56 protein-coding genes and 1 riboswitch are annotated in these 55,203 nt (G+C 44.7%); of the genes, 17 read left to right on the top strand and 39 right to left on the bottom strand.

Going from position 1 to position 55,203, the window contains the following annotated elements; all coding sequences use genetic code 11:
• The first annotated feature begins 441 nt into the window (after positions 1 to 441).
• A complete protein-coding gene (locus tag ACQEXP_RS19005; protein WP_269378428.1) occupies positions 442 to 891 on the top strand; it encodes an RNA recognition motif domain-containing protein in 450 nt (149 codons plus the stop codon).
• Here ACQEXP_RS19005 and murI read toward each other — a convergent pair.
• From murI to ACQEXP_RS18990, 3 genes are read right to left on the bottom strand one after another with little or no spacing between them, the layout of a single operon-like run.
• Entirely contained in the window at positions 857 to 1,651 is a 795-nt protein-coding gene (gene murI / locus ACQEXP_RS19000; protein WP_269378427.1) for a glutamate racemase, read from the bottom strand. The two genes, ACQEXP_RS19005 and murI, sit on opposite strands and share 35 nt — an antisense overlap.
• A gap of 43 nt (positions 1,652 to 1,694) precedes the next feature.
• On the bottom strand, positions 1,695 to 2,369 hold the full coding sequence (locus tag ACQEXP_RS18995) for an ATPase (protein ID WP_269378426.1): 675 nt from the start codon (positions 2,367 to 2,369) through the stop codon (positions 1,695 to 1,697).
• A gap of 50 nt (positions 2,370 to 2,419) precedes the next feature.
• Positions 2,420 to 4,363, bottom strand: coding sequence for a TonB-dependent receptor family protein (locus ACQEXP_RS18990; protein ID WP_426971242.1), 1,944 nt, complete (start codon positions 4,361 to 4,363; stop codon positions 2,420 to 2,422).
• Positions 4,364 to 4,418: 55 nt separating this feature from the next.
• Positions 4,419 to 4,622: riboswitch (cobalamin riboswitch) on the bottom strand.
• Between the two features lie 200 nt (positions 4,623 to 4,822).
• Between ACQEXP_RS18990 and trmA the strand changes: the two genes are divergently transcribed.
• Positions 4,823 to 5,929 (top strand): tRNA (uridine(54)-C5)-methyltransferase TrmA, encoded by a 1,107-nt coding sequence (trmA, locus tag ACQEXP_RS18985; protein WP_426971241.1) that lies wholly within the window; start codon positions 4,823 to 4,825, stop codon positions 5,927 to 5,929.
• 66 nt (positions 5,930 to 5,995) lie between these two features.
• On the opposite strand, the gene ACQEXP_RS18980 is transcribed toward trmA, so the two are convergent.
• Together ACQEXP_RS18980 and fabR are read right to left on the bottom strand one after the other, a co-directional pair.
• Entirely contained in the window at positions 5,996 to 6,379 is a 384-nt protein-coding gene (locus ACQEXP_RS18980; protein WP_138971318.1) for a YijD family membrane protein, read from the bottom strand.
• Positions 6,379 to 7,020, bottom strand: coding sequence for an HTH-type transcriptional repressor FabR (fabR, locus tag ACQEXP_RS18975; RefSeq protein ID WP_138971317.1), 642 nt, complete (start codon positions 7,018 to 7,020; stop codon positions 6,379 to 6,381). The genes ACQEXP_RS18980 and fabR overlap by 1 nt, the downstream gene beginning before the upstream one ends.
• A gap of 258 nt (positions 7,021 to 7,278) precedes the next feature.
• On the opposite strand from fabR, the gene sthA reads away from it, so the two are divergent.
• Positions 7,279 to 8,709: a Si-specific NAD(P)(+) transhydrogenase gene (sthA, locus tag ACQEXP_RS18970; RefSeq protein ID WP_269378423.1), complete on the top strand. Its 1,431-nt coding sequence runs from the start codon at positions 7,279 to 7,281 to the stop codon at positions 8,707 to 8,709.
• A 44-nt stretch (positions 8,710 to 8,753) separates the two neighbouring features.
• Here the strand turns inward: sthA and fghA are convergent, their stop codons facing one another.
• The 6 genes from fghA to ACQEXP_RS18940 form a co-directional block, all read right to left on the bottom strand.
• Positions 8,754 to 9,602: an S-formylglutathione hydrolase gene (fghA, locus tag ACQEXP_RS18965; RefSeq protein ID WP_426971240.1), complete on the bottom strand. Its 849-nt coding sequence runs from the start codon at positions 9,600 to 9,602 to the stop codon at positions 8,754 to 8,756.
• 84 nt (positions 9,603 to 9,686) lie between these two features.
• Positions 9,687 to 10,835, bottom strand: a complete 1,149-nt coding sequence (locus ACQEXP_RS18960) for an S-(hydroxymethyl)glutathione dehydrogenase/class III alcohol dehydrogenase (RefSeq protein WP_269378421.1) — start codon at positions 10,833 to 10,835, stop codon at positions 9,687 to 9,689.
• A gap of 203 nt (positions 10,836 to 11,038) precedes the next feature.
• The gene (gene dinF / locus ACQEXP_RS18955) at positions 11,039 to 12,376 is read right to left on the bottom strand and encodes an MATE family efflux transporter DinF (RefSeq protein ID WP_426971239.1); all 1,338 of its coding nucleotides are present in this window, start codon (positions 12,374 to 12,376) and stop codon (positions 11,039 to 11,041) included.
• Positions 12,377 to 12,417: 41 nt separating this feature from the next.
• Positions 12,418 to 13,230 carry a class I SAM-dependent methyltransferase gene (locus tag ACQEXP_RS18950; RefSeq protein ID WP_269378419.1) on the bottom strand — a complete coding sequence of 271 codons (813 nt, stop codon included), beginning with the start codon at positions 13,228 to 13,230 and terminating at the stop codon, positions 12,418 to 12,420.
• A gap of 88 nt (positions 13,231 to 13,318) precedes the next feature.
• Positions 13,319 to 13,939: a transcriptional repressor LexA gene (gene lexA / locus ACQEXP_RS18945; RefSeq protein ID WP_426971238.1), complete on the bottom strand. Its 621-nt coding sequence runs from the start codon at positions 13,937 to 13,939 to the stop codon at positions 13,319 to 13,321.
• Between the two features lie 108 nt (positions 13,940 to 14,047).
• Positions 14,048 to 14,410 (bottom strand): diacylglycerol kinase, encoded by a 363-nt coding sequence (locus ACQEXP_RS18940; RefSeq protein WP_269378418.1) that lies wholly within the window; start codon positions 14,408 to 14,410, stop codon positions 14,048 to 14,050.
• A gap of 204 nt (positions 14,411 to 14,614) precedes the next feature.
• On the opposite strand from ACQEXP_RS18940, the gene plsB reads away from it, so the two are divergent.
• On the top strand, positions 14,615 to 17,050 hold the full coding sequence (gene plsB, locus ACQEXP_RS18935) for a glycerol-3-phosphate 1-O-acyltransferase PlsB (protein ID WP_269378417.1): 2,436 nt from the start codon (positions 14,615 to 14,617) through the stop codon (positions 17,048 to 17,050).
• 39 nt (positions 17,051 to 17,089) lie between these two features.
• Here the strand turns inward: plsB and ubiA are convergent, their stop codons facing one another.
• Complete coding sequence (ubiA, locus tag ACQEXP_RS18930) at positions 17,090 to 17,944, bottom strand: 4-hydroxybenzoate octaprenyltransferase (RefSeq protein ID WP_269378416.1); 855 nt, start codon at positions 17,942 to 17,944, stop codon at positions 17,090 to 17,092.
• Positions 17,945 to 18,484 (bottom strand): chorismate lyase, encoded by a 540-nt coding sequence (locus ACQEXP_RS18925; RefSeq protein ID WP_426971237.1) that lies wholly within the window; start codon positions 18,482 to 18,484, stop codon positions 17,945 to 17,947.
• Between the two features lie 165 nt (positions 18,485 to 18,649).
• Between ACQEXP_RS18925 and ACQEXP_RS18920 the strand changes: the two genes are divergently transcribed.
• Complete coding sequence (locus ACQEXP_RS18920; RefSeq protein ID WP_269378415.1) at positions 18,650 to 19,057, top strand: flagellar basal body-associated protein FliL; 408 nt, start codon at positions 18,650 to 18,652, stop codon at positions 19,055 to 19,057.
• A 38-nt stretch (positions 19,058 to 19,095) separates the two neighbouring features.
• Here ACQEXP_RS18920 and glpG read toward each other — a convergent pair whose 3' ends face one another.
• The 6 genes from glpG to ftsY form a co-directional block, all read right to left on the bottom strand.
• Positions 19,096 to 19,932: a rhomboid family intramembrane serine protease GlpG gene (gene glpG, locus ACQEXP_RS18915; protein WP_138971305.1), complete on the bottom strand. Its 837-nt coding sequence runs from the start codon at positions 19,930 to 19,932 to the stop codon at positions 19,096 to 19,098.
• 4 nt (positions 19,933 to 19,936) lie between these two features.
• The gene (gene glpE / locus ACQEXP_RS18910; RefSeq protein ID WP_269378413.1) at positions 19,937 to 20,263 is read right to left on the bottom strand and encodes a thiosulfate sulfurtransferase GlpE; all 327 of its coding nucleotides are present in this window, start codon (positions 20,261 to 20,263) and stop codon (positions 19,937 to 19,939) included.
• Positions 20,264 to 20,678: 415 nt separating this feature from the next.
• Complete coding sequence (gene rpoH / locus ACQEXP_RS18905) at positions 20,679 to 21,536, bottom strand: RNA polymerase sigma factor RpoH (protein WP_138971303.1); 858 nt, start codon at positions 21,534 to 21,536, stop codon at positions 20,679 to 20,681.
• A 182-nt stretch (positions 21,537 to 21,718) separates the two neighbouring features.
• Positions 21,719 to 22,687, bottom strand: coding sequence for a permease-like cell division protein FtsX (gene ftsX, locus ACQEXP_RS18900; RefSeq protein ID WP_426971236.1), 969 nt, complete (start codon positions 22,685 to 22,687; stop codon positions 21,719 to 21,721).
• Positions 22,677 to 23,351 carry a cell division ATP-binding protein FtsE gene (gene ftsE, locus ACQEXP_RS18895; RefSeq protein WP_138971301.1) on the bottom strand — a complete coding sequence of 225 codons (675 nt, stop codon included), beginning with the start codon at positions 23,349 to 23,351 and terminating at the stop codon, positions 22,677 to 22,679. Before ftsE ends, ftsX begins: the two co-directional genes overlap by 11 nt.
• A 48-nt stretch (positions 23,352 to 23,399) precedes the next feature.
• A complete protein-coding gene (ftsY, locus tag ACQEXP_RS18890; protein WP_426971235.1) occupies positions 23,400 to 24,596 on the bottom strand; it encodes a signal recognition particle-docking protein FtsY in 1,197 nt (398 codons plus the stop codon).
• 209 nt (positions 24,597 to 24,805) lie between these two features.
• Here ftsY and rsmD point away from each other — a divergent pair, with 209 nt between their 5' ends.
• A complete protein-coding gene (rsmD, locus tag ACQEXP_RS18885) occupies positions 24,806 to 25,408 on the top strand; it encodes a 16S rRNA (guanine(966)-N(2))-methyltransferase RsmD (RefSeq protein ID WP_426971244.1) in 603 nt (200 codons plus the stop codon).
• 10 nt (positions 25,409 to 25,418) lie between these two features.
• Positions 25,419 to 25,685, top strand: a complete 267-nt coding sequence (locus tag ACQEXP_RS18880; protein ID WP_138971299.1) for a DUF1145 domain-containing protein — start codon at positions 25,419 to 25,421, stop codon at positions 25,683 to 25,685.
• Between the two features lie 64 nt (positions 25,686 to 25,749).
• Here ACQEXP_RS18880 and ACQEXP_RS18875 read toward each other — a convergent pair whose 3' ends face one another.
• The 4 genes from ACQEXP_RS18875 to ACQEXP_RS18860 all read right to left on the bottom strand — a co-directional run bounded on the left by ACQEXP_RS18875 (position 25,750) and on the right by ACQEXP_RS18860 (position 28,681).
• The gene (locus ACQEXP_RS18875) at positions 25,750 to 26,334 is read right to left on the bottom strand and encodes a YhgN family NAAT transporter (RefSeq protein ID WP_138971298.1); all 585 of its coding nucleotides are present in this window, start codon (positions 26,332 to 26,334) and stop codon (positions 25,750 to 25,752) included.
• A 117-nt stretch (positions 26,335 to 26,451) separates the two neighbouring features.
• A complete protein-coding gene (locus ACQEXP_RS18870; protein WP_269378409.1) occupies positions 26,452 to 26,688 on the bottom strand; it encodes a YecH family metal-binding protein in 237 nt (78 codons plus the stop codon).
• Positions 26,689 to 26,754: 66 nt separating this feature from the next.
• Entirely contained in the window at positions 26,755 to 27,378 is a 624-nt protein-coding gene (locus tag ACQEXP_RS18865) for a lysoplasmalogenase (RefSeq protein WP_426971234.1), read from the bottom strand.
• 937 nt (positions 27,379 to 28,315) lie between these two features.
• On the bottom strand, positions 28,316 to 28,681 hold the full coding sequence (locus ACQEXP_RS18860; RefSeq protein WP_138972189.1) for a DUF4145 domain-containing protein: 366 nt from the start codon (positions 28,679 to 28,681) through the stop codon (positions 28,316 to 28,318).
• A gap of 267 nt (positions 28,682 to 28,948) precedes the next feature.
• On the opposite strand from ACQEXP_RS18860, the gene ACQEXP_RS18855 reads away from it, so the two are divergent.
• On the top strand, positions 28,949 to 29,278 hold the full coding sequence (locus ACQEXP_RS18855; protein WP_138972190.1) for a DUF2500 domain-containing protein: 330 nt from the start codon (positions 28,949 to 28,951) through the stop codon (positions 29,276 to 29,278).
• On the opposite strand, the gene ACQEXP_RS18850 is transcribed toward ACQEXP_RS18855, so the two are convergent.
• From ACQEXP_RS18850 to rhtB, 7 genes are all read right to left on the bottom strand, one after another.
• Positions 29,275 to 30,288: an acyltransferase gene (locus ACQEXP_RS18850; protein ID WP_331418005.1), complete on the bottom strand. Its 1,014-nt coding sequence runs from the start codon at positions 30,286 to 30,288 to the stop codon at positions 29,275 to 29,277. The genes ACQEXP_RS18855 and ACQEXP_RS18850 overlap by 4 nt on opposite strands.
• Positions 30,289 to 30,385: 97 nt before the next feature.
• Complete coding sequence (gene arsJ / locus ACQEXP_RS18845) at positions 30,386 to 31,606, bottom strand: organoarsenical effux MFS transporter ArsJ (protein ID WP_269378406.1); 1,221 nt, start codon at positions 31,604 to 31,606, stop codon at positions 30,386 to 30,388.
• Positions 31,607 to 31,714: 108 nt separating this feature from the next.
• Complete coding sequence (locus tag ACQEXP_RS18840) at positions 31,715 to 32,206, bottom strand: cyclin-dependent kinase inhibitor 3 family protein (protein WP_269378405.1); 492 nt, start codon at positions 32,204 to 32,206, stop codon at positions 31,715 to 31,717.
• Between the two features lie 11 nt (positions 32,207 to 32,217).
• The gene (locus ACQEXP_RS18835) at positions 32,218 to 33,219 is read right to left on the bottom strand and encodes an ArsJ-associated glyceraldehyde-3-phosphate dehydrogenase (protein ID WP_426971233.1); all 1,002 of its coding nucleotides are present in this window, start codon (positions 33,217 to 33,219) and stop codon (positions 32,218 to 32,220) included.
• Positions 33,220 to 33,244: 25 nt separating this feature from the next.
• Positions 33,245 to 33,586, bottom strand: a complete 342-nt coding sequence (locus tag ACQEXP_RS18830; RefSeq protein ID WP_426971232.1) for a metalloregulator ArsR/SmtB family transcription factor — start codon at positions 33,584 to 33,586, stop codon at positions 33,245 to 33,247.
• Between the two features lie 105 nt (positions 33,587 to 33,691).
• Positions 33,692 to 34,918: an EAL and HDOD domain-containing protein gene (locus ACQEXP_RS18825; protein ID WP_426971243.1), complete on the bottom strand. Its 1,227-nt coding sequence runs from the start codon at positions 34,916 to 34,918 to the stop codon at positions 33,692 to 33,694.
• 29 nt (positions 34,919 to 34,947) lie between these two features.
• The gene (rhtB, locus tag ACQEXP_RS18820; protein ID WP_269378402.1) at positions 34,948 to 35,565 is read right to left on the bottom strand and encodes a homoserine/homoserine lactone efflux protein; all 618 of its coding nucleotides are present in this window, start codon (positions 35,563 to 35,565) and stop codon (positions 34,948 to 34,950) included.
• A gap of 85 nt (positions 35,566 to 35,650) precedes the next feature.
• Between rhtB and ACQEXP_RS18815 the strand changes: the two genes are divergently transcribed.
• Entirely contained in the window at positions 35,651 to 36,637 is a 987-nt protein-coding gene (locus ACQEXP_RS18815; protein ID WP_426971231.1) for an alpha/beta fold hydrolase, read from the top strand.
• A 106-nt stretch (positions 36,638 to 36,743) separates the two neighbouring features.
• Positions 36,744 to 37,571, top strand: coding sequence for a Cof-type HAD-IIB family hydrolase (locus ACQEXP_RS18810; RefSeq protein ID WP_426971230.1), 828 nt, complete (start codon positions 36,744 to 36,746; stop codon positions 37,569 to 37,571).
• A gap of 56 nt (positions 37,572 to 37,627) precedes the next feature.
• Here ACQEXP_RS18810 and ACQEXP_RS18805 read toward each other — a convergent pair whose 3' ends face one another.
• Positions 37,628 to 38,098: an EVE domain-containing protein gene (locus ACQEXP_RS18805; RefSeq protein WP_269378399.1), complete on the bottom strand. Its 471-nt coding sequence runs from the start codon at positions 38,096 to 38,098 to the stop codon at positions 37,628 to 37,630.
• A gap of 38 nt (positions 38,099 to 38,136) precedes the next feature.
• On the opposite strand from ACQEXP_RS18805, the gene ACQEXP_RS18800 reads away from it, so the two are divergent.
• Complete coding sequence (locus tag ACQEXP_RS18800) at positions 38,137 to 39,663, top strand: COG3650 family protein (protein ID WP_426971229.1); 1,527 nt, start codon at positions 38,137 to 38,139, stop codon at positions 39,661 to 39,663.
• Positions 39,660 to 40,295, top strand: a complete 636-nt coding sequence (locus ACQEXP_RS18795) for a tRNA-uridine aminocarboxypropyltransferase (RefSeq protein WP_269378397.1) — start codon at positions 39,660 to 39,662, stop codon at positions 40,293 to 40,295. The genes ACQEXP_RS18800 and ACQEXP_RS18795 overlap by 4 nt, the downstream gene beginning before the upstream one ends.
• Here the strand turns inward: ACQEXP_RS18795 and ACQEXP_RS18790 are convergent.
• The 7 genes from ACQEXP_RS18790 to lptM all read right to left on the bottom strand — a co-directional run bounded on the left by ACQEXP_RS18790 (position 40,279) and on the right by lptM (position 47,445).
• Complete coding sequence (locus ACQEXP_RS18790; protein WP_426971228.1) at positions 40,279 to 42,753, bottom strand: EAL domain-containing protein; 2,475 nt, start codon at positions 42,751 to 42,753, stop codon at positions 40,279 to 40,281. The two genes, ACQEXP_RS18795 and ACQEXP_RS18790, sit on opposite strands and share 17 nt — an antisense overlap.
• A 95-nt stretch (positions 42,754 to 42,848) precedes the next feature.
• Positions 42,849 to 43,571, bottom strand: coding sequence for a 5-amino-6-(5-phospho-D-ribitylamino)uracil phosphatase YigB (gene yigB, locus ACQEXP_RS18785; RefSeq protein WP_426971227.1), 723 nt, complete (start codon positions 43,569 to 43,571; stop codon positions 42,849 to 42,851).
• A 2-nt stretch (positions 43,572 to 43,573) separates the two neighbouring features.
• Positions 43,574 to 44,500, bottom strand: coding sequence for a tyrosine recombinase XerC (gene xerC, locus ACQEXP_RS18780; protein ID WP_269378394.1), 927 nt, complete (start codon positions 44,498 to 44,500; stop codon positions 43,574 to 43,576).
• The gene (locus ACQEXP_RS18775; RefSeq protein ID WP_269378393.1) at positions 44,472 to 45,176 is read right to left on the bottom strand and encodes a DUF484 family protein; all 705 of its coding nucleotides are present in this window, start codon (positions 45,174 to 45,176) and stop codon (positions 44,472 to 44,474) included. The genes xerC and ACQEXP_RS18775 overlap by 29 nt, the downstream gene beginning before the upstream one ends.
• A gap of 26 nt (positions 45,177 to 45,202) precedes the next feature.
• The gene (gene dapF / locus ACQEXP_RS18770) at positions 45,203 to 46,033 is read right to left on the bottom strand and encodes a diaminopimelate epimerase (protein WP_269378392.1); all 831 of its coding nucleotides are present in this window, start codon (positions 46,031 to 46,033) and stop codon (positions 45,203 to 45,205) included.
• A 10-nt stretch (positions 46,034 to 46,043) separates the two neighbouring features.
• Positions 46,044 to 47,297 carry a diaminopimelate decarboxylase gene (gene lysA, locus ACQEXP_RS18765; protein WP_426971226.1) on the bottom strand — a complete coding sequence of 418 codons (1,254 nt, stop codon included), beginning with the start codon at positions 47,295 to 47,297 and terminating at the stop codon, positions 46,044 to 46,046.
• A 28-nt stretch (positions 47,298 to 47,325) separates the two neighbouring features.
• A complete protein-coding gene (lptM, locus tag ACQEXP_RS18760) occupies positions 47,326 to 47,445 on the bottom strand; it encodes an LPS translocon maturation chaperone LptM (RefSeq protein ID WP_419723661.1) in 120 nt (39 codons plus the stop codon).
• Between the two features lie 75 nt (positions 47,446 to 47,520).
• Here lptM and cyaY point away from each other — a divergent pair, with 75 nt between their 5' ends.
• Positions 47,521 to 47,835 (top strand): iron donor protein CyaY, encoded by a 315-nt coding sequence (gene cyaY, locus ACQEXP_RS18755; RefSeq protein ID WP_269378390.1) that lies wholly within the window; start codon positions 47,521 to 47,523, stop codon positions 47,833 to 47,835.
• Positions 47,836 to 47,895: 60 nt separating this feature from the next.
• On the opposite strand, the gene ACQEXP_RS18750 is transcribed toward cyaY, so the two are convergent.
• Positions 47,896 to 50,424: a class I adenylate cyclase gene (locus ACQEXP_RS18750; protein WP_426971225.1), complete on the bottom strand. Its 2,529-nt coding sequence runs from the start codon at positions 50,422 to 50,424 to the stop codon at positions 47,896 to 47,898.
• A 333-nt stretch (positions 50,425 to 50,757) separates the two neighbouring features.
• Between ACQEXP_RS18750 and hemC the strand changes: the two genes are divergently transcribed.
• The 4 genes from hemC to ACQEXP_RS18730 are packed head-to-tail and all read left to right on the top strand — an operon-like array spanning position 50,758 to position 54,845.
• Positions 50,758 to 51,696, top strand: coding sequence for a hydroxymethylbilane synthase (hemC, locus tag ACQEXP_RS18745; RefSeq protein ID WP_138972209.1), 939 nt, complete (start codon positions 50,758 to 50,760; stop codon positions 51,694 to 51,696).
• 6 nt (positions 51,697 to 51,702) lie between these two features.
• The gene (locus ACQEXP_RS18740) at positions 51,703 to 52,446 is read left to right on the top strand and encodes a uroporphyrinogen-III synthase (protein WP_426971224.1); all 744 of its coding nucleotides are present in this window, start codon (positions 51,703 to 51,705) and stop codon (positions 52,444 to 52,446) included.
• 3 nt (positions 52,447 to 52,449) lie between these two features.
• Positions 52,450 to 53,658: a uroporphyrinogen-III C-methyltransferase gene (locus ACQEXP_RS18735; RefSeq protein WP_269378387.1), complete on the top strand. Its 1,209-nt coding sequence runs from the start codon at positions 52,450 to 52,452 to the stop codon at positions 53,656 to 53,658.
• A complete protein-coding gene (locus ACQEXP_RS18730; RefSeq protein ID WP_426971223.1) occupies positions 53,658 to 54,845 on the top strand; it encodes a heme biosynthesis protein HemY in 1,188 nt (395 codons plus the stop codon). The genes ACQEXP_RS18735 and ACQEXP_RS18730 overlap by 1 nt, the downstream gene beginning before the upstream one ends.
• Positions 54,846 to 55,203 lie beyond the last annotated feature (358 nt).

Genomic DNA, 55,203 nt, shown 5'->3' with positions numbered 1-55,203 from the left:
ATACCGAAGTATCGAATTGGATTATCATCAACGAGTGCCCACACAGATTGATAGGTCTATATTTTTAAAGAGCTTTTTCTAGCTAGCTTAGCGCTTGTCGCCTCACTGCTAGGGGTGCGTATCTTACGCTTCCCATTTTGAGAGTCAAGAGTTTTTTTAACTTCTTTTTTCTCTTCTCAACTTGGCGTGTGACTTTCGTCTCATTCCGTGTCGATGGAGCGGCATTATAGGGAGCTCTTAGAGGATGACAAGTGTTTTTTTGAAATTAATTTCCGTTTGGTCAAAAAGAAATCAAATCGCTGAAAATAGAATAAAATTTCAACATTTGAGTCAGGTCACATCAATAGGTTGGAAAAACTACAACCATATACGTAAGATCCCTGTGTCTATTTTGTTAACGGTAGACCTAATTTTTCTCAAACCTAAAAGTTGTATTCCAATATGAGTTCAAACAAATCGACCTTAATGATTGTCGCCTTAGCTGTTTTGGGTGGGATCATCTTTTCGCAGGTAGCTATTTCCCCTGCTTTGAGCTTTGTTCTAGGTGTTTTTGCTTCCGCTTTTATTCTTAAACTTTCAAACACCAACATCGAACAAGATCAATTGAATGACCCTTCAACTAAAACACTCTATGTCGGGAACTTGCCATATAAGGCAAATGAATCCCATGTAAAGGACCTGTTCGCCAAGCATGGTGAAGTTTTTGCGGTTCGTCTAATGAAGGATAAACGCACTGGTAAAAGAAGAGGGTTTGGCTTTGTCGTAATGGCTGCGACAGATGCACAGCCCGCTATAGATGCACTTAATGAGAAGGACTATATGCAACGAACTCTGAAAGTACGTATTGCTAATGACCCTAAATCTCAATCGGATAGTACTGAACTGGACTAAAGCCCATTAAGTATAATGCCTGATTCAAGGCTCCTTCTTCCCAAGGGGGAGCACTTGAATAGATTTCTCTCTTTCCTTTCTTTTCGCTATTCGCTTCAACGACCAATAAGTCTTTCACCCTTCTCGCAATCGCTTCTCCTGAATCAACCAGTAATACATGGTCTGTCAACACCGCCTGTATTTCTTCTCTGATCAGTGGGAAGTGTGTGCAGCCCAGTACCGCTACATCGATCTTGCTCGCCATGGGTGAGAGTATTTCTTTTAACTCACCAAGATCAACGCTTTTGCCTCGTAGTTTTTCTTCTGCGATATCCACCAGCCGAGTTGAACCTAGTAATTCCACTGGTTTGCTTTGCGAAAAGTCTCGAATGAGGTCATGGGTGTATTCGCGCGTAATAGTTGCGGGAGTCGCAATAAGACCCACCGCTTTATTGGCAAGGTTGGATGCGGGTTTGATTGCCGGAACGACGCCGACAACAGGAATTGATAATTTGGCTCTTAGCGTTGGTAAAACGATCGTGCTGGCGGTGTTGCACGCAATGACCACTAAATCGATTTGATGCTCTGCAACCAAGGAAGAGACGATGATATCAACGCGGGCAATCAGAGTATGGTGGTCAAGTTCGCCATATGGGTATGCTGCGTTATCAAATATATAGAGGTAATCAAGTTGAGGAAGTTGAGCCTGTATTTCTTTATATACAGATAAGCCGCCTACACCAGAATCAAAGATCAGTATTTTCGCTGTTTGATGGTTCACTTGATTAACTCATTACATTTGGACTTGGCAATAATACTCTCTGCTAGGTATTTGGCAATCTCTTCGCGGTGTAACGCTGATAGCAGAATCGCTCCCCCTCTTCTATATATGTAGTTTCAATATCAATTCTGCCCGAATAGCTTCGGGTATCAGTAACCAAGGTGTGAAATTCACCATCTTCACCGCAAGGATCTACACCGTCAGGCAAACTGCGTATAAACGCTTCGCTGTACCATTTGCCACAATACTGGCTTGAGAGTTGGGAACTATCTGTCGTAACAACTAATGTCTGAATCTCTCTTGCAATGATTTCATCAGCAAGATCTCTACTACTCTGACCCAATAAAGGGAATACACACTCCCAACCGGCTGGTTCTATATAGCTACGACGATAGGCTTCAATGCCATTACAGAACATATCGCCAAAGGCGACAGCATCTATTGAGAGGTTACTCTGTTTTAAGCCTCTGATGATGGTGTCTTGATAGATCTCGTTTGGTGGAAATGATTCGGGTAGTTCGATTTTAATTAGAGGTAGGCCCAACAGTTCGGCTTGCATATCTAGGACATAAAGGGGCGTGGCTTGAAAGGGGACTTCGTCTTTGACATAGGTGGTATAAAGTCCAACGACATTGTACTGCTCGCTGTCCATCAATCTTTCAAGGGTCAGTGTCGAGTCTTTGCCACTTGACCAGCTAATAATGACGTTCTTTTGCATAGTGATTATCTATCAATAAGAAAAAACCGCCCGAAGGCGGTTATAGGTGTTTAGAATTGGTAAGAGCCCGTTAGCATAACTTTACGACCATCGCCTGGATAGTACGCTCCCCAGTTGTTAGCATTTGCCGCGTATTTTTCATCGAATGCATTGTCGACACGAAGTGTCGCTGACCATTCATTTTGAGTGAAACTTACCGCTAGGTTACCTAACCAGTACGCTGGAAGCTTATCTAAGCTATTCGATGTGTCACCATCTTTAAAACGAGTACCTGTGTAAACACCTTCAACAAAAACTTGCCATTCGTAACTGATATCGTATGTCGCAAATGCTCGGCCAGTATTACGTGCGACCCAAGGTAGTTTCTTACCCTTGTTATCACCACTTGAGAACTCAGCATCAATCAGATTGTATTCCAAACCTAACTGAAGGTTTTCATGTACATACAAATCACCGCTAACACTGATACCATTTCGTTCAGATTCGTCAGCATTAACATTCGCACCAGAAAATAATCCGCCAACTGGAGTCGGTGCGCTACTATCGAAAACAATTTCATCTTCTAGCTGTAGATTGAATACATCTACTTTAATGCTGTAGTCACCTTCATATAGCCCCCAGCCTGCTTCCAAGGATTTACCTGTTTGTGGCTTCAGACCTAAAACACCTGGCGAGGTATAAGCTTGCTCGTCTATCTTAGCAAACCTGAAGTTTGTCTCCCCGCGAACATATACTCGCTGAGACTGATTAATCTTGTAGTTCAGACCAAGCTCATAAGCGTCCTGAGATTCAGATAATTTCTCTGCGTTAGGGTAGATTCTGCCGTCGTAAAGCTTGTCTTCTACCGAGCTGTATCTAGCCCCCGTTGTCAAAGTTAGATCCGTGATTAAAGGGTAGTTTAGCTGACCAAACACGCTGTAGCTATTTTGCTCGTTAGCTCTGTCAGTCGATGATGATTTGTATGAGTGATCACGATCTGCCCCTTCAAGACCGAGTAATACATTACCTTGGCCAGATTGTGTAGAGAATTGGTTTTCTACGTTTACCGAACCAAATAGTTGCTTACTTTTACTTGTTGTAGAGCTTCCCCAAGCTGAGCCAGATCCTGAAGTGTTATCGTAAATAACATCAGTACCAACAATCCATGCGTCACTTAAGTTACGCTTGTAACCCGCACGAAGTGCTTTAGTGATTTCATGAGAGTAATCGGTCGGGTTTGATGAACCAGCCTGAGTTGGATCTTGCTCATATTGTTCTTCAGTTAACGAGCCTGCATATTGACGGTTATTATCGTAGTAGCTTGCTTCTGCGAAAAATTCTGTTTGGTCTTGGTCGTAGTTCAGTCTACCCAGTAATACACCCGTCTCACGCTTGTTATGCTCTCGGTAGTTATCACTGTTATCCTGACTTGCGCTTAGGAACAAGTTCCAACGATCATTTAACTGCTTAGATACATCAACACTACCCGCGACCGAGTCGAAGCTACCAACACTTACTGATACGTTACCACCGTCTTGATTGCCATTCTTAGTAATGATGTTGATAACACCACCTACAGCTTGATCGCCGTATAAGACACCAGCACTACCTGATAGAACTTCAACACGTTCAATCTGCGAAATCAGAATTGAGCTAACTTGCGGAGCAGAAAGGTCTTGTTTGTTTAGACGACGTCCATCGACCAAAATCAGCGTGTTGTTAGCCGCTTGTCCACCAGCAAAGCCTCGGATAGCAAATGCAGGTCCACTGTTTGTGTCAGAAATCTGAATACCTGCACGAGCTCTTAGTAATGTATCTAAGCTCTTAGCACCGCTAGCTGCAATTTCATCAGAAGTAATTACGGTCACGTTAGCTGGGATGTCTTCAATAGAATTGTTGAAGTCACTTTTGGCAAGAACCACCATAGTCTCATCAGTTGAAACTTCTTGAGCGTAAGAATAAGAGGCGTGTGAAAGTAGCGATGCCACTGCCATCGCTAGAATAGATCGGTTCATTTTTATAATCCTAAATCGCGTAAGTCCTACTGAGCATGGAGCCTATTGCTTCCAGTGTTTTGCTCAGCTGCTGGCAGGTCTTCGGACTTAAGAGCTTGGCATTGGCCTCCTACTCGCTCTACTTCCCGCATAAATCTATATACAGTGTCTATTTGAGCTTTCGTTCTCTTTTACCGCTGCGCGTCAGTTCTGGATTTACACCAGATTCCCTTTTCAGCCATCTATACATCTAGACAGCACCAGCTTGGCGTCGATGTTATTAAGCAATTGATTATTTGTCCAGTCTATATTCTTCATTCATATAAAATTGGCCGATTTCATTTACTCACTCATTACCACTTTACACGCTATCTTTAAGGCATTGAGGGGACAGTACTGGACATACTGCTGAGATTGAATAAAATCTGCGCTCTTGAATTAAATGCACCATTCACAGGTACAAAACCAAAGGTAATCACCATGGCGACTCTTGATGTAAACCCACAACGCTACCAAGAACAACTGGCTGAAAAAGTCGACCGTCTCAACGAGATGTTCGCTTCTTATAATGTACCTGAGTTGGAAGTGTTCGAATCACCAGAACAACACTACCGTATGCGTGCAGAATTTCGTGTTTGGCATGAAGGTGAAGACCTTTACTACATCATGTTCAACCAAGAGACGCGTGAGAAGTACCGTGTCGATCAGTTCCCGGCCGCTAGCCGCCTGATCAACGACTTGATGCCTCTTCTCGTCGAAGCGATGAAAGGTAATGAATCTCTGCGCCGTAAGTTGTTCCAAGTTGACTTCTTATCGACACTGAGTGGTGAAGTTTTGGTGTCACTGCTTTACCATCGTCAATTAGATGAAGAGTGGACGAAACATGCAAAAGCCCTCAAGCAACGTCTCAATGATGAAGGGTTTAATCTCAACATCATAGGTCGCGCACGCAAGATGAAGATTGTTCTTGATCGCGACTATGTCATTGAGAAGCTTGATGTCAATGGCAAACCATACGTTTACCAACAAGTTGAAAACAGCTTTACCCAACCTAACGGTAAGGTCGCAGAGAAGATGTTGGAGTGGGCGGTTGACTGCACTCAAGAAAGTAGCGGCGATCTACTTGAGCTTTACTGTGGTAACGGTAACTTTTCACTAGCACTCGCGCAAAACTTCGATCGCGTTTTGGCAACTGAGCTTGCAAAGCCTTCCGTAGAATCTGCTCAGTACAACATTAAGGCCAATAGTATCGATAACGTGCAGATCTTACGTCTGTCTGCTGAAGAGTTTACTCAAGCAATCGAAGGAAAACGTGAGTTCCGCCGTTTAAAAGATGCGGGCGTCGACCTAAACAGTTACAACTGCAATACCATTTTTGTTGATCCACCACGTGCAGGTATGGACATCGACACATGTAAAATGGTGCAAGGTTACGAACGCATCATGTATATCTCATGTAACCCGGAAACACTGAAAGAGAATCTGGATATCCTTTGTGAAACACATAAAGTGACTCGTTTCGCCCTGTTCGACCAGTTCCCATTTACTCATCACATGGAAGCGGGTGTGCTACTAGAGCGCAAGTAATTTCAAATAGAACAAAATAAAAAACGAGCCTATGTGGCTCGTTTTTTGTCTCTAGAGTATGGCAGATTAAGATTCTGCTTTAGTGACTGCATTTAGAAAACCCAGTTTCTTTGCAACCCATAGTAGCAAACCTAAGGTGATGAAGATTGCCAACATATTTGAGCCCGCATCTGGATACTGCGCTTTCACAAACGCGGAATGGCCAAATGCCCCGACAAAGAAACACGCTAGACCCACCAGCGGGATATCTTCAGAGACAGGGTTACGTAGGTACTCTTGGTAAAGCGCTTGTACCGATAGTACAAGTGCAATCAGTGGAAAAATTGAGAAAGAGACTTCACTCATAGTTAGCCATGACAACATGGCATCACCACACATACCCGCGACGAGCGCCAATACGAGTGTTTTCTTCTCAGAACCACGATTAACTTGGTTTGTTTCATTCGACATTAATCTATCCCACCTTTTAATCGGTTACGTTCACGTTCTTTGCGATACCAGAAAGCCCCTTTGGCTATCATTCGCAATTGCATTATAAGACGCTCCGCGAGTTCATCTCGCTCATGCCTTTCTAAATCTAAAGCTTCTGCACCTGAGCTGAAGACCAAGGTAACGGATGCTTCTGCTTGGGTAAAAGCTTCGTCCCGAGTCATCCCGGTACTAATCAAATACTCTGTCATCTCTGCGACAAAATGTTGCATCTCACGAGCGACAGCGGTACGAAATTCAAAAGAAGTACCCGATCGCTCACGTAACAATAGACGAAAAACGTTTGGACTACTTTCGATAAACTCCATGAAGGTTTCAACCGAAGTTCGAATCACACTGCCCTCTTTGACAATGCGTTGGCGTGCTTGGCGCATAAGTTGACGCAGCAACAAGCCTCCCTCATCGACCATGGTTAAACCTAACTCATCCATATCCTTAAAGTGGCGATAGAATGATGTTGGAGCGATTCCCGCTTCGCGTGCGACTTCCCTTAAACTTAAGTTGGAGAAGCTACGATCAGCACTCAATTGACTAAACGCTGCATCAATTAATGAACGACGCGTTTTTTCTTTTTGCTGTGCACGGATTCCCATGGATTTCATATTTGTTTTTCTATTTTTCTTTCAACGGTAGCCTTTAATATACAACGATTGGCTTAAGGAAATAACCCATAATCTCTCGCTTTGACAACCGAGTGGCAATTAAACCGAGTTAGGCCAAATTTTCAATCTTTTCGCCCTTAATTAGAGACATACGACATACCCTTTAATCTATTTACTTGATTCTACGTGATCTCACCGACTCTCTAGTGCGCTTTTCTTTTACGCCCTTGAGGAATCAGTTAAAATCTCGCTACAGCAATGTTAAGACTATATAACAAGGAAAAAGCTATGGCGGAGAATAACCACTTTGATGTAATCGTTATTGGTAGTGGTCCCGGTGGTGAAGGGGCAGCGATGGGATTAACCAAAGCGGGATTAAATGTAGCCATTGTAGAAAAGGAAAGCAGTGTAGGTGGTGGTTGTACTCACTGGGGAACCATCCCTTCTAAGGCGCTGCGTCATGCAGTTAGTCGTATCATAGAATTCAACAACAACCCTCTGTTCTGCCACAATAACACCAGCTTACACTCAACGTTTTCCAATATCCTTGGTCATGCAAAATCTGTTATCGATAAACAGACGCGTTTACGCCAAGGCTTTTACGACCGCAATCAGTGTACGTTGATTTTCGGCAGCGCTCGTTTCATCGATAAGTACACGATAGCGGTAATGCAAAGTGACGGTACTGAAGAAACCTACAGTGCAGATCGATTTGTTATTGCGACGGGCTCTCGTCCATATCAACCAGATAATGTCGATTTCATGCATGAACGCATTTACGACAGCGACTCAATCCTTAACCTAAAGCATGACCCTCGCCATATCATTATCTATGGTGCTGGTGTGATCGGTTGTGAGTACGCATCGATTTTCCGTGGATTAGGGGTTAAAACTGACCTAATTAACACCCGAGATCGCCTACTTTCTTTCCTTGATAATGAAGTGTCTGATGCGCTCTCTTATCACTTCTGGAATAGTGGTGTCGTGATACGTAACGATGAGACCTTCGAAAAAATCGAAGGAACCGAAGATGGTGTCATCGTTCACTTGGAATCAGGTAAGAAGATGCGAGCAGACTGTATCCTTTACGCGAATGGTCGTACTGGTAACACGGATAAACTCAATCTTTCAGCGGTTGGTCTAGTGGCAGACTCTCGCGGTCAACTTAAGGTTGATGGCAACTATCAGACTGAAGTGGAACACATCTATGCTGTTGGTGACGTGATTGGTTACCCTAGCCTAGCCAGTGCCGCCTACGACCAAGGTCGTTTTGTTGCTCAAGCAATAACGAAAGGCCAAGCAGAAGGTCATTTGATTGATGATATTCCAACCGGTATCTACACCATTCCAGAGATCAGTTCAGTAGGTAAAACTGAACAAGAGCTGACGGCGGCCAAAGTTCCGTATGAGGTTGGACGTTCATCATTCAAACACCTAGCTCGTGCGCAAATTGCTGGGAAAGATATTGGTAGCTTAAAGATTCTATTCCATCGCGAAACCAAAGAGATCTTGGGTATTCACTGTTTTGGTGAGCGTGCCGCTGAAATCATTCACATCGGTCAAGCCATCATGGAACAGAAAGGCGAAGCGAATACGATTGAGTACTTCGTCAACACCACCTTTAACTATCCAACCATGGCGGAAGCGTACCGAGTTGCCGCTCTCAATGGTTTAAACCGATTGTTCTAAGCACTCAAACGAATTAAGCCTGCATTGTATGCAGGCTTAAATATTTAGTTATGCTTCTGAATAAGGTAAGAAGCATGGAAATCAATGTGCTCATCAATAAAGCTGGATATGAAGTAGTAACTATGGTCATAACCCGGTTGAAGACGAACCTCGACATCTGAACCATGCTCTTGTGCCGCAGCAATCAGAACTTCTGGTTTAAGCTGTTCGACTAAAAAGCTATCTGCATCACCCTGATCAACCAGAATCGGCAACTTAGACTTCGCCTGTTTAAGCAACTCACTCGCATCGTACTGTCTCCATGTTTCGAAGTCATTACCAAGATAAGCATTAAACGCTTTCTGCCCCCAAGGTGATTGCATCGGGTTACTGATCGGGCTAAACGCTGAAATCGAGCGATATTTCTCACTGTTCTTCAAACCAATAGTCAACGCACCGTGTCCCCCCATGCTATGACCAAAAATAGAACGCTCTTTAGATATGGGAAAATTTGCTTCAATCAAAGCAGGCAGCTCATCAACCACATAATCGTACATATGATAGTGGCGAGACCAAGGCTCTTGTGTTGCATTGAGATAGAAGCCCGCCCCCTTACCAAGGTCATACCCCTCATCATCAGCAACATCGTCACCGCGTGGACTGGTATCTGGCGCAACAATCGCTATGCCTAACTCTGCTGCACGACGAAATGCTCCCGCTTTTTGCATGAAGTTTTCATCTGTACACGTCAATCCAGAAAGCCAATAGAGCACAGGGACGGGACTACTCTTCGACGCTTTCGGTGGTAAAAAAATCGCAAAACGCATTGCGCAGTTCAGTCGAACAGACTGATGTGTGTATTGTTTGTGCCAACCACCGAATACTTTGGCTTGGCTAATATTCTCAATGGTCATAACAACCTCATGGGGAAAAGCGATTTTGGTAAATTAGAAAGTTAACGCCCCTGTTTCAGGGCGTTAAAATTTAAGCGTGAAACGTTATCTATCCATGTGAAGTACAGTACGAATAGACTCACCTCTGTGCATGAGTTCAAATGCTTCGTTCACATCTTGTAAACCCATCGTATGAGTAATGAATTCTTGCAGACCGAACTCACCAGCCATGTAGCGTTCAACAATTTCAGGTAACTCTGAACGACCTTTCACACCACCAAATGCGGAACCACGCCATACTCGACCAGTAACCAACTGGAATGGGCGAGTTGAGATCTCTTGCCCAGCACCAGCGACACCAATAATCACTGATTCACCCCAGCCTTTGTGGCAGCACTCTAGTGCTTGGCGCATAACGTTGACATTACCAATACACTCAAATGAGTAGTCGACACCGCCATCCGTCATTTCAACGATAACTTCTTGAATTGGCTTATCAAACTTTTGCGGGTTAATACAATCGGTCGCACCTAATTGTTTTGCTAACTCGAACTTACTTTCATTGATATCAACGCCAATGATGCGGCTTGCACCAGCCATACGAGCACCAATGACCGCCGATAAACCAATACCACCAAGCCCAAAGATAGCCACAGTATCGCCCTGCTCAACCTTAGCGGTGTTTAAGACGGCACCCATACCCGTTGTGACGCCACAACCCAGTAGACACACCTCTTCAAGTGGTGCTTCTTTGTTAACTTTAGCCAGTGAAATTTCTGGCAGTACGGTGTACTCAGAAAAAGTAGAGCAACCCATGTAGTGGAAAATTGTTTCACCATTAATTGAGAAACGACTTGTACCGTCAGGCATCAAACCCTTTCCTTGAGTTTCACGAACAGCCTGACATAGGTTAGTTTTACCTGATTTACAGAACTTACATTCACCACATTCCGCTGTGTATAGTGGAATAACATGATCACCCACTTCAACGCTGGTTACACCCTCGCCCACCATCTCAACAATACCACCACCTTCGTGGCCGAGGATTGAAGGGAAGATGCCTTCTGGATCGTCACCAGACAAAGTAAAAGCGTCTGTGTGACATACACCCGTCGCCACAATACGAACAAGTACTTCACCCGCTTTTGGAAGTTGAACATCAACTTCTTCCATTTTTAGTGGTGCGCCAGCTGCCCATGCAACCATCGCTTTCGATTTGATATGAGTTTGACCAGGTTTCAGTTCAAGTGCCATTGGGTTTTCCTTCAAGGTAGGGATTTGTTATGACGCAATAAGCGTAGTTGAGCTTGCGTCTCAATGCTGCGTCGTTTTGTTGGAAGTTATTTTAGGCATTTCAACGACAATGATAATCCAGTCATTTTGAAAATGATTTTTACATATAAGTAATAATGGTGCGTCAATACAAAAAGCCGAGCACTAAGCCCGGCAAGCAATCATTAAGCGAGGAATCTGTTTTGTCGCCACTGATTAATTAATATCAATGCAAGCGAAATTCCCCTTACGGCCATGAAACTCAACATAGCCAACCATAGTGCATGATTCTCTAGGTAAGCCAGCAGATAGAACACCACAAAGAAAGTACAGGTCGAAACAAACATGCTATTTCTCATCTCTGCCCCTTTGGTTGCACCGATAAAAACGCCATCGAGTAAGAAACACCACATAGAAACCATTGGCATCGCGATTAACCAAGGTAAGTATTCAAGAGCAATAGTCTGTACCTGAGGGATGTCTGTGATCATTCCGATCAAGCTCGATCCAGCGACAGCAAACACGACTGTCAGCAAAAAGCAGATCACAAAGCTCCAAAAGAAGGTTCCGAGTAAAGAATGGCTCAACTGCTGTTTGTCTTTTGCACCAATCGCTTTGCCGACCATCGCCTCCATCGCATAAGCGAAACCATCCATACCATACGAAATTATCATTAGGAAACTCATCAAAACCGCATTAGCCGCGACAATTTCATCACCAAAGCTTGCCCCTTGAAAGGTCATAAAAGTAAATGCAGCTTGCAGGCATAGTGAGCGAAGGAAGATATCGCGATTGAGTTTAACAAAACGCGCTAAACCTTGAGTGGTGTCTTTGAGCAGTACCCACACAGGCGGTAAACGTTCAGATCGCCACTTACGCCACACACAATAGAGACCAAAACTCATCCCTGTGTAATCGGCAATGACGGAGGCCAGCGCCGCACCCTCAACTTTCCAGCCCAAACCGATCACAAACAGCACGTCGAGCACGATATTCACCACATTAGCAATGATCACCATCCACATAGGTGCTTTGGCATTTTGGGTTCCTAGCAGCCAGCCTAATATCACAAAGTTGACCAGCGCAGCTGGGGCACTCCAGGCGCGCACAGCAAAGTACTGAGCACCATATTGCTTAACCTGCTCGCTGGCATCACTAAAACTAAATATCCACTCAGCGACAAATTGATGAAATAAGAGAAATAGCGAAGCAAACATCAAGGCCATACTCATACCTTGACTGAAAACCAAGCCCAATTGGTGAGCGCTTTTCGCTCCATAGGCTTGAGCAGTGAGCCCCGTCGTCGACATTCTCAGAAAACCGAGTAGCCAGAAAGTCACACTGATCATCGTGCTGCCTAACGCAACACCTCCCAAATACCAAGCATGTTCTAAGTGGCCGATGACAGCAGCATCCACCAATCCCAATAAAGGGACGGTGATATTGGAAAGCACCATAGGAATAGCAAGCAGCAATACTTGTTTATGGATGGCGCGATTGGATAGGATCTGGAGTATTTGCACGTTATCACTCTATAAACATCAGAGTGACAAGTGTAGCGAGATCACCAGCGAAGCTGAACCACTACTGGTGTTAATCTCTGCTTTATAAAACTGAGCTTGGTGATCCAGCGGTGCCACAGTTTCCAGCGTCCGCAGTCTCTTTCGAGTGGTGAATAGGTTTTTGCCCAGCGAGCCCATGGCAAGTAGCCAAGTAATGCCTCGCCAGGATCACTATACCCATGAGCATAGTGAACAGCCCCTAGCTTTTGACCTAGTTTGGACTGAGTGAGATCTCCCGCAAGAACCATACAGGCGCGGGCAGAGTCAAAGTGACAACCTAGAGCTTGAACAAACTTCGCGATTTGCTGCGCATTACAATCAAGCAAGGCATGTTCACACACAATCAGGACTGGTGTTTTTTCAGGAATAGGTAACTGTTCCAGCCAACTCAGCTCATCGACGCTACCGCAAATGTGGTGGTAACGTTCACTCGCATGAAACAGTTTCTGGCGCCAAAGTAGATTTTCAGTCACATCGAGTTCTAGCCAGTGGCATCGGCCATTATCGACGCGGTAAAAACGAGTATCGAGACCGGCACCCACATTCACAATCCAACCATCTGGATTACGTCTTATAAAATCAGAGACTTGCTGATCACACAATTGAGTTAGCGTGACATGAAGCAGCTGTTTTTGGTCAATATCACCAGAAAAACAGTCGGGGGCAAGATGACAACGCTGGCACGCACGCGCAGCGATAGGGTCATAGACCAATCCATTGTCAACCAAGCTTTCTCGGCTACGAAGCCATAATGGTTGCAGTAAATTTGTCGGGATCTGATAGCGATGTTTCGTTGATGCGTGATTGACGGCCATTATCATCTTCCTTCCGTAGCCAGAATTTAGATGATAATGAATATCAATTACAAAATCAACAAGTGAGAATAACTCTCAAGAAGAGTCATTACATCCAATCTGTATTGCGGATAATGCCGACAGCCAAACCTTCGATGGTCAATTGCTGACAAGTTAAATCCACTTTGATCGGCTCAAACTCTTCGTTCTCTGCGTGAAGCAGAACCGTAGAGCCTTTGCGTTCTAAACGCTTTACTGTCACGTCATCGTCCACTCGAGCCACAACAACTTGCCCATCACGCACATCTTGAGTCTTATGAACAGCAAGTAAATCGCCATCCATAATACCGATATCTTTCATACTCTCGCCATTAACACGAAGCAAGAAATCGGCTTGCGGCTTAAACATACTAGGATCAACTTGGTAGTGCGTCTCTACATGCTCTTGAGCAAGGATAGGTTCCCCTGCAGCCACCTGACCAATCAGTGGTAGACCCTGATCATCATTAGCCACGTCTTCTAACAAGATACGGATACCGCGAGAAGCCCCTGGAATAATCTCAATCGCTTGCTTACGCGCAAGGGCTTTTAAATGTTCTTCAGCAGCATTTGCTGAACGGAAACCAAGTTCGCGTGCAATTTCGGCGCGCGTCGGTGGCATACCAGTGTCATCAATTTTACTCTTGATGAGGTCAAAAACTTGTTGTTGGCGGGGCGTTAACGGCTTCATAAGTCACCTGTCTTTTTATACAGTTAACTGTGAGTATATCCAGTATTTGGCGAAATGAAAAGCCAATTGATTGTTTTTTAGTAAGTTAGCATGGTCACCCCGTTCTGCTTAAAAGAACAGAATGTCTAACCATACATAACCCGTTAACAACATGGTCACCATTACTGCTGCTGAGCCTAAATCTTTTGCTAAGCCCGCCATTTCATGTTGCTCTGTTCCGATTCTATCTACGACGGCCTCAATGGCACTGTTAAACAGTTCTGCGATCAAAACCAGCACGACAGTTGCAATCAGCAGAATCCTTTGCCACTGGTTCTCTCCTAACAAAATAGCGACTGGAATCATCAAGGCTGCCAGTAATATTTCTTCACGAAATGCAGGTTCATTTTTAAACGCCGCCTTGAGCCCCTGACAGGAATAGCGTGTCGCGTTTTTGAGTCGTTTTAATCCATGAGTGGTTTTAGGTTGCAAGCTTCTCTCTCTTTGCTATTTATTTAATCGAGCTATGGGCGCAAAAATTGATGTTTTCATAATCAATAATAAGTAAAAGGTTCGACCAGTTTCTGTTATCCTTGCCGCCTATAAAAATACACGCTTGGGCACATCCCCACTTCTATAGTTACAGAACTGGAAATGTGCTTATGCAAATCATCTATTTTTGAGGCTAAGAACCTTATGTCTTCTGGACGAATGTTATCGCGTTCCTTGCTAAAGCTGCCTATGTCAGTGCTGGTTAAAGGGACAACAATTCCTTCAAACCCTATTGAAGATCATAGCATCGATATTAACAAGCCGATTATTTACGCTTTGCCGTATCGCTCAGGTGTCGACTTGCTTGCACTGCAAAAACAAGTCATTGCGCTGGGTCTACCTGATCCCCTTGAGCCTGTAGAAATTAATGGTAAACAGTTTAACCGCTATGTGTTTACCTCAGCCCGACAAACCGTCATGGGCAACGATCAAGATGTACCAAACGAATCGATCACTCTATTCTCCGATCTGCTGGAACTGCATAAGTTTGATTCAGAGCTCGATGTTCAAGTCATTCCGACCACTGTTCTTTGGGGCCGTAAACCGGGTAAAGAGTCACAACAAAAGCCTTATCTCCAGTCACTCAATGGGCCACAAAAAGCGAAAGCGGTTTTGTTCGCAGGTCGTGATTGCTTGGTACGTATTAGCCCGGTAGTTTCGCTTCGCTACATGGCGGACTCGCACGGTACGGATGCTTCAATCGCACACAAACTTGCCCGCGTAGCGCGTATTCACTTTTCGCGTCAAAAGCTCGCTGCATCAGGCCCTAATCTGCCAAGTCGTCAGGCATTATTTGATCGTCTGATGAAATCTAAAGCCATTGAGAAGGCCATCGAAGACGAAGCCAAATCAAAGAACATCTCTATTGAGAAAGCGCGTAAAGAAGCGCACGCCATTATGGATGAGATCGCCGCAGACTTCTCATACTCACTAATTAAGAATGGCGAGCGCCTGCTTGGCTGGCTTTGGAACCGTATCTACCAAGGTTTAAACATTACCAACGCCGCTACGGTGCGAAAACTGGCTCAAGACGGACATGAAATTGTTTATGTTCCTTGTCACCGAAGCCATATGGACTATTTACTGCTGTCCTACGTACTGTACCGTGAAGGCATGGTGCCGCCGCATATCGCAGCAGGCATTAACCTAAACTTCTTCCCAGCAGGGCCTATCTTCCGTCGCGGTGGCGCTTTCTTTATTCGCCGTAGCTTTAAGGGTAATAAGCTATATTCCACCATCTTCCGCGAGTACTTGGCAGAACTTTTCGCCAAAGGTTACTCCGTAGAATATTTCAGTGAAGGCGGTCGTTCACGCACAGGTCGTTTGCTACAAGCAAAAACTGGCATGCTGGCGATGACTATCCAAGCAATGCTACGTGGCCTGAACCGACCAGTAACGCTGGTGCCAGTCTATATTGGTTATGAGCATGTAATGGAAGTGGGCACTTACGCTAAAGAGTTACGCGGAAAGCGCAAAGAAAAAGAGAACGCTGGCCTAGTGTTACGCACAATCCGTAAACTACGCAACTTTGGCCAAGGCTATGTCAACTTTGGTGAGCCAATTCCGCTTAATCAGTACTTGAATGAAAAAGCCCCTGAGTGGACCAAAGATATCGATGCCATGGGCAGCAGTAAACCTCAGTGGCTAAACCCTGTGGTGAATGATCTCGCGACTAAGATGATGACACATATCAACGACGCGGCGGCAACCAATGCCCTAACTCTGTGTGCGACAGCATTATTGGCTTCTCGTCAGCGAGCACTCTCTCGTGACAATCTAGTTAGCCAAATTGACTGCTACTTGTCGATCTTAAAAAACGTTCCATACTCGACAACCTATACAGTGCCGGAAGATAGTGCAGAAGCATTGGTCAAGCATGCCGAGTCACTCGATAAGTTTATTATCGAGTCAGACAGCATGGGTGAGATTGTGTCACTGGATCGTAATCAATCGATCTTGATGACTTACTATCGAAATAACATAATTCATTTGCTCGCTCTGCCATCGCTTATCGCTCAGATGTTGGTTCGCCATCAAAAACTTTCGCTTAAGCAGATCAAGCAGAATGTCGCCTTGGTTTATCCATTCCTCAAGCAGGAGCTTTTCCTGAGCATTGAACAGGAAAAATTGGATGAGCTAACGGAATCCTACATTGAAGAACTTGCACATCAGGGACTCGTTACGATCGATAGCGAACAAAACGTCGCGATCAATCAAGCGAATACCCAAGTGCTTGTGCTGCTTGGACGCACGATTACTGAAACACTGCAACGCTACGCAATCGCTCTAAATTTATTAGTTGCTAGCCCTGATTTAGGTAAATCAGATCTTGAGCAGAAGAGTCAGGACATTGCTCAACGCCTAGGTCGCCTGCACGGAATCAACGCACCAGAATTTTTCGATAAAGGTGTGTTCTCGGCACTGTTCACAACCCTAAAACAACAAGCGTATCTTGATGTGGATGGCAACTGTGACATAGAGAAAAGCCAAGCTCTTGCGAGCCTTCTCTACTCTATGCTTTATCCTGAAGTACGTTTGACCATCAGAGAAAGCATCTGCCAAACCGCAGAAAACAAATAAAGTGACAATAAAAAGGGCATCCAGTGGATGCCCTTTCTTTTACCAAAATGCGATAAATAGCCCTATGGTGATGACCATTCCGACATAGTTGTTATTTAAGAAGGCTCTGAAGCAAAGGTCACGATCACGGTGGCGAATAAGATGCTGCTGGAACACAAACAGAGCCCCGACCACCAGCAGACTCCAGTAGTAGCTAGATCCAAGTTGATACCAAGTGCCAACAAACATCAGCATCACCAAGGTGACGAGCTGAAGGAAACCGATCACCATCTTATCAAATCGTCCAAACAGGATTGCCGTCGACTTGATACCAATCTTAAGGTCATCATCTCTATCAACCATCGCATACTGAGTATCGTAAGCAATCGTCCACAGTGCATTAATAGCGAATATAAACCAAACCATCACTGGTACTTCATTCGCTTGTGCGGCCCATGCCATCGGAATCGACCAACTAAACGCTAGTCCAAGAAAGAGCTGTGGCAAGTGAGTAAAACGCTTCATGAAGGGATAGATGAAGGCAAGAACAATACCGACGAAAGAGAGCTGAATAGTCAGCGCATTCATACTCAACACTAAAGCAAATGAACTGACGGCCAAGAGAGCAAAGAGAGCCAAAGCTTCCTTTGATGTCACTCGACCAGAAGGCAAAGGTCTCTGTTTGGTGCGCTTAACATGGCCGTCAACCTTGCGATCAGCAAAGTCATTAATCACACAACCCGCCGCACGCATAAAAATAACGCCCAATACAAAAACCAGTAGAACCTTTAGACTTGGCATCCCTTGAGCAGAAATAATCAACGCCCAAAGTGTTGGCCACAATAGCAACAAGGTTCCAATCGGCTTATCCATACGCATAAGTTGCCAATAAGCCACCGCTTTATCCGCCGTCATTCAAACACTCTCCCCTGAGTAGATAGGCGCTGTAGGCAAAAATAGTTCTGCAACTAACAATGGTTTGTGATTCATCCACAACCGTGAGCGTCGAGCGAGTAAGAGTTGTTCATCAACTTCGACAACCCCAACCTGCAAGGCGTCCCGTTTGACATTGCTGGCACTAAATACCGTAAGTCCAAGGGGGATTTCTCCTTGCTGAGCCAAGTCATACTCTTGCTCCAACATTGATGAATAAGGGATTAACGTTCTCCCAATAACCCAAGCGCAGCCATCGCCTTTGAGAACAACCTTGCGCAACAAGCACTCTTCTTGAGCGAGAAGCGTAATTTCTTGTGAGTTCAGTTTTTCTGCTTTGACAATCTTGTTGTGCAGTAAGTCGACAGTTAAAGATTGGCAATAAGACTCTAATAAACGTGACAATGAGCCCTGTTCTAGCAACCACTTTTTTGCACTTTGTGTAGGGAAGCTAAAATACTCTGGATCCTGCCATTCAACTTGGCGTAACGCAGATAAATAAAGCGCAGTCGATTGATTCATACTAGTATTCAATAAGTAGCCTTATCAGCGTACAATAAAGCTTCGATCTCTGATGTTAACCACCACAACGAGTGCTTAACGCATTTTCATTACAAATAGATGCTCTATTGTAACAAGACTCTGGCGATTCGAGTATCGTGATTGGAAGAAAGAAAAGTTATAAATATGATTAAACGTTACCTAGCCCAAATTTTTGTCGCTTGGAGTCTGTTGATCAGTCTCCCTGCGATAGCGGAAGAAGAAGGCGTCCCCAAACTGGCTTATTTCACCCTTGAACCTGATTTAACCACCAATTTTTTCACTAAAGGTAAAAAGTTGGGTTATATACAGGTTCGAATCGACATCATGGTTGCCAGTCAAGCGGATCTTGCAGTGATTGAATTACATCAACCCTTAATTCGCGATGCTGTAATTGAGCTATTAGGGAAGCAGTCTGAAGAGACCATCACGTCATTAGCAGGACGTGAAGATTTACGTAAAACCTTGGTCGAACAACTCAACGCGACTCTACTGCCAGAAACAGGCAAAACAATCATCGCCGATCTGCTCTTCACAAAATATCTCTATCAGTAAGTCGTCTAAGGATGGACGGCGTGCATACGCCGTTTTCTTTATCTGCGAGAATTAGCCCGCCCAGCATCCACCGCTCCCATCAGCACACCAGATAGTAGACCTACAAGATGAGCCGTATTGGCTATCGCCATAAAAGGCTGAACAAACCCGAGAACTAACCAAACAAGCATAAATCCGATGACGGGCTTTGGCATCCCCAGACCCAATTGCGGGGCTTTATAACCCACTACCCATAGATATCCCACCAACGCATACACTACGCCAGATAAACCACCGAAATTCGCACCTTCAACCCAGAATTGGCCAATGCCTGATAGTGCCGCGGATAGCAAAAACAGTTGCAGAACCTTGCCAGAGCCCAGCTTTTGTTCAATATCGCCACCGAGCTGCCACCACCACAGCAAATTAAACGCAATATGCATGACAGAGAAATGGAGCAGCGCATGGCTAAACCACCGCCAGATTTGCCACTCTTGACCTGAAAATGCCGGGAAATGAAGCGCTGCAAAAACGGCATTACCGGCTCCAAACTGTTGTAGAACAAAAATCGCTATACATGACGCCATAACCAAGAGCGTTAGCGGACCTGCTTTGGCTTTGACCATCGCCAACATACTTGGTGATTGGTACTTAAAGTGGTTTTGACGAGTCTCAGCCATATCCCAAGAAGCCGCTTGGTACTTACTCGCGTTAGGATTATCTAGAAATTGCTGGAGTTCAGCTTCCGCTTCGACTTGATGCTGGCTATCGGTTAGCCATAATGCGAACTGCCCCTCCCCCTCTGGCATCATTTTGATATCAATTTGGCGAGACGCCATGTAATCAATAAATGCCTGTGCCATTCTCGGATGGTTGAGAGAGATGAGTTTATGCATATCGCTATCCTAAATTTGATTCAGTGGGCAGTTGAGCTCGCTGCCAGGCTTCGAAGCCACCATCCACACTATACACCTGCTCAAAGCCTTGGTTAACTAAATACTGCGCCGCACCTTGGCTACTGATGCCGTGGTAACACATCACCAAAACTGGCTGCTCAAATTCCACGCTATCCATAAACGCCACCATAGTGTCGTTGGTTAAATGGAAGGCATCTTGAGCATGTGCGACGGCAAAAGATTGCGGGTCACGAATATCGACCATACGAGCTTCACCTTGTTCCATAAGGCTTTGTGCGCTATTGACATCGATATGTTTGTACTGGTCCATAAACTTTCTCTTTTCATCATTATTATCAAGCGTCATTGTAACCTATCCAGTGCTCAACAAGTACACGGGAGAAGTAAGGTTATCCACCCGTGATCATAAATTCACCAGTTGTGGATAAATCTGTGGATTGCGTTGATAAAGTGTTTCATTGAAGATGGATCCACAATATGTAGTGATGATCCTTATTTGATTGTGAGTAAAGAAAAAATTATCCCCACCGCAAATCATGCTCAAATGACTTGATTCACCCTGCTTTCTGACAGATAGCAAAGAAATTTACCACAGACTTACCCACAGGCTACTCAAACCATAACGATCATCTTGGCAATGCATAATTTTAGAAAGCGATCACAAATAAAAAAGCCGAGATCCTAAGACCTCGGCTTTACCAATTTATTAGCTGTCGTGCGAGTAATTAAAATTCGCCAACTGCCGCTTTCAGTTTTTTCATCGCATTCTTCTCTAGCTGGCGAATACGCTCTGCAGATACGCTGTAAGTTTCCGCGAGTTCTTGCAGAGTAGACTTATTATCATCAAGCCAACGTGAACGAACAATGTGCTGACTACGTTCATCTAGAGATTTAAGTGCTAAGCTCAAGCGATTGTTGGTATGCGCTTCCCAGTTAGCCGCTTCAATGTTGTCTGCAACGTCAGACGCTTTATCTTCGAGATACACCATTGGAGCTGTGTATGAGTTACTTGAGTCATCTTCATCCATTGGCATCTCAAATGCCGCATCTTGCGCAGCTAGACGAGATTCCATTTCACGAACTTCTGAAGGCTCGACACCGAGTTCTCTTGCTACAGTCTCTACTTCACCGTTATTAAACCAACCTAAACGCTTTTTAGACTTACGTAGATTGAAGAACAGTTTACGCTGAGCTTTAGTTGTAGCGATTTTAACAATTCGCCAGTTACGCAGAACGTATTCATGGATTTCAGCTTTAATCCAATGAACGGCAAAGGAGACAAGGCGAACGCCGACTTCAGGGTTAAAACGTTTAACCGCTTTCATCAAACCGATATTGCCTTCTTGAACAAGGTCAGCCATTGGTAGGCCATAACCAGAATAACCACGAGCGACGTGCACGACAAAGCGAAGGTGCGAAAGGATCAAACCTTTTGCGGCCTCAATTTCACCGTCGTAATGCAGTCTCTCAGCCAGTTCACGTTCCTCATCAGCCGTCAGCATTGGGTAGCTGTTTACTGAACGGATGTAGCTATCTAAGCTATCTTGCGTAACTACTGCCATTGGATATGCTTGGTTAGTCATTCATTTCCTCATCAATCTCTGATCTGGAGTATTTTTTAACCCATCAATCTTGAACCTAAAATGAACAGGTTTCAAGCTGCGAAAGTAATTATGCATAAACAAAATGTCTATACAAGGGAAAAAGTACACGGTAGCGTCTACTTTTTCAATAGTATGACCACCACAAAGTCAATCGGTTCAAATTAAACTGGCTCGATCTCTTTTAAGTGGCGCTGCGCAGAGACCTTAGCGGCTAGGCAACCTAAGAAGGTTCCAAGCATCACTAGCAGTAGCGACTCATCCCAGCTAAGGCCAACTAATCTGAAGTGACTATCATACAGAAGGGCCAATTTCTCCACACTGCTATTAAGCAAAACTGTGATTATCGCAGTCAAAATCCACGCGCTAACCGCTCCGAGTAAACCAAACCACATGCCAGAGTAGAGATAAGGGCGTAAAATGTAGCTGTTCGTTGCACCGATCAGCTTCATTGTCTGGATCTCTTCTTTATTCGCTAACACATTAAAACGTAGAGTGTTGCCGACAATTAAGAATACAGAGGCAAGCATCAGCAGAGATAGGGTAATGACAATCCCGCTAACGAGGTTCTTAATCGCATCTAAGCGAGCGAGCCAGTCCTCATCCAAACGAACATCAGTAATGCCCTCTTCATCACTAATACGCTGAACAAGTTGCTTTATCATTTGATTATCATCTTTACTTGGCGTGATGACCAACACACCGGGTAGTGCATAATCATCAAGCAAGCTCAAGGCATGTTCAAAGCCTGAATACTGACTTAAATCATCTAATCCCTGCTGAGGTGAGATGTAGTTCACTTCAGCCACATCCTCCATGCTTTCGATCTGGTCTTTTAGCACCATGATTCTAGCTTCAGGAGTGTTCTCTTTTATGTAAGCACTTACTTGCGATGGGCTGGTAACATTGCTCGATGCCGCAGAGATATTCTTACCCAGCAAGTAAAGAGCCGATGGCATGGCCAATGCCATAGAGATAACTGCCAAGGTTAAGATGTTGCCCATTGGTCTTAACCAAAACTCACCTAACGAAGCTTTGGCTTGCTTGAAATGGACAGCAAAAAAGTTGTCTTTCTTAACGCGATTGTTCGTTCGTGATGCTTTAGCGCTTTTATTACGAGCATTAATGGCCATAGTCTTCTACCTCACTGAGAAAACCTTGGTTTAATTCAAGATGACGGTATTGTGGGCGAGTATTTACTAACCCAATATCGTGCGTAGCCAGTAGGATCGTCACTCCGGCACGGTTAAACTCTTCAAACAGTTTCAATACTCGATTAGATAACTCAGGGTCGAGATTACCCGTGGGTTCATCTGCAAGTAACAGAGTAGGACGATTGACCACCGCACGTGCTATACCGACTCGCTGTTGTTCACCACCGGACAGTTGGCTCGGTAAGCACTTGGCTTTATCTAGCAGACCTGTCTTATCCAAGGCTGCCGAGACACGACGTTTGATCTCATTTTCAGAGATGGATTCAATTCGCATCGGCAACGCAACATTGTCGTAGACAGTTCGGTCCATCAACAAGCGATGATCCTGAAACACAATACCAATGTTGCGACGCAAAAATGGGATGTCTTTATTAGGGATTCGAGTAATGTCGTGGTCATTGAAACTGATTTTTCCATCAGTTGGTCGCTCAATGGCACAAATCAATTTAAGCAGAGTACTTTTACCGGCACCTGAATGACCACCAAGAAAGGCCATCTCACCTCTACGAAGATGAAAATCGACCTTCTGTAAAGCCTGTCGACCACCACGGTAAGCCTTACTCACTTGCTGAAATTTTATCACCCGAAATCCCTCTTAACTGAGTTTCTTCAATTGGTCTTTGTGTTTACTCTAGTCTTCACGACTGAATAGAGCGTCAATGAACTCTTGAGTTTCAAATGGACGTAGATCATCGATACCTTCACCTACCCCAATGTAACGAATTGGAATCTGGAACTGGTCAGCGAGTGCGAAGATCACACCACCTTTTGCAGTACCATCCAACTTAGTCAAGGTGATACCTGTAAGCGGTGCAACATCACTAAACAACTTAGCCTGGCTAATCGCGTTTTGACCAGTACCTGCATCTAAGGTCAACATGATTTCATGAGGAGCTGAGCCATCAATCTTTTGCATTACGCGGACGATCTTACGCAGCTCTTCCATCAAGTTAGATTTATTCTGTAAGCGACCTGCTGTATCAGCAATCACCACATCTACACCTTTCGCTTTAGCGGACTCTATCGCGTCGTAGATCACTGAGGCACTATCTGCGCCAGTGTGCTGTGCGACTACGGGTACATTGTTTCGCTCACCCCAAACTTGAAGTTGTTCTACTGCCGCAGCACGGAACGTATCCCCTGCCGCAAGCATCACTTTTTTCCCTTCAGCTTGGAACTGTTTAGCCAGTTTACCGATCGTCGTTGTTTTACCTACACCATTCACGCCAACCATTAAGATCACGTAAGGCGCTTTAGAACTGTCTACTTCTAGCGGTTTCTCGACATTCGACAAGATCTCTGCCATTTCTTCTTTTAGAAGTCCATAGAGTGCTTCACCGTCTTTTAGTTCCTGACGTGATGCTTTTTCTGTTAGGTTTTCAATGATTTTTAATGTGGTATCCATACCCACATCGGCAATAAGAAGCTGTTCTTCCAGCTCTTCAAACAGATCATCATCAATCTGCTTACCTTTGAACAAACCAAAGAAGCCAGCACCAATATTGGCTTTGGTTCGTGCAAGGCTGCGTTTCAAACGTGCAAAGAAACTTTCCGTCGGTTTTTCCTGTTCCACGACACGAGGTTCAACCGCTTGTGGCGTTTCGAGCTCTTCAACAGGTTCAACTATTGCTTCTGCTTCTGCTTCTGCTTCTGCTTCTGCTTCTGCTAGTTCAGCCTTTTTGTCTTCGATTGGTTCGTCAACAACGGCTTGCTGCTCATCTTGTTGTTCGTCAGTCGTTGTTTGTTGTTCTTCTGCGGGTTGTTTTGCTTGTTCTTCATCACCAAAGCCAAGCCAAGAGAGTAATCCGCGCTTCTTTTTTTCCGTCATCTGGGGCTATCCTAGATCGTCTTAATTAACTCAGACTTTTTTCTGCGGGCATTATCCACGCTGAAAAAAGAAAAATGACAACAAAGTGAAAAGTTTTCACTGCCAGAGTGTTGGTATACACTTTGTCATCAACAAATTTGGGCTGTATGTTAGCGCTCAACAGCAGAGCGACTGGCTATAGTATCACTTTATTAGCGGTCAAAAAATCTATGGTAAGACGTCGCCAGCAAAACACATCACAAAAAAAGCCTTCAACCGGCTTTGTTCGTATTATTAGCGGCTTATGGAGAGGAAGAAAACTGCCTGTTCATGATGCCGAAGGACTAAGACCAACAACAGATCGCGTCAAAGAAACACTGTTTAACTGGATTGCTCAAGATGTTCCCCGCGCTAAATGCCTCGATCTGTTCGCCGGCTCTGGTGGACTCGGTTTTGAAGCAGCTTCACGCCAAGCAGAGATGGTGACACTTATCGAGTTAAACCCTAACGCGTTTAAACAAATTGAGAAAAACATTGCTTCATTAAATGCTAGCAATCTGACAGCTCATAACACAGATGCCATTAGCTTTCTTAAACAGCCGGGCACACCTCATCATGTCGTGTTTATTGATCCGCCATTTCGCAAAGGCTTACTGGATGAAACCGTTGCCCTACTTGAAAGTAATGGCTGGTTAGCGGATGACGCTATGATTTATGTCGAGACTGAAAAAGAATTGAGCCTTGACTCCATCCCTGCTCACTGGCACTTACACCGTGAGAAAACAGCTGGTCAGGTCAGCTATCGACTATTCAAAAGACAAGCAGATCAATAAGGAAATTTTGATGAAAGCACTGATTCTTCTGGCCAAAGCCGCAATAGGCTTTGTCTGGTTTATTCTAATCGTTAACTTCTTTATGCCGTTTCCTGGCAAAGCAGCCATCGCGCTCTACATCATGACAGCATTCCTGTTCATTATGCATGGTTTGCAAATGGCGATTTTCATTGGCGCATTTGGCGACAAAATTAAAATGAGCAGCTGGGAAAAATGGTCAATACTGATCTTTGGTATCTTCGCCCTACTTGATATTCGTCGTAAGCACATGACCTAATCATTCCAGAAACAAAAAAATGCCGCTCCAAATAGAGCGGCATTTTTATTTTTACGTTTCAACGCTAAGCAAGATAACTCTTCACACCATCTAAGAACATCTGGGTAGAGATCATGATCAGTAGCAAGCCCATTAAACGCTCTATCGCTTTTAGACCACGTTCTCCCAATATACGGTGGAAGAAACTGTAGAACATCAGAATAAAGAAGGTCACGCTCCACGCGAGCAACACAGCAGCAGAAAGCTCAAGTAAGTTGTTCGGGTACTGACTTGAAAGCAGCAATAGAGCAGCAATAACTGATGGCCCTGCAATCATCGGTATAGCCATCGGCACGATAAAGGGTTCCTCACCCGCGGCTAGGCCAGTAATACTACCTGCACTAGGAAATATCATCTTAATTGCAATAATAAATAGGATGATACCACCTGAAATGCTTAACGTTTCAGGCTGGACGTGCAAGAAGTTAAGAATCGTCTTACCTGCAAACAAGAACAGCATCAGAATCGCAAGCGCAAAAATCAACTCGCGAATAAGCACTTTACGTCTGCGCTTGGGATCGAGATGTTTTAGGATCGATAGGACAATAGGAAGATTGCCAAGCGGGTCCATGATTAGAAACAGCATGGTCGCGGCGGAAAGAATGTCCATAAAAGGTCTCCAAAACGTTATATATCAAGCACTAAAAATTCGGCGAAGTATAACAAGCTCACCAGACGATTTGGAGACATTGACAGAAATTATCTTAACGGTGGTATCGAGTCATAATTAATGACTGCACACTCTCTCTGCATTCACCATCCAGATACCATCTTGTACGATCACTTTCTCGCGCTCGATAAAAAACTCGAGTAGGGTTTCCAGCGTAAATCCATTGCACTTACATGTACGAAAACGAGCTTGCTCACCAAATGCTTCACTTACCGCCTGCTCTAAGTCTGATTTAGACATAGGCTGCTCTCGCAATAAGTTTAGAACGTTATGGGCATGAATTTCGGTTGTCATGAAACTTCCTCACTAAAGGTAATAGACCCATCAAGAATACAGGCTTCATCAATATTTTCTTTGATTTTAAATAATCAGAGAAGCCGTTATAAGTGAGTGAGCAAGGAGATAACTACCAGAGACAAGGTAACGTCCCCGATACATTGAGGGACGGTAATCACTGATTGCGAGTAGCACTGCCGATAATGTTAACGTCACTGTTCCAACGAAACCTAAACCATTGGCAATGCCGCCATTAAGCAACCACACTTCACCGGCAGCCCAATTGAGCTGTAACAGTGCGATTCCCATCATAACGACAGGGAAAATGAGTCGATCAATTTTGGGCAGTAGAAGAAAGAAGCTCACGATTGCAACGCCTAATAACATTGCAGGTAACCACCACACGATATCACCTGACAACTTCACCCAAAAAGAGGCGCCATAGCAGAGCTGGGCGCTGATAAAGCCGACAAAACACAACTTTAGGTGACGCTTTACAAGATAGAGCCAATCCGCCGCCATAGAAACGAGCAAACCAAGTGATACCCACCACGCATCGATGCCAACTAGAGCATTTTGACTCCAGAGCATGACCAACAACATAAGCAACGACATTGTTTTAAACATCGCTGCTTGTCTTACGTGATTACTTTCACTCGCAGAAATACTGATATATCCCGAAAGAGCAACAGATAGCCAGCTCCACATTCGAACACCTCAAGAAAATTTGAGGTGCTAGTGTAGGCAGAGTCGTCAAGATGTCTACCGTAGAAGGGCAAAATTTGGATCTCGATAATACTTCTCGCCGTCAAGCAAGCCGACTTGTGTGAATCACCATCATTATTGCTTTTTGCTCATAATGTTCTCAATGGATGAGAATTTCATTATATCTTTATCTAGCGCGCTTCAGATCGACCAATCGCAGTTAAAAATAAGAACCAAACGTGGCACATTTTTTACCCCAAAGTCAAATCATTAAAAATCAATAACTTAACTAAAAATACAGAAATCACACTCATTCAAAACATGAAGTTTTCTCATATAAACCAGCCAAATCGACCAGTATGATTTTTAGACTGAGCGCCAAAACACAGTCAGATAGAAACTTAAAACAAACTTTTGACCATCCCTAACAATGACATGACGAACCAACCAAAAGTATAGGAAAAGTCATCTCACCCAATGAGAAAAAACAACACCAAACATTAAAAATCAATAACTTACAAAACAAAAACAAAGCTATTAGCTGGCATTTTGAGCGGTTACAAAACTATCAAAAAACAAATTAACCTTCGCAATTCATCGAAAACAACGATAGAAAAGTATCTTTTTTAAGGACTAGCGATCAAATCACTTGATCTAACCATCAAAACACTGCTATTGTTAGTCATACATTGTTAAACATCAATTTAAAGGAGCAGTGCTATGATTTCTTCTTCACAAAAACAAGGACTTGTAATGATCGCAGTAGTCGTAGGCCTAATGACACTGCCGATGATGTACTAAGAAATTATTAAAAACAAAAAGGGACGCTAATGCGTCCCTTTTTGTTTTTATTGGGTTTTAAACCATCACTTTGATTCAAAAACACTCTGTATGTCTAAGTTTAACACTTAGAAAATAAAGGTGGTTTTTAGCAATTACTCTACAAATGCTTCGACAACACGTCCCAATGAGCATAATAGAACAATAATGCCGCAAGAGTGATTAAGGTCATCAAGGTTATAGCTGCTCTCCAGATGAAACGGCTACTCCTAGGTGTCAGCTCTTTTTCACATTCATCACAAGCGGCTAGAAACTCTTTGCGACTATCTAGTTTGTAATCTTCTTCATGCACGATTTTATTGCGTATCGTTGCGATATATCTCAGCTTACCTATTACATCGTGAGGAAGTCTTTCTTCACAACTGGTAATAAGCTGATGCAGTCCCTTACCGTCTGCATGATATTGCGTCCGAAGAAGCTTCTCGATCTTGCGTGTTCGAGTGACCACTTTTTCAATATCAGACATAGTTTCCCTCCATCGCTACTAAGTTTAGGGGGTAATTGTTACTTGTTCTATCTACTGTCCCATTTTTTCTACAAGTTGCAAGTTAATTTATGTAAATGAATCAATAGCTAATCAACTAAATTGCTCCCCCTTCCCCTGTAGCGGTATGTGATATGACTCGAAAAAAACATTCCATCTTGCTGTTTTGTTTTTACAGCAAGAGCCGTGCCCAGACTATCTAGTGAAATCACGTTAAAATGACTGCGTTTAGTAAAAAGGACGAAAACTATGCCTCTCACTCTTTCTATTGCTATCGCCCTTTTTGCGCTTATAAGTGGATGGGCATTTGTCCATTTCTACCGTAAGCACATTCAGGGTGAAAATGCCCCACAACAAACAGTCGAAGTGACCATCCTCGATAAACAGGCAATTACTGTTGATGATCCGAAGCCTGGCCAAGATGACCAAGAATATTGGATCTATGTTCAAAAAGGAAAAATTGGTCCTAAACGTGAATTTCAGGTTGGTATCCACTATTTCCATGCCTTAAATCCGGGCGATCAAGGTACGCTCACTTATCAAGGTGCCAAGTTTCTCCACTTTGCGTTAAAGCGTTAAGGCAACAGCCAACGTGTATAAGCCGATCTCGCCAGTAGCCAGCTCATTGCAAGCGAGCCACAACCACTAATGATTATCCATACAGGGATAACCCAAGCGGGATGTCCCTGATGCCAAGCGAACTCTTTCATCGGCCATAAAACGATTGGATGCAAAATATAGATGCCCAAGCTATGACTGCTAATGAACCCAATCACTCGATTGGCTTGGGATGATAAGCCTTCACCAAAATAACGGCACAACATAAACACCATGCTCGCCGCAATGACAACGTTAAGCGTTTTATAGGATAGCCAACGTCCTACCGTATATTCTTCGGCCGCTACACTATTGGTGATGACCATAAAGCCTGTAACAAATAGGGCAATGGCTCCAAGCACAGTGAAAATCATCACGTATTCTTTGCTTAGTGGCACGCGTTGGTAGAGCAAGTATCCAAGAGGAAGATATCCGCTATAGAGCCACATTTGGTTGCTCCACACACCATCGATCCCCGTAAGGTAGAGCAACGTAGTACCCAACCAGATAGCGACGTAGGCATAGAGTGAGCTCTCGCCATATTGTCTAATGACAAACTGAAAAAACGGAATTACAAAATAGAGCGGGATAAAGTAGTAAAAAAATCCCAGATGGTAATAAGTAGCGTGTGTCAGGCTGTTTTCAAGTAGAGACTGAGTTTGCTGACTGTCAAATCCGTTCAGGCTCCAACCTGCTAGAAATGCATAAAACAATGACCAGACAATAAAAGGCAATAGCACTTTGCCTAATCGACGTTTCACATAGTACTTAAAGTCAAATGACCGCTTATCACTCAGCATCAAAGCGCCTGTGATAAGAATAAAAACGGGCACCGCCCAACGCGTTACGCTATTGACTCCAACCGCCGTCGCCCATTGGTTAAATGGGATGAGACCCAGTTCGTATCGATAAGGGGCAAGGACATGAATTGCGATTACCGCTACCGCTGCTACGCATCGTAGCAAGTCAAAAAAATGGACTCTTTCTCTCATACCTAACCCTTTGCAATCTAACTTACTGAATATAGCAATAAAAAAGCTGACCAAAGTACAACCTTGGTCAGCTTTCAGTCATGATTAGTTGATAATGTTAAGCTGATGCAACTTGTTCGATTTTCGGTAATTTCAAAGAAATCATCGTTGTTAACGCTAGGAATGCAAATGACACCCACAAACACGCCGAAAGACCCGCCATCTGAAATACCCAACCAGAAAGGATCGTTCCAATAAGACGCCCCATGGCGTTAGCCATATAGTAAAAACCAACATCCAAGGAAACTCCATCCCCTTTGGCGTAGCTAACAATCAAATAAGAGTGCAATGATGAGTTCACCGCAAAGATGGCACCAAAGAGCAGCAAGCCACCGACAATCACCACTTCAGGTTGCCAACCAATCTGAACAGCGTAGGCGATACAACCAGTAACGACAGCCAAACCACCAGCCCACAGCATAGCAGCATGCCCGTCAGGAACTTTGCCCTCGGCCTTGCCCGTAATCTTTGGCGCTATCCCCTGTACGATCCCATAAGCGATGGTCCACGCAGCCAAGAACCCGCCAACCCACAAATGATCCCAGCCAAACACACTACCAAGATAAATCGGTAACGCGATAACAAACCATACATCTCGAGCACCAAACAGGAACATACGCGCCGCGGAAAGAATATTGATAGGCTCTGACTTGGAAAAAATCTGCTTAAACTTCGGCTTAGTTTTCGCTTTACCCAAATCACTTTCTAACCCAACAAGACTGCCGATAAACACCAAGCTCAGTACACCAGCCATAAGCAGCACTGCATATTTAAAACCCACTAACGACAGCAACAATCCACCGATAAAGAATCCAGCACCTTTCAATGCGTTTTTTGAACCGGTGAGAATCGCTATCCATTTATAGAGAGAACCTTGCTGTTCATCAGGCACCAACGTTTTTATGGAACTTTTGGCGCTCATTTTGTTGAGATCTTTTGCGATACCCGATAGTGCTTGAGCCATCATCACCCAGGGGATCGTCAGCCAACTGGTCGGTACCGCAAGCATGGCTAAAGCGAAAATCTGCATGCCCAAACCAATGTTCATCGTCTTATTTAAGCCAAGACGCGCCCCCAGCCATCCTCCGATAAGGTTAGTAACAACCCCAAAAAACTCGTAAAACAGAAATAGCGACGCAATTTCTAGAGTGCTGTAGCCAAGACTGTGGAAATAGAGCACGACCAGCATTCTGAGTGCACCATCAGTAATGGTGAAGTTCCAGTAGTTAAACGTCACCAGCATATATTGGCGCACGTTTTTACTCAGATTTGCGAACATAGATAACCTAACCTTGTTTACTTGCAATCTAATCTCACAAAAGAGTGCTATCGAAAATAGAGCAATAAGAGCTTTTAGACACCAGTAGACCAAAAGCTCTTTTCGGCGCTATTTTTCAGCGACAGCTTTGATGTAATCGACCTGAACAGACTTAGTAAAAGCACCAGGGCGTAATGCCTGTACCGCTTTTACAATCTCTTCCAGTTGCCATCCTTTTTCTAACAAGAGATGTGCGGCAAATAGTCCCGTACGTCCAGAGCCTCCCATACAATGCATGGCAACTTTGCCTCCGTTGTCCACAATCTGGTGTAACTTAGGACTCGCTTGCTGCCATTTGCTAGCAAAATCACCAGTCGGAGCGCAGTCATCTTCAATCTCTATCTGGAACCACTGCATCCCCATTTGCTGTGTTATTTCACCGAGTGCGGAGACATCTTTGCTTGCAAGTTCTGCGTTATCCAGTGCAGTCACAATCGCCTGCACACCTTGCTCTTTCAGTTGAGCCAGTGACTCGGCTAGCTCTACGCCTTTTGTTCCAGGGCATGGGGTCAGAATCAGAGCACCAGCGTCTAAATCAAGCTGCCAAAACGGGTGTGTCATTGTCTCTCTCCTTACGCCAGACCGACTTTACGAACCAATTCCGCAGTGCGCGTCGCGTAGCCCATCTCATTGTCGTACCAAGCGTAAATTTTCACCATGCGGGTACCCACAACCATGGTTGACTGAGCATCAACGATGGTTGAGCGTTGATCTCCTTTGTAGTCAATCGACACCAGAGGTCGCTCTTCAAAGCCCAGAATCCCCTTCAGCTCCCCTTGAGAAGCTTCTTTTAGCAAGGCATTCACCTCTTCCGCTGTGGTGTCGCGTTTGACATCAAAAATGATGTCCGTTAGTGATGCGTTGGCCAACGGAACACGGACTGCATGACCATTAATTTTGCCTTTCAACTCAGGGAAAATCTCAACGATCGCCGTCGCACTGCCAGTCGTGGTTGGGATTAAGCTCATGCCGCATGCGCGGGCACGACGTAGATCCTTGTGGGGTGCATCGAGAATTGTTTGAGTATTAGTCAAATCATGGATGGTCGTAAATGAAGATTGCTCAATGCCCAACTTCTCATGGATCACTTTAACTACTGGCGCGATACAGTTGGTAGTACACGAAGCGGCGGTAACAATACGGTGGATCGCAGGGTCGAAGATTTCATCATTGACTCCCACTACGATATTCGCAATTCCAGGCTCTTTAACCGGTGCAGAAACAACCACGCGTTTCACACCTTGCTCTAGGTATTTGTTCAAGAAAGCGGTTTTGCGATGGACACCCGTCGCTTCAATAACCACATCACAGCCAGACCAATCAACGGCATCAATATCTCGCTCCTGAGTCGTTGCCACCGTGTTGCCATCAATCACCATCGCATTGCCCTCAACTGCAACCTCGTGATGCCAACGTCCTTGCACTGAATCAAACTCTAGAAGGTGAGCCAGTGTGGCGGCATCACCGGCAACATCGTTGATTAGAACAAACTCTAGTTCGGGCCAATCAAACGCAGCACGCAGGGCTAAACGTCCAATACGGCCAAAACCATTGATACCTACTTTAATCGTCATAACTTTGTCTCTTTATCTTCAAAAACTATGGGCAGCAGACTGGACGAGACTGGATTGCATGAAGTCTCTCTATATCTTGCTGGTATTCTTTTTTCAGGCAGTTGGAAGCCACCAAATCATCAATCAATTTGTTCATCCACCCTGGCAAATCTTTCGCCAAACGGTAAAACACCCACTGACCTTGTCGAACGTCGACCAATATTCCGTTCGAGCGCAGTTGAGCAAGATGACGTGATATTTTCGGTTGGCTCTCTTGCAGTGCTTCTGTCAGCTCCCCAACACATAGACACTCTTCTCGCATGATTAACATCAAGCAACGAACACGGGTCTCATCGGAAAGCAATTTGAAAAATTGGTGGGGCAGCATAAAACATACTCATATATGGATATGCGAATATGTTTATTTAATTAGATGAATTGATCAACACCTGAACGGCATTTGTCATAAAAGTTTCATGATTGGGCAGTGGGGTTAAACGACCTTAATAAGGTCTTGGCTCCAACGTTGGGCCTGATTGATTCTTGGCATCACTTCATGAATCGAGAGGTTGAGTTGCTGACATGCTGACTCCATACCTGTCCAGTCGGCACTCTCATAGCACTCTTCCAATTGCAACAAGGTGCCATATGGCCCCTTTCTTTCAAGCAAAGCGACCTTGATGGCTTTACATAAGGGCAGTTGATTAACCAACTCTTCGAGTGGCATATCCAACAACGCATCAAGCATTGAAAATAAACCAATAATGAAAGCCTGCTCACGCAGTTGATCAAACGGGTTATCATCCGACATTAATTGAAAGAACTGAGCGCGCTGAAGGCACAAAGTGTAAATCTCTTTTGGCTTATAGGCAGAAACAAATGAAGCGACGACCAGTGACACAAATATCTTCAGCTTGTCTTGACCCAGATAAACCAGCGCCTGACGAAACGACGAGATAGGTACTTCAATCCGATTCGACATGGTATTAACAAAGCGCAACAATTTATACGACAGAGCCACATCTCGAGCGACAATCCTCTCTATCTGCTCAAAGTCCACTTGTGGCTGACATACAGCTCGGAACAAGTCCATCGCAATCACCTGCTCAGGGCTAAGATAGCGCTGTCGAATAACAACAGGCTTACTAAAAAAGTAGCCTTGAAAAAACGAAAAACCAGCAGACCGAGTCGCGAGAAACTCTTCTTCTGTCTCGACTCGTTCTGCTAAAAATTTCCGTTTGACGCCCATGGCCAATCGCTCTTTGATCAACGCACAAGACTCTTCCAGTCCCGTTGCCATGATGTCGATCTTAACAATGTGCACCAATGGCAGAAAACGCTCCCACTCAGGCTTGTAAACAAAGTCATCTAACGCAATCAGATAACCATTAGCATGGATCTCTTTGACGGCTAGGAACAGTTCATCGTTGGGAATACAGGTTTCAAGAATCTCAACCACAATCTGCTCTTTTGGCAAAGAAAGCGGAAGTAATCGCACCAGACTTTCGTGTGGAAAATTAATGAAGCAGCGAGAAGCCGCAATACGAGGATTGGTCCCAATCGATAGGAAGTTTTCGACAATCAGCCGATAGGTGGCGCGGTTGGACTCAATATGACTTGGGTATGCATTGCTTTCGCCATCACGAAACAACAACTCATACCCCAAGGTTTGTCGCTTAGCATTTAAGATAGGTTGACGTGCTACATACGTATCACGTATTCGCTTTTGCATATCAGTCAGTAGCTCAGTTATGCTTTTGCAGCTGCCAACAGCGCACCACACCCCATAAACATAGAGCCAAACACTTTGTTTATCTTAGACATAATACGATCAGAACGAATAAAACGACCCATTTGCGAAGCCAAGCTGGTGTAGCCCAACATAACAACTGAATCTATAGTTACGGTCGTAATACCTAGCACCAACAATTGCGTCAATTGGTCTCTTGCTGGGTCAATAAACTGTGGAAACAGGGCCACAAGAAAGACAATAGACTTAGGGTTAGTGAGGTTAATCAGCACCGCTTTGCGCATTAGGTTGGTACGTGACATATATTGAGTCGCCTCATTAGCCGCTAAGCTTGAGCGATCACGCCATTTTTGGATACCAAGCCAAATCAGATACGCCGCTCCTACCCACTTAATTACGCTAAATGCCAAAGCAGACTGTGCAACCAAAGCACCAATACCTGCACCAACAAGAGCAATATGAATAGCAAGACCAATTTGCAGACCGGCGATAGCAGAAAGAGAATGGCGTGTGCCGTAGCTCAGTCCATTACTTATGGAATTTACAGTACCAGAACCTGGCGCAAGGCTAAAAACAATTGCCGTAACCACATAAGCAAGCCAAACATGCATATCCATAGTATTTCCTCTCGACTAAACGTAGCTAGCCACACATAATCTAACTCTGCCGCAAAAATCAATCATATTCAGGTCATTAGCGTCAATGAATGATTCAAGCTCCAACATAACTCCTTCTTATACTCAAGAGTCAGATTTTGAGCAAGCAATCAGTAGCGATATTGCCAACTTTTGGCAATCTAGGCAGCAGGGCTACCTAAAATCGTTCGATCGGACCTCATTATACTGGATAAAGTTCTGTTCACCTCAGCACACAAAAGCGATTGTCGTGGTCAATGGACGAATCGAGTGCACCACGAAATATCAAGAACTGTTCTACGACCTATTTCAGCAGGGTTACGATATCTATTCCTATGATCACAGAGGACAAGGGCTATCTGATCGTCTGATTGAAGATAAACAGATGGGATATGTCGGAGAGTTTGAAGATTACGTTCAAGATCTAGACGTCTTACTTGAGCACTTTAGCTTAGAGCACTATGACAAGCGCTATTTACTTGGTCACTCTATGGGGGGAAACATCGTTACTCGTTATCTCCAAACACGCGATTCTCTATTTGATGCGGCATCACTTAGTGCGCCAATGTATGGCGTGAATCTGCCGTGGCACCTAAAACCCATTGCAACTCTGCTTGGCCAACTCCTGACAGCGGTTTACCCCAAGCCAACTTTTGCTCCCGGCCAAGTGGCTTACTATCCCAAACCTTTTACGGGCAACCTACTAAGCCAAAGTTCGATTCGCTACCACTGGTTCCGCAACCTCTATGAACAACACGCCGAACTAAAAATAGGTGGAGCAAGCACACGTTGGGTATGGCAAGGCTTAGTCGCCTGTAAACAGTGCTATTTAATGACACGTCATATTAAGACGCCACTGCTCGTGATGCAGGCAGGAGACGATCAGATAGTCTCTAATCAGGCACAAGATCAATTTATGCGTAAGCTGGCTAAAACACATCAAGATTGCGCATTTGAAGTCATCGACGGCGCCAAACACGAGCTATTGTTTGAGAAAGACGAATACCGTAATCAAGCCCTCGATCTCACTCTGAACTTCTTTGAAAAGCACTAAAATAGGAAATGATTGAGGGTGAAGTTTACCCTCTTTTTCCCCTTTCTCTTGGAGTACACTATTCGCTCTAACCAATGGCGAATCAACGCTGCACAACGAGGGTGATATGACCAACTCACGCCAAGATACTCCTTTTCACATTGTCGCCTCCGATCTCGATGGCACTTTGCTTGCTCCAAACCACCAGCTAAGCGAGTTTTCCAAACAGACACTCAAAGCCCTGCACGAAAAAGGTTTCACCTTTATCTTTGCTACAGGTCGTCACCACGTTGACGTAGCCGGTATTCGAGAAATCGCCGGGATTCCAGCCTACATGATCACTTCTAACGGTGCCCGAGTGCATGACCAGAATGACCAACTAATGTACAGCAAGAATGTTCCTGCTGATTTGGTTCAAGCAGTGATCGATGTGATCAGAGAAGATCGCAATATCTTTATCCACATGTACCAAAATGAAGACTGGCTGCTGGATAGAGATGATGAGATGCTCGCAAAATTTCATAGTGAATCCGGCTTTAGCTATAAGCGATTCGAAGCACAAGCTGCGCCATGCAAAGGCATAGCAAAAATATTTTTCACTCATCCAGAGCATGATCATGACCATCTCGTTATCTTTGAGAAAAAGCTGCGAGAAACGTTTGGCGACCAGCTAAATATCGCGTTTTCCACACCTTGGTGCCTAGAGGTTATGGCCGCTGAAGTATCCAAAGGTCATGCGCTAGAAGCGGTTGCTAAGTCCTTAAACCTCACCCTAGAAAACTGCATTGCCTTTGGCGACGGTATGAACGATGCTGAAATGCTTGAAATGGCTGGTAAAGGCTTGGTGATGGAAACAGCACACCATAAGGTGAAAGAAGCGCTGCCTAATAACGAAGTCATTGGTAGCAATGCAGATGATGCGGTCGCTCATTACCTCCAAGACCATCTGTTTTAATGACTCAATTCACGACCATCAGGCTGCTTATTGCAGCCTGATTTGTTTCACGAGAATTATCTTTGGCTAGGGAGTTTCTCTTTATCGAGAATCGCACTCCACTCCTGCTCAGAAACAGGCATAATTGATAAACGATTACCCTTTTTCACTAACGGCATATTTTCCAACTCAGGCATGGCTTTCATGACTGAAAGTGGGATTAAGCGCTCTGTCTTACGAACAAACTCGATATCCACCATCACCCAGCGTGGGCTATCTGCCGTTGATTTTGGATCGTAGTAGTCGCTTTCAGGATCAAACGAGAAATGATCTGGATAAGCTTCCCTCACGACTTTAGCTATGCCTGCCACGCCAACCTTTTTGCATGATGAGTGATAAATCAGAACCAAGTCCCCCATTTTAATCTGATCACGCATCATATTCCGAGCTTGATAATTCCTTACGCCTTCCCAGCAAGAAACCTTTTGTGTTCGAAGAGTGTCAATAGAAAAGGTGTCCGGTTCTGTTTTGAACAGCCAATATGCCATAATAGACTCCGCCAATTTCTGAATAGGGAAGATATAGCATGAAGGCGCTTCGAAACCCAGCGGCTGTAATGACTTTACTTACGTTGTCAGCATGTTCGACATTTGATTCTCAACAAGTAACTTCAACGCCAACAACGCCTAAAGCGAGTTTAGATAACCCTGCGAGTATTCAAGCACAAACGTTTGTAATGCGCGGTGAAGTGATACTTGGTCATGAGGTTCGCTCCATCACACCTTGCGGTAGTCAGCAGCAGTATTGGCTCGACCTACCCAATGACAGATTTCAACAGGCTCTTAAACTCGTCCCAAGCCCATATGCCCCTCTGTACGCAGAAGTGATCGGTCACCTTGCAACCGGTCAAGCAGATGGTTTTGTTGCCGACTACACGGCGCGCTTCATTGTTGATTCAATCAATATCCTTAGTGCGGAAAATCCAAAACGCTGTGACCAGCCAGTTAAGCCTACTTCTGCATTTGGTAATGAACCATTCTGGTCTGTTGCCTTTTCAGACAAGTTCCTCACATTTCAAAAACTGGGAGAAGAGAAACAACAACTCGCACTGAAGTCGAGTCGAATTGAAACCGATCGCCGACGCTATCAGTTCGATGCCGGATCGCTAGAACTCAATAAACGCAGTTGTATCGATGGTATGAGCGACTCTCTGTACGGATGGAGTGCAACGTTACAGCTGGGTGACTCTACCTACAATGGCTGCGCAACGCTATCGAACAAAGATGCCACTAACAACTGGACGGGGTTTTATCAAGCCACATCCACACAAGCTAGCAACTTTAGTGTCAGCTTAAATATCGCTTCTGACCATACGGCCACAACCACTTACAGCTATAATGACGGCGAATCAGACTCTGTAGAACGAGGCTACTGGCAGCAACTAAACCCAAATCAGGTTCAGGTTGTCATGACTCACCATCAGCAACAACCTCTGCTTTCTGAACGTATCTTTACACGAGAAGGGAACCAGATAACGGCTGACAAAGAAAAAGTGGGCAATATGGTCTACCCTATTGCTGACGGTGGACTGACCTTATTCAAGTCCGAGCAGGGCGCCTCGACAACGTATGGAGCGACGAGTCCACTCGCTATCCCTGCAACCGCTGAGTTCAATCCCAAAGTTGACAAAGCACTGCGAGATTATTTCAGCGCTAACGGTATAGATCCTACCGGGACTCGCTACCGCTGGCTTAGCTACGACCTCAATGGCGATGGCCATAAAGAGCTATTGGCACAACTCGACTGGTGTGGCTCTGGTGGCTGTACGCTCCTGATTTTCGACAATCAGCAACAGGATTGGCGCTTCAATAGCAAAATCACCTTGGTCAGAACGCCAATTAACGTTGGAGTCAACAAACAAAGCGGCTGGCAAGATCTGGTTCTATTTGTTAGCGGTGGTGGCGCGATACCTAACCAGCACGTTCTAAAATACGATGGTGTTAAGTATCCGCTAAACCCAAGTACCGCCCCAGTGGCAGGTTACGATGAAATCAGTCCAATCCAGTTGTTCTCTGATGGACTAACCCCTCATCAACAAGGCATTACTCTTTGAATACCGTAATAACCTCTGAGGGCACTCGTTGCCCTCATTGTCTGCTGCAACATCAGTGTGTGTGTGAATGGTTGCCAAAGACACAAGCCCCTCTGCATATCGCACTATTAATGCACGAGAACGAGTTGGATCGTGAGACTAATACCGGTAAATGGTTACTCCAAAGTTTGGCAACCAGTAGCGCTCATGTATGGAAGCGCACGGAGCCTTGCACAAACTTAATGGCATTGATGGCTAGCCAAGAGTATGACCCGTATTTGCTCTTCCCAAGCGATAAGAGCATCGATATATCAGAGATTAAACGTCAGCAAGAACAGGCAACAACAAACAGCACGCCCCTGTTCATCATTCTCGATGGCACATGGCAAGAGGCGAAAAAGATGCTGCGTAAAAGCCCTTGGTTGCAAGGGTTGCCACAAGTACACCTTGAACCAACCCGAGTCTCCACCTATCAGTTGCGACGTAATCAACAACAAGGCCATCTGTGCACATTAGAAGTGTGTTGCGAGCTGCTTGATGCCGTTGGTGAGCCAAACTCATCAGAACAGCTATTAGGTTTTTTTGAACACTACATGCAGGTGTTTAAAGCCGACAAAAGTGGGCACGTTTTCAACGCTAAAACAGACGTTTAGGCTCTGCTAGATAGAAGCCTTGCAGGTAATCAACGCCGATGCTTTCCGCAATGCTACAAATCTCACTATTGTGCACAAACTCCGCGACCGTTTTGGCATTGAGAACCTGACACAGTTTGACTAACTGGGCAGTAATACGGCGCTGTTTTTCGTCTTTGTCGATATTTCTTATCAAGCTGCCATCTAACTTAATAATGTCTGGCTCAAGACGAATGATCTCATCTAAATTGGAATAACCGGAACCAAAATCGTCAACCATCAAGCGCACACCCAATTTTTTGAAGTGACTGCAAACTTCCGCCATGCGACCAAAATCTTTAATCTGTTCCGATTCTAAAACTTCAATGCCTAATCGATAGGGATCATTCATCTCAGCGACCGACTGCTCAAGTAGATACAACGTTTTATCACTCAGCATATCCTGTGGTGATAAGTTTATGGAGAAAGACTCTTGTCTGTTGGCCATATATGCCACCGTAGAGGTCAGCATGTGGCGACTCAAACGCGTATATAAATGAGTTCCTTCGATAATAGGTAAAAAACGCCCTGGAGAGATGATGCTGCCCTCATCTTCGATTCGAACCAGACACTCTTGTGACACTTGTTCTCTTGTATGAGCGGCAAATATTGGCTGACTGTAGGTAATGATGCGTTTATTAAGAATGGCTCGGCTAACGACGCCCATCAACTCAAGCCTATCTTGATGTTCAGCAACAGAAACCGCGCAATCTTTCGCATTAAACATATGGGTGTTGCGTGCTTTCCCCATTCGTCTAGCATCGATCGATTTTAGCAGTAGCTCTTCTCCCTCAACTTCTGGGAAATCAAATCGACTCGCGATGCCTGCGGTAATCGATACTGACAAGTAGTCGATTTCTGGCAACCCAAATGGGTCAAAATTAATGTGTTCTAACTCTTCAGCAAAAGAGGAGAATTCAACTCGAATTTGTTCACTCGTGCGATTGGATATAAAAACAATCGCCCACTCAGCAGGTCCGATATAGTAGAGGTGTTTAACAAAATCACTACCATGACGATGAGCAATGCTTGAGGTTATGTGCTCTGTCAGATCTCGGATTAACTCATCAGCGACTTGATAACCGTACTTTTCATTAACCTGATGAAAGTTCGACAATTTAAAAGTGATAATATGCTCATTGCTTTTAACGCGAGTTAGCCTTTCCTGTAAGGCTACCCGATTCTGCAACCCAGTATGTTTATCGAGGCGGTAACTCTCAATCAACCTCTCGGTCTGTTTTGCCAGTTTTTGTTCAACACCTTGACGGATCTGGTTGAGCTCATCAATTGAATGACGAATGAGATGAAAAAGTGGCGAGACTGGAAATTCGTCGTTATCAGCAACAGTCAGAGCCGGACGCGATTCATCTTCACTCATCGCGACATAAGTCATGCTGTGGTGCAGCGTCTCTTGACGTTCGCTACGATAAAATTCCCCCAAGCAGTATGAACCACAACAAATTTCGAACTGATCGAAAAGCCTGATTTCACTGACACCCTCAACAAACTCCAGTCGAGACTCGCAGTTATAGATAAACACAGACTCTGGGTTATGTTTTGCTAGTTGAATGACATCATGGCGAACCTGTTCAAGCGTTAAAGAGGGATGGTTGTAGCAGATGCGTACCTCATCACCAATCGAGATCGATTGATCCAATTCAATACTACCGTCAGGGTAAAGGGCTCTAGGACAACTGATTTGCCCAGAACTGCTTTCTAAAGGGAAGCTTAACATCTGCTCTAAAGCTAACGAGCGCCCTTCTGCGAGCCTCATTTGATATAAACTATAAGCAGGCTGGTAGTCGAGAGACTTGAGCTTAGCGCCTTCCGCATCGGTGACTCTTAATGGACCACCAACAGGCGTCCATTCAGAAAATGCGTTGCGCCATACTTGTAAACGTTCACTGTGGAGAGCAACCGATACCGATCTCTTTTGATAAGTTTGAGTGCCATACAACACCCACTCTTCACGTACATCAACATTGGCAGCCACACCACCACTGATCGGCACTGATGTTAACTCCCCTAGCGCTCGGTAGAGATTAAAATCCAAACTCTTGATGTGTTGTGAAAAACTGATGATGAGTTTCGACTGCTCATTCAGTTCAAGAGCACCAAAAACATTGCGTGCTTCTTGGATAGGATTCTCAGTCAGTTCAACACATGCAGAGGTGATTCGAGTATGCTCAAAGCAAGAGATAACAACTAAGCTTCCATGATGAGTGATCTGCCCATCGACAATCGTATGGCGGGTGCTATGCCCTATGATGTGGCTATGTGGAAGGAATTCATGAATCTGCCGCGCATAAGCACATACTCTATCTTCTGGCTCTGTTGAAAAAAGCTGGACAAGATATGATGCAGAATTCCTAGCAGGAATATCCTGGAGAAACGCCATTAATTGCTGATTATCAGTCACCAGCGTGGAATAAGTGCGCATTCAAATAGCCTAAGACGTGTTTCATTTGTTTACTAGTGGCTATACCGTAATGCATGTGCATCCATATGAAAAGAGTTGATTTCGAGAGTTGTTAGTTACTTCTCTATCAATAGTGACAAGTCAGACAATCGGTTTACTTCAACATCCGGGATGACTTTCACCTTATCATGTTGATACAAATCGATATTTTGGTCATTGAACCAACAAGCCTTCATTCCACTGCGCTTGGCGCCAAGGACATCTGAGACCAAGTGGTCACCAACGTGCAAAATATCCTCAGCGGGTATCGCCAAAAATTGTTGCGCCTTATCGAAGAGATCTCGATGGGGTTTTGCATAGCCATCTGGGCCAGCTTTCAGCACCAAAGAGAAATAGTCAGCTAAACCAATTTTTTCCACATCGACATTACCATTAGTGATCGCTACCAAAGGGATCTGATTAGCCAACTCGGCCAATACTTTGTGAGATTCTAACGGTACTGTGAAATCGCTCCGAAGCTCTAAGACACGCGCAATCGCCTCTTCAGCAGCCGACTGTGCTTGTTGCGCCTGATAACCAAGCAAAATCAGTCCCTGCTCAATCTGTTTATAACGCCATAGCGTCACATCGTTAGGTAACCAGCTATCTTGCTTTGCCAAGGTTCGTTTTAAGTCATACCACCAGCTTAACGGCTGAGTCGCAGAAATAGGGTGTTGGTGGTGCAACCATTCAACCATCTGGCGTTCAACCTGACGAATGATCGGACGATTATCATAAAGCGTGTCATCGAGGTCGAAAGTCATTGCTTTGACTGCTTGCCATTGACGGAAAAATTGCACGATTAACTCCCTTTCTTTTTCGCTCTTGGGTGTGCCTGATCGTAAACGTCAGCCAAATGTTGAAAATCTAAATGGGTATAGATCTGAGTGGTTGAAATATTTTCATGCCCTAACAGCTCCTGCACCGCTCGTAGATTATTACTCGACTCCAACATATGTGTGGCAAATGAATGTCGCAGCTTATGGGGACTAATGTGGCTAGCGACAGACTGTTTGTGGCCCCACTCCGCCATACGTTTCTGAACATTCCGGTGCGATATCCTAACTCCAAGCTTTGAGACGAACAGAGCGGGCTCATCACTCTTCGCTAAGCTAGAGCGAACTTTCAGCCATTTGGTTACCCATTCCGCCGCCATTCCAGAGAAAGGGACTTTGCGTTCTTTATCACCTTTACCGATAACACGCAGTTCACCTGAAGAAAGACTCACATCCTTAAGGTTTACATTGACCATTTCAGCCAAACGAAGCCCTGCACCATACATCAGCTCCATCATTGCACGATCTCTAATCGCTAATGGATCATCTTCATTAACCTCAAGCAATTGACCTACTTCATCAACATCGAGGTTTTTAGGCAAAGGACGCTTTTTACGTGGCGCAGAAACCCCTTTAGCTGGATTTGCAGCCAATTCGCCGCGCAAAATCAGAAAGTCAAAAAAGCTACGTAACGAAGAGAGACGAGTCGCAATACTGCTGGCCTTCATCCCATCACGCATTCCCTTACTGGCAATTTGGCGCACCCATCCAGCGTCCACTTGTTGCCAATTTTTCAGACCAAGATGAACAAGGTGACTTGCCATGGTTTCGAGTTGTTGTTTGTAATTGCGCTGGGTATGCAAGCTCAGCCCCTTTTCGCTTCTTAAATATTCATAGAAGCGTTCCAGAGGCTGTCTTAGTCCGTTAGGAAGAGGAGTTACTGATTCGCTCATGCTCTTCACATTGCCAAGGCAGGCTTTCAATCAAATGAGATAACACCAGCGCCAAGTGGCGCAGGAACAAGGTGTCCATATGAGGTTGGAAATGACCACCATCACCGCTTGAGAACATGAGTACTCCTTGAAGTGCTTTCTTATACAAGGGTAGCACGACATACGAACCCATTTCTGGTGCTCGGGAGTTTTCACCTAGCAATAATTCGCGATCTACTTTGCGCATACGCCCTAAGTAAGCACTCTTACCGTTTAAATGATTGGTCGCAAAACGCTGATAGTTTTCTTTATTCAATGAGTAGTAGCCCGATTCGCTATCAAGTAAGCGCACATAAGCCACTAATCCTAGTGATTTGGCCATATTTTCAATGGCTTTTACTACCGAAAACAGGGTGTCACATTTGAGGATCTGCTCTTGCAGCTCCATAAACTCATGAAATGTTCTGTCATTACTTTTAGCCAGAGACATCAATGAGGTGATCTCTTCTTCTAACTCTTCGATTCGCTGACGCTGACGGTTCATTTGCACATGAACAAGAGAAACAGCACCTTGTTCCTGACTCGGCAGTGCCAGTCGGTCCACTAAATCACGTCGATGAGTAAAAAAGTCTGGATTGTCACTTAGGTACTCGGCTACCACTTCAGCCGTCAGTGCATCCGCTTCAATTTGAGACACGTTGAATCCTTGTTATTATTTTATTCTTAGCAGCTTAGCTGACCATCAAACACATGGGTAGCAGGACCTGTCATGTATAACGGTTTCCCTGGCCCTTGCCAGCTAATGTGCAGCGAACCACCAGGTAGGTTCACTTTAACGCTTTCGTCTAATAGACCTTGGACGATACCAACAGCTACCGCCCCACAAGCACCACTGCCACACGCTTGAGTCTCACCAGCCCCTCGCTCATAGACTCGTAGGTTGATTTCATCTCGTCGCAATACTTGCATAAATCCAGCATTAACGCGCTCAGGGAATCGCTCATGAGACTCTAGAAGAGGTCCTAATGTGTCGACATCAGCCGTAGCGACGTCATCAACCACAGTCACCACATGAGGGTTACCCATACTGACTGCACCACAGAATAAGGTTTTTTCCCCTGTACGCATGATGTACGTTTTTTCAGTCTGCTTCGCTTTGAAAGGAATCTTACTTGGTTCAAATTCCGGCACTCCCATGTTCACCGTAACCTGATCATCTTCCTCTATGTTCAGTACCATTTTACCCTTTTTAGTACTGACGCTAATGCTGTACTTGTTCGTTAATCCTTTCATTCGGACAAAGCGAGCAAAGCATCGAGCACCATTACCACACTGTTCAACTTCACTACCGTCAGCGTTAAAAATTCGGTAGTGGAAGTCGGTTTCAGGATCGTATGGTGCTTCCACGACAAGCAGTTGGTCAAAACCAACGCCTGTGTGACGATCCGCCATACGACGGATCAAATCAGGGGAAAAGAAAATATTTTGAGTAATACAATCAACGACCATGAAGTCGTTACCCAAACCGTGCATTTTTGAAAAATGGAAATGCATAAGACTTCAATTACTCCGGAAGTACGTTTTCAAGTGCCCACAAACTGGATAGCTCTTCTCTTTGGCGCACTAAGTAAGCTTGATCGCCATCAACCATGACCTCTGCTGCACGAGAACGAGTGTTGTAGTTGGAAGACATGACGAAGCCATAAGCACCAGCAGAACGTACCGCTAGCAAATCATTTTCCTCAATAACTAGCGAGCGGTCTTTACCGAGAAAATCACCCGTTTCGCAGATAGGTCCCACCAAGTCGTAAGTCATTGGCTCACCTTTACGAGGGCAAACAGGCACGATATCTTGCCATGCTTGATAAAGCGCTGGACGCATTAAATCATTCATTGCGGCATCAATAATGGCGAAATTCTTGTGTTCGGTATGCTTAAGGAATTCAACCTTAGTCAGCAACAGACCTGCGTTAGCTGCAATCGCACGACCAGGTTCAAAGATAAGCTCCAAGTCTTGATGATTTTCAAGACGACCTAGCAGTGCCTTCGCATAGTCAGAAGGCTCTGGTGGCAGCTCATCGCGGTATACCACCCCTAAACCACCACCAACATCAAGATGCTCGATCTTAATGCCTTGGGCTTTTAGATCATCAATAAGAGCGAGCAGGCGATCTGTCGCATCGATAAACGGTTCAATATCGGTTAGCTGAGATCCAATATGGCAGTCAATACCGCGAATCTCTAAGTTCTCTAGACTTTGAGCGAATTTATAAACCGCAGGTGCACGATCAAACGCAATACCAAACTTGTTATCACGTAGGCCAGTTGAAATATAAGGGTGAGTATTTGCATCGACATCTGGGTTAATGCGCAGCGAGATCGGCGCTTTAAGACCAAGCTCTCCTGCAACCTTGTTGAGACGCTCTAGCTCTGGCTCAGACTCTACGTTGAAACACTTGATACCCAGCTCCAGCGCACGTTTCATCTCGGCTTCGGTTTTACCAACGCCAGAGAATACAACTTTGCTTGCTTCACCACCGGCAGCAATGACTCGTTCCAGTTCACCACCAGACACAATATCAAAACCAGAACCCAAGCGAGCTAACACATTCAAGACACCAAGGTTTGAGTTTGCTTTGACGGCATAACACACCAAATGAGGGTGCTCACCTACCGATTTATCAAACGCGTGCCAGTGACGCTCAAACGTTGCGCGTGAGTATACATAAAGTGGCGTGCCGTACTGTTGTGCAAGTTCGGTTAGTGCGACATCTTCGGCCCATAGCTGGCCATCATCCTGATAGTTGAAGTAATCCAAAGTACTTTCCCTTATATTCTGTTTCTAATTATTGTGAAGATTGCTCGTTCTGCTGAGCATCTTCAGGCATGTAAAGCGGTCCAGTTTGACCACAGCCAGCTAAGCCAAGCACCGAAAAGATAAAAAGAGCTAAGATCGATTTTTTCATTGGTTGTATCGTGATTATTCTATCAATGCCCCCTATAATCGCACCACACTCAAGAAAAGCAATAGGATAGATTAGATGAACGATACGGAATTTCATCAGTTAGTAGATGTTCAAATGCAAATCATCGAGGAAATGATTGATGATTCAGGTGCGGACATCGATTACGAGACCTCTGGCAACGTAATGACTTTGGAGTTTGAAGACCGCAGTCAAATCATTATCAACCGTCAGGAACCAATGAAAGAGATCTGGCTGGCATCTAAATCTGGGGGTTTTCACTTTGCTCTAGTTGATGGCAATTGGACGTGTTCAAAGACTGGACTAGAACTTATTGCTATGGTTAAGCAAGAGTGTGAAAAACACTGCGACGAAGAGATCGAGTGGGTCTAAAAAGTTATCCCTGCCCAACATAAAAAAAGAGCATCCTTAGATGCTCTTTTTTGTATTCGTTTATGCATTCACTATCTTGTTTGGCCTAGTGTAACTCGCGCCATCATTTCGATAAGGAACAATATAAGGTTCGTCATCTTCTGGACGAACAATCTGGTAGTACTGCGGTAAATTGAAATTGATCAGTTTCGAAGAGAGCGGATTTTCATCTTTCACCGAGGTATAAAAACTGTTCACGCTCGCAATCATCTCATCTTTCTCACCTTTAAACTGGTGATAGACTTCCACTCGATTGGATTCATCCAACACGTAGATATTGAAGCCTTTGTCAGTATCTTCAAAAAAGAACTGAATCAAACCTTCGCTGGCAAAACCATCAACCACCTCAGGCAACTGATAGTCCTGTTCCTTATCTAGCATCAGAAGTGGTGAACCTTTCAACTTGTTGGTCGAAATACTGCGATAGAAATCTACCGAGTTTTCCAACATTTGAACCGAAACACCACGACGTTCATAGAACAGACCGTAAGTTTGCTGACCTATGCGTAACGCCTTAAATCGACGACGTTTTTCTTGCTCAACTGGCTTGAGACGTAAATCAATACACTCTGCCAATAACTGATAAACCTTGTTGCGCATGACGCCACGTAGATTTTTGCTGTAACAGAACACATCAACCGACTCTGGTGGGATCGCATCCTGATGCATTTTCCCTAGCACGGTTTTCAACCCGTCCAGCATGGCCGTCTCACCTTTAAAATGCAAAGTACGCACTTCATGCCACGAATTGCGGTAAACCAAATCAACACTGCCGACTAGGCATTTCTGCTCAGGACCAAAGCTAAAAATATCCGTGGTCTTAGGATCAAGCTTCAAAGACTTGCCACTCAAGTCTGCTGTTGGATCGTTTTCAAAGTTGATAAACATCGCCAGTTGACTAATTTCACATGGGCTAGCTAACGCTTGCATTGTCGGTCGGCGTTTACGCAGTGAGAAGGTATTACGTAGGTCACTCACCATCTGATAGAACTTATCGATGTCGAGGTGAGCGTCACGAATCACAGAATGCAAACGAGTCGACTCTGTAATCAAACCATTAAAGAATGACCATGCTACCAGCTTACTCAAATACTCGTTATGTTCTAACGGCGCCTGACCGATAATACGGTGGGGAGTCAAAGGTTGTTTATACAGATACCAACCCGCTTTATTTGTCCGTCCTGGACGAACTTCAATAAAGGTCAGGTCAGACTCATGTAAATCTGGAGAAATCTGAGGATTAAGCAGCGTAACCTTACCTGGTAACACTTCAAACGCAGCATACAGCTTACGCGCCAAGATACTAATATCCTGAGGGCTAATAGCTGAAGTAATATCATTGCGACGAGCAAACTGAATAAGATTCCGGTAGCTCTGCATCAAAGCGTCCAGCAACGCATGGTGTACGACTTTGACTTGCTCTACTTTCCAGTTACGACGGTCATCAAGCTCTTCAATAACAGAGTCTGACCAGTTCCACTGCTGTACTAGTTCACTCAGCGCTTCACGACGCCATTCCACCGAACCCACACTTGGTTCTCTAGAAAGCTTTTCGTGCGTTTTAAGATAAAAACAGCGGCGCACTAAATCTAAACGCGTGGTATCTCCAATACGCTCAAGATAACGAGTCACCTTTTCTAGCATTAGGTAATACGCATCCATCCCGTACAGATCCGGCTCATGCGCAAAGAAACGTCGCTTAGTATCTAGACTCAACAGCTGAGTATTTGGGTACTCCCACGAATAGGCTTCTAATAAAATGGCTTTCAGAACCGACTTGTATGGCGAGTCAATACTCTTGTAAAGCTGCCATAGATTCGAGCCAAAATACTCCTCTGCAGGAATTCGATTCAATTTGCCAAAGTCAATCCACTTAGAGCAATCGATATATCCTTTGCTGCAAAGGTCTTTTACATATTCGTCGTAGCACTCTTCCATCTCTGTTGGAACAATCTGCCACAGCAAGCGCTGGCCAGCGAGGCGCACAGCACTGCGATAAAACTCATCAAGTAACAGCAGATGTTGAGATGAACCACAGTTGTCGCCGGTCATTTCTTCAGAATGATTTGAACGGAAACGTTGCTCATCCATTAAGAAGAAATTCGCTTCAACACCCTGAGTTTGTGCCCAATCAGTGATCAGTAAACATTTGTTGGTTAGGCTCTCTCTTTCCTCGCATTCCATCTCAGGTGATACACATACCCAAATATCCAGATCACTGGAAGTACTTTGCCCAATAGAAGATGTACTTCCCATGGTATAAAGACCGAGAATCGCTGGATTTTCGCTGGTTGGTAGAGGCTGTCCAATAGTTAATTGGCTATCTTCAACGAATTGCTGCTGAATTTCGTTAAGCTCAAAATCACAAATACCAAAAGGAACTTTGGCATCAAAGTAACCAGGAAACAGAGGATGGTTGAAATGGAGTAGAGTTGGGATCAGATGGAAGACTCGTTGACTTGGTAAATCCATAAGCGCCAGCGCACGTTCAATACGTTGCTGGTTAAGGTTATCAAGTCTCTTTATTAACGTCTTGGTGTAAGCCTGCAAGGGAGCTTCCTTGGTTCATATCCTAGATAGTGCCTGACTAAAAACTGTCCTAAAGCACCAACAAAACGTGATCAATCTAACATTTTTATTTGGATTGGTAAAGAAATGTACGATCTGATCTACACAATTTTGTCCATCTGAAGTTGCCGCTCTTAGTGTGGTACGTAACTGCTCTTAATAATAATAGCCTATTTTACAAACGAGACATTTATCACACTCTTTCGATGATTTTGTGCTAGCAAACATCAATCCCTCACCCGAATGAATATGCAGTAATGCATTTTTAGCCGACAGTGGTAGGATTAGCCATTATTTTGGTATCAGCAGAACACTATGACTCAAACAACTCCAATTCGTATCGCTACACGTAAAAGTCCACTTGCGCTTTGGCAGGCTCACTATGTTAAAGACGCATTACAAGCTGCTCACCCAGGTTTGGAAGTTGAGCTAGTGACCATGGTAACCAAAGGCGACATTATCTTAGATACACCGCTAGCAAAAGTGGGTGGTAAAGGTTTATTCGTTAAAGAGCTTGAAGTCGCCATGCTGGAAGGTCGAGCAGATTTAGCCGTTCACTCGATGAAGGACGTTCCTGTCGATTTCCCTGAAGGCCTAGGCCTAGTCACCATCTGTGAGCGTGAAGATCCACGCGATGCTTTTGTATCCAACACATACAGCAGTATTGATGAACTCCCTCAAGGAGCCATTGTGGGCACTTGTAGCCTGCGTCGTCAATGCCAACTTAAAGAGGCTCGTCCAGACTTAGTCATTAAAGAACTGCGTGGCAATGTTGGCACTCGTCTCAGCAAGCTGGACGCTGGCGAATACGATGCCATCATTCTTGCTGCCGCTGGTCTAAAACGCCTTGAACTGGAAGAGCGTATCAAGAGCTTTATTGAACCAGAACAATCCCTACCAGCGGTTGGACAAGGTGCAGTCGGTATCGAATGTCGCTTAGATGATGAACGCCTTATTGAACTCCTAGAGCCACTAAACCACAAAGAAACCGCAGACCGTGTTCGCTGTGAACGCGCAATGAACCTAACCCTAGAAGGTGGATGTCAGGTGCCAATCGGTAGTTACTCACTCATTGATGGCGACAACATCTGGCTACGTGCTTTAGTGGGTGAACCAGACGGCTCTAAGATCGTTCGTGGTGAGATCCGTGGCGCTCGTGCAGATGCAGAAGCTCTAGGTGTCGAACTTGCTAATCAGCTATTGGCAGACGGCGCGAAAGAGATTCTGACTAAACTGTACGCAGAACACGAGTAAATCACTATGGCAGTACTGGTCACTAGGCCGGGACAACAAGGCCTTTCCCTATGTGAGCAACTTTCGAAGGTTGGAGTTTCCAACCTTCACCACCCTCTTATACATATCCAGCCCGGTGAGCACTTAACCGGATTGGAGAATCGAATAGCAGACGTTGACATCATCATCGCAGTTAGCCAACACGCAGTAGAAGCGAGCCATCGTTTCCTCTCACAATTGAGCCTAACTTGGCCTTCACAGCCGATCTACCTTGCCGTTGGTCAAAAAACTGCACATGTTTTGAGCAAAGTAAGTCAACAAAAAGTACACTACCCAGAAATTAGTGACAGCGAACATCTACTTAATCTGGATGTACTGCAAAACGTCACCAACAAATCAATCCTCATCTTGCGTGGAAATGGTGGGCGAGAACTCATCTTCGATACGCTCTCTGCACGAGGTGCGTGTGTTGAATATAGAGAAGTATACAAACGAGAAAACCTAGCTTTCCGCTCAGATTTACTCGTACCGTTCTGGCAAGATAAAAACATTAATCAATTAGTCATCACCAGTTCAGGTCAGCTCGACTACTTTATTTCGCAGTTTAATCAACAACAACGGGACTGGTTATTTACGCTACACCTCTACGTACCTAGCGAGCGTATAGCGCAACAAGCACGAGAAGTCGGTTTTAAAGTGGTCACCAATACTTTCAGTGCCTCGAACCCAGTGTTATTGGCTGCTCTCCGGCCAGACAAAACAGGACAATAAGTCATGACAAGCAAAAATAAAAACGAAAACATTGCCCCTGACCAAGAAAAAGATAAGGCAGCGGACGCAAACAAATCAGAAACAACAGCGTCTGCAGAAACAGCGGTAGAGACATCGGAGCAAGTCTCACCAGTGACGGAACCAAAACCTAGCGAAGCCGCGAAAACTCAAGCTGAAGATAAACAAGCCAAACGTGGCGTTAAGCTCGCGACTGTTGCCATCGTTATTTCGGTCCTTTTCGGTGGCGGTCTTACCTTCCAAATGCAGCAAAAGAACGCTGAATACCAAGCGCAAATTAGCGCACTACAAACTCAATTGCAGCAAACTCAAAACTCAGTTCAATCTGAACTTGAAGCGACCCAACAGCAAGCCATCGCCAAAGCGACAGAAATCACTCACCGTGCCGAAACCGTATTAGCTCAGCAACAAAAAAGTATTGAAAGCCTTCAGTTAGCCGTTGCTGATGTGAAAGGGCGTCGTCCAAATGACTGGCTTCTCGCGGAAGCAGATTACTTGGTAAAACTGGCAGGACGTAAACTCTTTCTTGAGCATGACGCGGTCAGCGCAACCAAACTGATGGAAAGTGCGGACCAACGCATCGCTGCACTGAACGACCCAAGTTTAGTTCCACTGCGAAAAGCGATGGCCAACGACATTACTAAGCTCAAGACCATTCCATTAGTTGATCGTGAAGGTTTAGTGCTACGCATTACAGCACTACAGCAACAAGTAGATAAGCTCCCACTTGCCAATGCCCTGCTTCCTGAAGCAGATAAGCAGCAAAAACCTGTAGTTTCAGAAGACATTTACGACTGGCAAGATAACCTACTTACTTCACTAAAAGATTTCTCTGACAACTTCATCACTTTCAGAACTCGTGATGGCAACGTTATTCCACTCCTATCACCTCAGCAGCACTTCTACTTAAAAGAAAACATTAAGGCGAAGTTAGAAACAGCGATTAAGGCCGTCTACGTAGAACAACAAGAAATCTACTCGACTGCGTTAACGACCGCAGACAAATGGTCATCAACCTTCTTTAACCAAGACTCAAATGAAGTGAAAGAGTTTAATAAAGCGCTAGAACTATTGAGCTCACAAAAGGTTCAAGTTGAGTATCCAGTTAAGCTTGAAACACAACAGAACCTATCTGATGTCATTCGTGAACGCCTTCGTCGTGAAGTGACGACTCTAGTATCGGAGGATAAGTAATGTTTCGCCTTATTTTTCTCTTTGTCGTACTCGGATTAGGACTGTTTGTTGGTACTCAGTATGCAGGTCAACAAGGCTATGTGCTGATCTCAATTGCCAACAAAACCATCGAGATGAGTGTCACGACTTTAGTCATCTTCGTTATTGGCGCGCTAGCTGCGCTGTTCGGTTTAGAGTATCTGATTAAGAAAGTATTCTATGCGAGTTCAGCAACATGGAATTACTTCAGCGTACGTAAAATGAGACGCTCACGCCGCTACACAAATGAAGGAATCATCAAGTTGCTCGAAGGTAATTTCAAGCTCGCAGAGAAAAAAGTGACTCGTTGGGCAAATCATCATGATATGCCACTACTCTGTTACTTAGTTGCATCAGAAGCAGCACAAGGCATGGGTAATGAAGCACAGCGAGATCGTTACTTAGAACTGGCAGCACAGCAAGAAAACGCTGAGCTAGCGGTTGAACTCACTAGAGCCAAACAACAAATTCGCGATGCTAAGTACAACCAAGCTCTTGAAACGCTGTCAGGCTTGAAACGTAACTATGCCAACAACCTAATAGTCCTGAACTTGCTCAAACAGGTTTACATTGAACTGAAGCTTTGGCAGCCGCTTTTGGACTTACTGCCAAAACTAGTGAAGAGTAAGATCGTGACCGAAGATGAACAAGAGCCATTAGCACAACGAGCACAATGTGGCCTGCTTACTGAAGTTGCAGAGCAAAAAGGGAGTGAAGGACTGATCGCTCACTGGAATGCACTACCACGCAAGGTGAAATCAGACGCTCATCTAGTGGAGTGCTTTGCGAAACAACTCATCAACCGTCAGGCAGATAACGAAGCGTTTACTTTAATTAAAGAAACACTTAAGAAGCATCCGAATTCTGAATTATATCGCTTACTTCCTGAGCTTAAACTCTCAGACAGCCACCCAGTTATCACCTTCTTAGAAGAAGTCCTAAGAAAAGATGCCAACAACGCACAAGCAAATAGTGCTTTAGCGCGGTTCCACCTACGTAATGAGAATTGGAGTGGCGCTCAACAGCACTTAGAGAAAGCGCTCTCTATACGTTCAAACGTCTCAGATTACGGCCTACTCGCGGATGCCCTAGAGAAACAAAACCTAACTAAAGCCGCACATGAAGTCTCTAAAAAAGCACTGACTCTAGTCAGCGGTCCTGCTGCTTAACACTAGTAAGTACTTTAGAAAGCCACCTAATCAGGTGGCTTTTTTTATAGCGAGGATATTTTCTCTTATCAGGGACAAGTCCTATCACATCATCTTCTAGACCCACATCTTGCCAGTTTACAGCCAAGCCTTACCTTCAGCAGGGTAAGCCGCTCCCATTGTCTCAAGGCGCAGAGTTCGTGTTAGCCCCTACCTCGGCGAGGGTAGCCATAGCACGTACCCGATTTCTGCACGTGAAGCACTCTAGCCCCCTAATACACAAAAAGCCCGTGGCGTAAGCAACGGGCTTTTAAAACGACCAAAGCCTAGCGTCAGGCTGGGCTGTGTGAATCAGAGGCGGACGGTCAGGACGGCAAGT

The organism is Vibrio sp. TRT 1302 (assembly GCF_050113875.1).
In the GTDB taxonomy this organism is placed as follows: domain Bacteria; phylum Pseudomonadota; class Gammaproteobacteria; order Enterobacterales; family Vibrionaceae; genus Vibrio.
The sequence above is the reverse complement of the archived record's forward strand: the minus strand, read 5'-3'. Positions and strand labels throughout refer to the sequence as shown.

Coding starts and splice junctions, on each gene's coding strand:
- ACQEXP_RS19005 (WP_269378428.1), top strand. CDS start 442: ATGAGTTCAAACAAATCGACCTTAATGATTGTCGCCTTAGCTGTTTTG.
- ACQEXP_RS18995 (WP_269378426.1), bottom strand. CDS start 2,369: ATGCAAAAGAACGTCATTATTAGCTGGTCAAGTGGCAAAGACTCGACA.
- ACQEXP_RS18990 (WP_426971242.1), bottom strand. CDS start 4,363: ATGAACCGATCTATTCTAGCGATGGCAGTGGCATCGCTACTTTCACAC.
- trmA (WP_426971241.1), top strand. CDS start 4,823: ATGGCGACTCTTGATGTAAACCCACAACGCTACCAAGAACAACTGGCT.
- ACQEXP_RS18980 (WP_138971318.1), bottom strand. CDS start 6,379: ATGTCGAATGAAACAAACCAAGTTAATCGTGGTTCTGAGAAGAAAACA.
- fabR (WP_138971317.1), bottom strand. CDS start 7,020: ATGAAATCCATGGGAATCCGTGCACAGCAAAAAGAAAAAACGCGTCGT.
- sthA (WP_269378423.1), top strand. CDS start 7,279: ATGTTAAGACTATATAACAAGGAAAAAGCTATGGCGGAGAATAACCAC.
- fghA (WP_426971240.1), bottom strand. CDS start 9,602: ATGACCATTGAGAATATTAGCCAAGCCAAAGTATTCGGTGGTTGGCAC.
- ACQEXP_RS18960 (WP_269378421.1), bottom strand. CDS start 10,835: ATGGCACTTGAACTGAAACCTGGTCAAACTCATATCAAATCGAAAGCG.
- ACQEXP_RS18950 (WP_269378419.1), bottom strand. CDS start 13,230: ATGGCCGTCAATCACGCATCAACGAAACATCGCTATCAGATCCCGACA.
- lexA (WP_426971238.1), bottom strand. CDS start 13,939: ATGAAGCCGTTAACGCCCCGCCAACAACAAGTTTTTGACCTCATCAAG.
- plsB (WP_269378417.1), top strand. CDS start 14,615: ATGTCTTCTGGACGAATGTTATCGCGTTCCTTGCTAAAGCTGCCTATG.
- ubiA (WP_269378416.1), bottom strand. CDS start 17,944: ATGACGGCGGATAAAGCGGTGGCTTATTGGCAACTTATGCGTATGGAT.
- ACQEXP_RS18925 (WP_426971237.1), bottom strand. CDS start 18,484: ATGAATCAATCGACTGCGCTTTATTTATCTGCGTTACGCCAAGTTGAA.
- ACQEXP_RS18920 (WP_269378415.1), top strand. CDS start 18,650: ATGATTAAACGTTACCTAGCCCAAATTTTTGTCGCTTGGAGTCTGTTG.
- glpG (WP_138971305.1), bottom strand. CDS start 19,932: ATGCATAAACTCATCTCTCTCAACCATCCGAGAATGGCACAGGCATTT.
- glpE (WP_269378413.1), bottom strand. CDS start 20,263: ATGGACCAGTACAAACATATCGATGTCAATAGCGCACAAAGCCTTATG.
- rpoH (WP_138971303.1), bottom strand. CDS start 21,536: ATGACTAACCAAGCATATCCAATGGCAGTAGTTACGCAAGATAGCTTA.
- ftsX (WP_426971236.1), bottom strand. CDS start 22,687: ATGGCCATTAATGCTCGTAATAAAAGCGCTAAAGCATCACGAACGAAC.
- ftsY (WP_426971235.1), bottom strand. CDS start 24,596: ATGACGGAAAAAAAGAAGCGCGGATTACTCTCTTGGCTTGGCTTTGGT.
- rsmD (WP_426971244.1), top strand. CDS start 24,806: ATGGTAAGACGTCGCCAGCAAAACACATCACAAAAAAAGCCTTCAACC.
- ACQEXP_RS18880 (WP_138971299.1), top strand. CDS start 25,419: ATGAAAGCACTGATTCTTCTGGCCAAAGCCGCAATAGGCTTTGTCTGG.
- ACQEXP_RS18875 (WP_138971298.1), bottom strand. CDS start 26,334: ATGGACATTCTTTCCGCCGCGACCATGCTGTTTCTAATCATGGACCCG.
- ACQEXP_RS18870 (WP_269378409.1), bottom strand. CDS start 26,688: ATGACAACCGAAATTCATGCCCATAACGTTCTAAACTTATTGCGAGAG.
- ACQEXP_RS18865 (WP_426971234.1), bottom strand. CDS start 27,378: ATGTGGAGCTGGCTATCTGTTGCTCTTTCGGGATATATCAGTATTTCT.
- ACQEXP_RS18860 (WP_138972189.1), bottom strand. CDS start 28,681: ATGTCTGATATTGAAAAAGTGGTCACTCGAACACGCAAGATCGAGAAG.
- ACQEXP_RS18855 (WP_138972190.1), top strand. CDS start 28,949: ATGCCTCTCACTCTTTCTATTGCTATCGCCCTTTTTGCGCTTATAAGT.
- ACQEXP_RS18850 (WP_331418005.1), bottom strand. CDS start 30,288: ATGAGAGAAAGAGTCCATTTTTTTGACTTGCTACGATGCGTAGCAGCG.
- arsJ (WP_269378406.1), bottom strand. CDS start 31,606: ATGTTCGCAAATCTGAGTAAAAACGTGCGCCAATATATGCTGGTGACG.
- ACQEXP_RS18840 (WP_269378405.1), bottom strand. CDS start 32,206: ATGACACACCCGTTTTGGCAGCTTGATTTAGACGCTGGTGCTCTGATT.
- ACQEXP_RS18835 (WP_426971233.1), bottom strand. CDS start 33,219: ATGACGATTAAAGTAGGTATCAATGGTTTTGGCCGTATTGGACGTTTA.
- ACQEXP_RS18830 (WP_426971232.1), bottom strand. CDS start 33,586: ATGCTGCCCCACCAATTTTTCAAATTGCTTTCCGATGAGACCCGTGTT.
- rhtB (WP_269378402.1), bottom strand. CDS start 35,565: ATGGATATGCATGTTTGGCTTGCTTATGTGGTTACGGCAATTGTTTTT.
- ACQEXP_RS18815 (WP_426971231.1), top strand. CDS start 35,651: ATGAATGATTCAAGCTCCAACATAACTCCTTCTTATACTCAAGAGTCA.
- ACQEXP_RS18810 (WP_426971230.1), top strand. CDS start 36,744: ATGACCAACTCACGCCAAGATACTCCTTTTCACATTGTCGCCTCCGAT.
- ACQEXP_RS18805 (WP_269378399.1), bottom strand. CDS start 38,098: ATGGCATATTGGCTGTTCAAAACAGAACCGGACACCTTTTCTATTGAC.
- ACQEXP_RS18800 (WP_426971229.1), top strand. CDS start 38,137: ATGAAGGCGCTTCGAAACCCAGCGGCTGTAATGACTTTACTTACGTTG.
- ACQEXP_RS18790 (WP_426971228.1), bottom strand. CDS start 42,753: ATGCGCACTTATTCCACGCTGGTGACTGATAATCAGCAATTAATGGCG.
- xerC (WP_269378394.1), bottom strand. CDS start 44,500: ATGAGCGAATCAGTAACTCCTCTTCCTAACGGACTAAGACAGCCTCTG.
- dapF (WP_269378392.1), bottom strand. CDS start 46,033: ATGCATTTCCATTTTTCAAAAATGCACGGTTTGGGTAACGACTTCATG.
- lptM (WP_419723661.1), bottom strand. CDS start 47,445: ATGAAAAAATCGATCTTAGCTCTTTTTATCTTTTCGGTGCTTGGCTTA.
- cyaY (WP_269378390.1), top strand. CDS start 47,521: ATGAACGATACGGAATTTCATCAGTTAGTAGATGTTCAAATGCAAATC.
- hemC (WP_138972209.1), top strand. CDS start 50,758: ATGACTCAAACAACTCCAATTCGTATCGCTACACGTAAAAGTCCACTT.
- ACQEXP_RS18740 (WP_426971224.1), top strand. CDS start 51,703: ATGGCAGTACTGGTCACTAGGCCGGGACAACAAGGCCTTTCCCTATGT.
- ACQEXP_RS18735 (WP_269378387.1), top strand. CDS start 52,450: ATGACAAGCAAAAATAAAAACGAAAACATTGCCCCTGACCAAGAAAAA.
- ACQEXP_RS18730 (WP_426971223.1), top strand. CDS start 53,658: ATGTTTCGCCTTATTTTTCTCTTTGTCGTACTCGGATTAGGACTGTTT.